The sequence below is a fragment of the Ramlibacter aquaticus genome (assembly GCF_015159745.1).
GTDB lineage: Bacteria > Pseudomonadota > Gammaproteobacteria > Burkholderiales > Burkholderiaceae_C > Ramlibacter > Ramlibacter aquaticus.
Window position 1 is genome coordinate 1 of sequence record NZ_JADDOJ010000020.1, and the last position, 51,429, is coordinate 51,429.

A 51,429-nucleotide genomic window follows, 5' to 3' on the forward strand; every position below is an offset into this window, starting at 1 on the left:
ACCCCGATCCCGGCAGCGCCCTCCCCGGCCACGCCGCTGTGCGACGCGCTGCGCGACGCCGGCGAGTGGAACCCGGCCTGGGACCCCTTCTACGAACTCGACCCCGCGTGGACCGAGAAATTCATGGACATGGGCCTCGCGCCCCTGCGCCGCGGCGTCCTGGACGCCAAGACCGTGGAGTTCATCGCCATCGCGGTCGATGCCTCCTGCACCCACCTCTACGCGCCCGGCGTGCGCCGCCACATCCGCAAGGCGCTGGCCCTGGGCGCCAGCCCGCAGGAGATCGCCGCCGTGTTGCAGTGCGTCTCGGTGCTCGGCATCCACAGCATGAGCCTGGGCGCGCCCATCCTGCTCGAAGAAATCGCCGCGGCCCGCGCCGGCGCCGCCTCCACCCGCCCCTGAAAGGAGCTTCCATGCAATTCCTCGACGACTCCCTGCTGCCCGAGAACCAGCCCCCGCTGGTCATCCAGGTCGCGCCCTACGGCCCCGAGTTCCTGCCCGGCGATTCGGACGACATCCCGGTCACCCTGGCCGAACAGGTGCAGAAGGCGGTGGACTGCTGGAACGCGGGCGCCACCGTGCTGCACGTGCACGTGCGCGAGGCCGACGGCAAGGGCAGCAAGCGCCTGTCGCTGTTCAACGAGATGCTGGCCCGCCTGCGCGATGCGGTGCCCGGCATGGTGCTGCAGGTGGGCGGCTCGATCTCGTTCGCACCCGAGGACGAGGGCGGCGGCGCCCAGTGGCTGAACGACGACACCCGCCACATGCTGGCCGAGCTGGACCCCAAGCCCGACCAGGTGACCATCGCGATCAACACCAACCAGATGAACGTCTGCGAGCTGCTGAGCGCCGACGACGTGGCCGGCACCTCGCTGGCCCTGCCCGCCTACCAGGCGGCCTATTCCGAGATGACCATCCCCTCGGGGCCCGGCTTCGTGGCCGAGCACCTGCGCCGGCTGCAGGCCGCGGGCATCCAGCCGCACTTCATGCTGGGCGACGCGGGCCAGCTGGAAACCGTGGAGCGCCTGGTCCGCCGCGGCACCTACACCGGCCCGCTGGTGCTCAACTGGGTGGGCATAGGCGGCGGCGCCGACGGCCCCAACCCGTACAACATGATGGAGTTCGTACGCCGCGTGCCGCCGGGCGCCGTGCTCACCATCGAAAGCATCATGCGCAACGTGCTGCCGCTCAACACCATGGCCATCGCCATGGGCCTGCACGTGCGCGTGGGCATCGAGGACAACCTGTGGGGCCGCAAGGGCGAGCGCATCACCAGCGTGAAGCAGGTGGAGCAGATGGTGTCGATCTCGCGCCAGCTCTACCGGGAGGTCGCCACGGGCGAACAGGCACGGCAGATCTACCGCATCGGCACGCAGTACGATGGGGCCGACCAGACGCTGGCCGCGCTGGGCTGGAGCCCCAACCGCCGTGACGGCCAGTGGGGCGAGCCCCTGCGGCTGGCCGCCTGAGACGCAACGAGCGAGACCCGCCATGGGCTGGAAGAACCATCCTCGTGCCGTGCTGGCCGCCCTCCTGGCCGTGCACGTGCTGGCGCACATCGACCGCAACATGCTGCTGGGCTTCTCGCCCCAGGTGACGCGGGAGCTGGCCCTGAGCAACGCCCAGTACGGGCTGCTGACCGGCGCCGTCTGGGTGCTGAGCTTCGGCGTGATGGCGGTGGTGCTGGGCAGCCTGGCCGACCGCTTCAGCCGCACCTGGGTCATGGCCGGCGGCATCCTGGTGTGGAGCGCCTGCACCGCCGCCTCGGGCGCGGCGCAGGACTTCGGCCAGATGGTGGCGGCGCGCTTCTTCGTCGCCAGCGGCGAGGCGGCCCTGGTGCCCGCCGCCATCTCGCTGCTGACCGAGATCTTCCCCGACCGGCGCCGCGGCGGCGCGATCGGCGTGTTCTTCATGGGCATCCCGCTGGGCATAGGCTTCAGCTTCGTGCTGGCCGGCACCCTGGGCGCGGCCGAGGGCTGGCGCACGACATTCTTCCTGCTGGGGGCCGTGGGCGTGGCCTGTGCCCTGCCCCTGCTGCTGCTGCCCGACCGCCGCGCGGCCGTGGCCGCACCGGCGCCCGCACAGCGCACGCCGGTGCGGGCCCACCTGCGGGCCGTCGTGGCCACGCTGCGCGAGGCCCCAGCCGTCGCTCCCACCATCGTCGGCTTCGTCCTGGTGCACATGGCCTTCGCGGGCCTGGCGTTCACCCAGCTGTGGCTGGTGCGCGAACGCGGCCTGGACGCCGCCACCATCGCCCGGCAGGTCGGCATGCTGCAGCTCGCCTTCGGTGCGCTGGGCGCGCTGGTGGGCGGCTTCGTGGGCGACGGCGCGGCGCGGCGCATGCGGGGCGGCCATGCCGGCTTCATCCTGTTGCTGCTGGCCGTGTGCGGCCCGCTGATGCTGGCCTACCGCTTCGCGGCGCCGGGCTCCCTGCTGTTCTATGCCGGCATGTGCGCGGGCTTCTTCCTACCGCTGGCGACCTACGGGCCGGCCAACGCGCTGATCCAGTCGCAGACGCCGCCGCACATGCGCTCGACCATGACGGGCGTGACCATGATGCTGATCAACCTGTTCGCGATCGCGGGGGGCAACCTGGCCGTGGGCGCCGTGAGCGACAGGCTGGCGGCCGGCGCCCATGCGGCCCCGCTCACGGCGGTGCTGCTGGCCACCGACCTGGCGGCCCTGGCGTCGGCCTTCTTCTTCCTGCGTGCGGCGGTGCGCGGACGGGCGCCCCTGCCGGACGCACCCCCGGTGCAGGCCGTTCTGCACTAGGTGGCGGATGGCGGCGCGGCTGCAGGGCCGCGCCGCTGGCATAATCCAGCGCGACGCGGGCGTCGTTCAATGGCAGGACCTGAGCTTCCCAAGCTCAAGACGTGGGTTCGATTCCCATCGCCCGCTCCAGTCGCCCACCTGCAGGCGACCGATCCTCCCCCCTCACCGTTCGATTCGGGGCGTCCATGCCCCCGGGCTTGGTGCCGCCAGCGATACCCACCCCTCCACGGCCGGCAGTCACCACTGCAAGCGCACCCGCTTCACGAGCGCGGCCCCACGGGGCTGGCTTCAGCCGATCAGGGGTTTTCACTGTATGCCGCAAGCGCCCCAACCCCGATAACACGGAGGCTTACAAACCTGAACACAGCCTGCTGCATCGAATGCCCGTGTCCGCCTCGCCAGCCCTCCTCGAGGTTTCCGGGGTCACCGTCCGCTTCGGTGGCATCACGGCACTGGACGGGGTGTCCTTCGCGATCGCGCCGGGCTCCATCGCCGGGCTGATCGGCCCCAACGGCGCGGGCAAGACCACGCTGTTCAACTGCCTCTCGCGCCTGTACACCTTCAGCGAGGGCAGCATCCACTTCGAGGGCCAGCCGCTGACCGCGTATGCCCCGCACCAGATCGCGGCGCTGGGCATAGGCCGGACCTTCCAGAACCTGGCCCTGTTCCGCACGATGAGCGTGCGCGACAACGTCACCATCGGCGGCCACTGCCGCAGCAGCAGCGGCTTCCTGGCCAACGCGCTGCGCATGCCCTGGGTGCGGCGCGAGGAGGCCGTGCTGGACCAGCGCGCCGCCGGGCTGATCACCCTGCTGGACCTGGACAGCGTGGCGCACCGCCCGGTGTCGGACCTGCCCTTCGGCACCCAGAAACGCGTCGAGCTGGCGCGCGCGCTGATGAGCCAACCCAAGCTGCTGCTGCTGGACGAGCCGGCCGCCGGCCTGAACCACGAGGAAGTGGACGGCCTGCGCCTGCTGCTGCGCCGCATCCAGTCCGAACTCTCGCTCACCATCCTGCTGGTCGAACACCACATGAACCTCGTGATGCGCGTGTCCGACCAGGTGATCGCCCTGGACTTCGGCCGCAAGATCGCCGATGGCACACCGGCCGAGGTGCAGGCGAATCCCGAGGTGGTGCGCGCCTACCTGGGGGCCGCGCAATGAGCGGCGACGCCCTGCTCCAGGTGCGCGGGCTGCACGCCCAGTACGGCCCCACCCGCGTGCTGCACGGCATGGACTTCGACATCCGGCGCGGCGGCATCACCACCATCCTGGGGGCCAACGGCGCGGGCAAGACCACCACCTTGCGCGCCATCTGCGCCATGGTGCGCACCAGCGGCGAGATCGTCTTCGACGGCGAGCGCATCGAGGGCCTGGCCACCGAAAACATCGTGCGCAAGGGCATCGCCCACGTGCCCGACGGCCGCGGCACCTTCCTGAACCTCAGCACCGAAGAGAACCTGAAGATCGGCGCCTACACGCGCAAGGACCGCGACCAGGTCGCGGCCGACTTCGAGCGCCTGTACGGCTACTTCCCGCGGCTGCGCGAGCGGCGCCGCCAGCAGGCCGGCACCCTGTCCGGGGGCGAGCAGCAGATGCTGGCGGTCTCGCGCGCGCTCATGCTGCGGCCCAAGCTGCTGCTGCTGGACGAGCCGTCCTTCGGCCTGGCGCCGCTGATCGTGCGCGAGCTGTTCGACATCCTGGCCGAGATCAACCGCAAGGAAGGCACCAGCATCCTGCTGGTCGAGCAGAACGCCAACCTCGCGCTCAACCTGGCCGACCAGGCCTACCTGCTGGAGACCGGCCGCGTGGTCATCTCCGGGCCGGCCGAAGACATCCGCAACGACGAAGCGGTGCGCCGCTCGTACCTGGGCTACTGAACCATGGAACTGCTGCTGCACCAGGTGCTCTCCGGGCTGGCCACCGGGGGCATCTATGCCAGCGTGGCGCTGGCGCTGGTCATGATCTACCAGGCCACGCATCTGGTGAACTTCGCGCAGGGCGAGATCGCGATGTTCGCCACCTACCTCGCCTGGACCTTCATGCAGGCCGGCATGCCCTACTGGGTCGCCTTCTTCCTCACGGTGGCGATCGCCTTCGTGGCCGGCGTGGTGATCGAGCGCGTGATCGTGCGGCCGGTGGAGAACGCCCCCGTGCTCTCGGTTGTGATTGTGTTCATTGGCCTGCTGATCATCTTCAACAGCGTGGCAGGCTGGATCTACAGCTACACCATCAAGGACTTCCCCAGCCCCTTCCCTTCGCAGCCCCTGTTCGGCAACTCCTACATGAGCTCGCACGAGCTGGGTTCCATGGCCGTGACGCTGGTGGTGCTGGCGCTGGTCTTCTCCTTCTTCCGCTTCACGCCGCTGGGCCTGGCCATGCGGGCGGCCGCGCAGAACCCGGTCTCCAGCCGGCTGGTGGGCGTGCGCGTGGGCTGGATGCTGGCGCTGGGCTGGGGCCTGGCCTCGGCCATAGGCGCGATCGCCGGGATGATGGTCGCCCCCGTGGTGTTCCTGGAGCCCAACATGATGGGCGGCATCCTGCTGTACGCCTTCGCCGGCGCGCTGCTGGGCGGCATCGACAGCCCGGGCGGCGCGGTGCTGGGCGGCTTCCTGGTGGGGGTGCTGGAAAACGTGGTCGGCGTCTACCTGGGCACCGAGCTCAAGCTGACCGTCGCCCTCATCGTCATCATCGCCGTGCTGGTGCTGCGGCCTTCGGGCCTGTTCGGCAAGGTGCACGTCGCAAGGGTCTGAGCATGGACGCAGCCACCACCCCCCTTCGCCCGCCGCCCTCGCGCGCGCTCGGCCCCTGGCAGCTCGCGGGGCTCGCGCTGCTGATCCTCGCGGCCTGCGCGCTGCCCTTCCTGCTCGGCAACTACCGGGTGTTCCAGTTCACCATGGCGCTGTCCTATGCGATCGCGCTGCTGGGCCTGAACATGCTGACCGGCTTCAACGGCCAGATCTCGCTGGGCCATGGCGCCTTCCTGGCCATAGGCGCCTACACCGCGGCCATCCTGATGGACAAGACCGCCATGCCCTACTGGGCGACGATCCCGGTGGCCGGCCTGGTGTGCTTCATCGCCGGCTTCCTGTTCGGCCTGCCCGCCCTGCGCCTGGAGGGCCTGTACCTGTCGCTCGCCACCTTCGCGCTGGGGGTGGCCATGCCGCAGATCCTCAAGCACAAGGCGCTGGAGCCCTGGACGGGCGGCAGCATGGGCGTGGTGATCGTCAAGCCCGACGCGCCCGCGGGCGTGCCGCTCAACCAGGACCAGTGGCTGTACTTCTTCACCCTGGCCTGGGTCATCGTGCTGTTCTTCGCCGCCTGGAACCTGCTGCGCGGCCGCGTGGGGCGCGCGCTGGTCGCCATCCGCGACCAGCCCGTGGCGGCGCAGGCCATGGGCGTGAACACGGCGATGTACAAGTCCCTGACCTTCGGTGTCTCCGCCCTGTACACCGGCATCGCGGGCGCGCTGGCGGCCATCGCGGTGCAGTTCGCCGCACCCGACTCCTTCTCGTCCTTCCTGTCGCTCACGCTGCTGGTGGGCATGGTGGTCGGCGGCCTGGCCTCGATCTCCGGCGCGTTCTACGGCGCGCTGTTCATCCAGTTCATCCCGAACGTCGCCGACCAGATCTCCAAGGCCGCGCCCTGGGCGATCTACGGCGTGTTCCTGATCGGCTTCATGTACGTGATGCCCAGCGGCGTCGCGGGACTGGTCCGGATGCTCAGGCGCCGCTTCGGCCCCCGGGCTTGAGCGCCACCCGGCGCGTTGTTGTTCCCCACTGGAAAGGAAGCAAGATGGTCACCGTCAACACCCCCAGGAGAAGCCTCCTGCGTGCATCCGTCGCCCTCGCCTGCGCCTCGCTCGCGGGCGGTGCAATGGCCCAGGGCAAGCCCGACATCAAGCTCGGCCAGACCATGCCCTACAGCGGACCGGCCTCCGCGTACGCGACCATCGGCAAGGTGGAGCAGGCCTACTTCAAGAAGATCAACGACGAGGGCGGCATCAACGGCCACAAGATCAACCTGATCTCGGTCGACGACGGCTACAGCCCGCCCAAGGCGGTGGAGCAGGCCCGCAAGCTGGTCGAGCAGGACGAGGTGCTGGCGATGTTCCAGCCCCTGGGCACGCCCAGCAACTCGGCGATCCACAAGTACCTGAACGCCAAGAAGGTGCCGCAGCTCTTCGTGGCCACCGGTGCGAGCAAGTGGGACGACCCGAAGAACTTCCCCTGGACCTTCGGCTTCAACCTCAGCTACCAGACCGAGGGCGAGATCTACGCCCGCTACCTGCTGAAGAACAAGCCCAACGCGAAGATCGCGATCCTCTACCAGAACGACGACTACGGCAAGGACGTGCTGGCCGGCGTAAAGCGCGTGCTCTCCGGCGACAAGGCGAAGATGATCATCGCCGAGCAGACCTACGAGGTGACCGACCCGACCGTGGATTCGCAGATCCTGACGCTCAAGGCCTCGGGCGCCGACACCCTGATCGACATCACCACGCCGAAGTTCGCGGCGCAGGCCGTGCGCAAGGTGTACGACTCGGGCTGGCGCCCGCTTCACTTCCTGAACAACGTGGGGGCCTCGGTGGGCTCGGTGCTGACGCCCGCGGGCCTGGACAAGTCGGTCGACCTGGTCACGGTGCAGTACTACAAGGACGCGACCGACCCGCAGTGGAAGGACGACCCGGCCATGCTCGAGTGGCGGGCCTTCATGGCGCGCTACTACCGGGAAGGCAACGTCAGCGACGCCAGCAACGTGTACGGCTACATCGCGGCGCAGCTGATGGTGCAGGTGCTCAAGCAGTGCGGCAACGATTTCTCGCGCGAGAACATCCGCAAGCAGGCCGAGAGCATCAAGAACTTCCGCCCGCCCCTGCTGCTGCCGGGCATCACGCTGAACACCTCGGCCACCGACCATGCGCCGGTGAAGCAGGGCCAGCTCTCCAAGTTCAACGGCACGCAGTGGGTGCTGTTCGGCGAGGTGCTGGGCGCCACCGGCGGCAAGTAAGCCAGTCGCGGGGCGGCAGGCTCAGGCCAGGCCGCCCAGGGGCGCCGGCGCGCCGGGGAACACCGTGCCCAGCGCCGCGGGCCCCAGGGCGAACTGGCGGGCGAAGATGCCCGCCAGCACCGCGCGGTAGTCGTTGAGCACCGGCCAGTCCCGGTTTTGCAGCAGGCTGCCCGGCGCGAGCGCCGTCTGCTCGCCCGCCACCGGCGGCAGGCTGCGCCCGCCCAGCACCCACATCACGCTGCCGTGGCCATGGTCGGTGCCGCGGTTGCCGTTCTCCCGGAACGTGCGCCCGAATTCGCTCATCACCACGACCGTGGTGTCACGCCAGGCCGGGCCCATCTCGTCGGCGAAGGCGGCCAGGCCGCGCCCCAGCTCGCCCAGGCGCTGGGCCAGCGGCCCGGTGGCGCCGCCCTGCCCCACGTGCGTGTCCCAGCCGCCCACGTCGACGAAGCCCAGGGCATAGCGCTCGCGCATCAGGCGGCCGATGCGGCGGGCCTCGGCCTCGAAGCCGCGCGAACTGACGGCGTTGCGGCCGGCCTTCTCCATCTCGCCCTGCAATTCGCTGGAGACGTCCTTGCGCAGGGCCATGCCCTCGGCCACCTGGCCCGAGAGGGCCGTGCCGCGGTACATGGAGGCCACGAGTTCGCTCTGCCGCGCGTCCAGCACCGGCCGGGGCACCGAGCGCAGCGAGATGTTGGGCACCATGGCCTGGCCCTGGAAGGCCAGTGGCAGGGCGTCGGTGAAGGCGATGGGCGCGCGCCCGGTGAGCACGCCCGCCAGCCGCCCCATGAAGCCGGACCGGAAATCGCGCCGACCGCCCACGGGCTGGCCCAGCTCGATCGAATCCTGGGTCTCGAAGTGGCTGCGGGACAGGTCCTCCGTCCCGGCGAAGGGCACGAAGGCGGCCTGGCGGGCCTGCAGCAGGCCGGCGAAGGGCTCGCGCAGCGCCGGGTGCAGGCCCCAGTCGGCGTCCAGCCCCACGGCGCTGGACGCGTCGGCGGACGGCCGGGCGATGGCGATGCTGGGGCGCGACTCGTAGTAGAAGCTGCTGGCGTGGGGCACCATCACGCTGGCGGCGTCGCAGCCGCCGCGCTGGAACACCAGCAGGAAGCGCGGGGTGGCCGGTGCGGCGGCGAAGAGGCGGGCGCTGCCGGCCGCCAGGGGCAGCAGCGCGGCGCAGCGCAACAGGGTTCTGCGGTCGGGCATCTCAGCACTCCATGAATTCGGGGCTCGCCAGCAGCAGGGTGTTCCACTCCTGCGGCGAGGCGGCCTGGGCGAGCGCGGCGCGCGTGGCCGGGCTCAGCGTGCCGGCGCGCCAGGCATGGAACACCGACGTGGCCAGCTGCGGAAAGGCCGGCTGCTCATGCGCCGCCTCTTCCTCCTCGGGGTCGGGGCGGAACAGTCCGGCGTTGCCGCTCCCCAGGCTGCGCGCCACCTCGAAGCGCGCGCCCATCTGGCCCGAGCTGCTCCAGCTCGTGCCGGCCAGCGAATAGCCGTCGGGCGTCTGCCGCCCGTACAGCGGCTCCGCCAGCCGCGCCAGCCCGTTCAGCACCGGCCCGGTGTTGAGGATGGGCCTGTCGTCATAGGCGGCGCGCACCGCGGACACCAGGTAGTGCATGGGGTCCTTGAACTTGCGTGCACGCCAGAACTGCGGCTGCGCGAACATCGCGGCCAGCACCTGGCCGATGTGGCCATCGGTGCGCCAGAAGGCCTGCTGCATCGCCGCCACCACGGCCGGGTCGGGCTCGTCGGCCATCCAGTAGACCGCCAGCTTGCGGCAGATGAAGCCCGCGGTCGCCGGGTGCTGCGCGAGCCGGTCCAGGGCCTCCTCGAGCTCGGGCAGGCCGCGCGAGGTGATGGGGCGCCCGAGCAGTTCCTTGGGCCCGAAGTCATGCCGCCTCGGGTTGAATTCGAACAGGCCGCGCCGCACGTACAGGCGCTGAAGTTCGGGACGCATCATGGGCGGAGGCCGGTCGCCCGCCACGCCCACGCCGGTCATCACGCGCGCCATCTCCTGCACGTCGTGCTGGGTGTAGCCGGCGTCCACGCCCAGGGTGTGCAGCTCCATCAGCTCGCGCGCGTGGTTCTCGTTGATGTGGCCGGCCGCATTGCGCTCGTTGTCCAGGTAGCGCAGCATGGCCGGATGCTGGGTGGCCGCGCCCAGCAGCGCGCGGAAGCGGCCCAGCGCGCGCGGCCTGAGCGTGTCCTCGTAGTCGGCCACCATGGCGCGCAGGTTGTGCTTGCCCTGGCTCACGCTGAAGTGGTTGAGCCAGAACCAGGCCATGCGCTCGCGCACCACGTCGGGCGAGTACAGCGCGCGCAGCACGTGCCGGGAGGCCGATTCGCGGGCCAGCCGGTTGAGCGCCTGCTGGTAGGCCTTGCGCGCCGACACCTTCTCATCCTCGGCGGCCATGGCGTCGGCGTTCTTGCGCATGGATTCGAGCTGCGCAATGAGTTCCGGCAGCGGCTGCGTGCTGATCTGCATGCGTGCGATGCGCTGCGCCACCGCATCGGGCATCGGTGACGGCGGCCGGTCGGCGAGTTGGCCGGCGAGGAACGCGGCGAAGCCCTGGCTGCGCGCATGGGCCACCAGGGCATCGTTCACGCCCCAGCTCAACCGGTCCAGCCGGCCGGCAAGCAGGGCGTCGTCCATGAGCGGCGGCGCAGGCCGCACGGCTGCTTCGGTGCGCGGCGGGCCGGCCTCGCTGCGTGGCACGGCACCCGGGGCGGCGCAGCCCCCCAGGCCCGCGGCCAGCGTGGCCAGCAACCAGTCCCTGCGCTTCATCCCGTTGTACTGCATCGTTCATGCACAACGCATGCGGGGCGCCCGGCGATGACCTCCGCACAGGCAGCTTTACCTGCGCGCAAAGAACCGGCGCATCGTGCCTGCGCCGCGCAAAAAAGAGACGGTCTGGCGCCCGGCCCTGACCCCGGCCTGACTTCTTTACACACCCGATACACGCACTCACGCGACCTTGACCTGCCGCAAGTGCGAGCGAGAACTGCCTGCCTAGGCTGCATGCATCCGCCTTGAAGGAGTACGCGATGCGAATGAAGAATTTCCTTGCCGCCCGCCCTCACGATCTCAGCCGCTGGCGCACCGGGCTGCGCATCGCCGCGGCGGTGCTGGCGCTGTGCACGCTCTCGCTGCCGGCGGCGGCCGTCCCGGCATTCGCCCGCCAGACGGGCCAGAACTGCCTGGCCTGCCACGCCGGGGGCCAGTTCCCCGAGCTCACGCCCTACGGCCGGCTCTTCAAGATGACGGGCTACACGATGGGGCAGCGCACCGTGCCGCTGTCGGCGATGGCCACGCTGTCCAACTCGCGCGTCGCCAACACCGCCAAGAGCGACGACCCGGCCAGCGATTTCCAGAAGAACGGCAGCACGCTGCTGGACACCGCCAGCATCTTCCTGGCGGGCAAGATCACCGACCAGATCGGCGGCTTCGCCCAGGTGACCTACGACCCCTACGCCACGCAGGGCGCGGACGGGCAGTTCCACGGCCACAGCTCGGCGGACAACATCGACCTGCGCTTCGCCGACCGCTTCATCGACAAGAGCCGCGACCTGATCGTCGGCCTCTCGCTGAACAACAACCCCTCGGTGTCGGACCCCTGGAACACGGCACCGGCCTGGATGCAGTACGTGCCGGTGCCCAGCCCGACCAGCAGCCGCTTCGTCGATGGCAACGCACCCTACCCAGGCTACGCGGCCGGCTCCAACATCGCGGGCCTGACGGGCTACCTGTTCCTCAACCGCACCTGGTATGCGGAGCTGGGCGCCTACGGCAGCTCGCACGGCATCCTGTCGTTCATGCACGGCGGCGTGGCGCCGGGCGACCGCAGCCAGCTGCAGGGACTGAACCCCTACTGGCGGCTGGCCTGGAACCATGAGTGGGGCCCCCATGCGCTGATGCTGGGCACGGCCGGCATGCACAGCCGCGTCTTCGACGACCCGCTGGACACCTCGGACAGCAGCACCCTGCACCACGTCACCGACATCCTGGTCGACGCCCAGTACCAGTACCTGTTCGACCCGCACTCGGTCACGCTGCAGGCCGTGTTCCAGCGCAGCCGCCACCGCTACCCCGACAGCGTGGCGGGCCAGCCGGTGGACTTCGTGGACGCGGCGGGCAACCCGCTGCCCCTGACCAACGCGGTGGACACCCTGCGCACCTTCCGCGCCAAGGCCACCTACGTGTACCAGGCCCGCTACGGCGGCAGCGTGGGCGTGTTCAACCTCTCGGGCAGCACCAACACGCTGAACGTGAGCTCGGGCTACAGCCCCGACACGCTCAGCATCAGCAGCGACCCCTCGCTGGTGGCCGTGCCCTCGACGCGGGTGGGCGGCAACCTGAGCGGCAACCCGGGCACGCGCGGCGCCACCTTCGAGCTGTTCTGGACGCCGATCCAGTACCTGCGGCTGGGCGCCCAGTACACCGCGTACACCCGCTACAACGGGGCCTCGCACAACTACGACGGCCTGGGCCGCAACGCCAGCGACAACAACACGCTGTTCGTCTACCTGTGGGCGGCCTACTGAGCCGCAAGGAGCACACCATGAGGGACATCTTCACTCGCACCGCCACGGTGGCCGGCCTGCTGGCCCTGGGCCTGCTCGGCGCCTGCAGCGACCTCTCGCGTTCGCGCAACCTGGCCGACCCCCGCGTGCCGGCCCAGGTGCTGGCGCAGCAGGTCTGCGTCAACTGCCACGGCATCGACGGGCGCAGCATCTCGCCCAACTTCCCCAACCTGGCGGCCCAGCCGGCCGAGTACCTCGCGGTGCAGCTCAAGGCCTTCCGCAGCCACGACCGCGCCGACCCCGAAGGCTACGAGTACATGTGGGGCCTGAGCCGCTCGCTCAGCGACGCGCAGCTGCAAGGCCTGGCCGAGTACTTCGCCGCACAGCCCGCCCCGCCGGCCGTGCTCCAGGGCAGCGAAGCCTCGCGCGAGCGCGGCGCGAAGCTGTTCCGCGAGGGCGCGCCGGGCAGCGGCCAGCCGGCCTGCGCGGCCTGCCACGGCGAGCGCGCGCAGGGCCAGGCCACCTTCCCCAGGCTGGCCGGGCAGCACGGCGACTACCTCTACCGCCAGCTCCACGTGATCAGCGAGACCGACCAGCGGCCGGCCAGCGCCATCATGAAGCCCGCCGCGCACGCCCTCTCGCCCAAGGACATGCGCGACGTCGCGAACTACCTGCAGGCCCTGGGCGGCTGAGGCGCCGGCGGCGGGCCGCATGCCGCCCCAGCCGCCACCGCGGCTGGGCCTGCGCCACGGCCGCGCCTGCAAATAAGCCGGGGATTCCTGGCGCGAAGGCCCCGAATGGGGTACCATCGTGAGGCTGACGTTTACAAGAGTCTGCATCCCTAGGTTTCTCTTCCCCTGCTCCCGTTCCCGGCGAGCCGTTGTCGAATCTCCCATTGATCGTTTCTTGGCGTTTGCACCGCGTGGCGCAGTGCTGCGCGGCAACTTTCCATGAAAGATCGACATGAGCGACAACAACCAGACCGGCACCGTGAAGTGGTTCAACGAGAGCAAGGGCTACGGCTTCATCACGCCGGACGGCGGTGGCAAGGACCTGTTCGCGCACTTCCGCGACATCCAGGGCGTTGACGGCTACCGCACCCTCGCCGAGAACGCACGCGTGCAGTTCGAGGTGACGCAGGGCGCCAAGGGCCCGCAAGCCTCCAACATCCGCGCCGCGTCCTGAACACGGCGCTGGCTGGGCCCCACGCGGGGCCCGGCGGCCGCAAGGCCGCCCCCACGGGACATCCGTCCCATCCTGGTCGGGAAGCCCGGTGCTGCCCCGACGCGATGCCGCAACCCGGCCGCTCCACAGGTTCTCATCAGGCACCTCGGGAGATCGCAATGAATTCCAATCCGCATTCCACGCCGCCGCGCTCGCAGCAGGTCGGCAAGTACCTTGTCTCGCCCCTCATCAAGGGACTGGACAACGGCTGGTTCGCCAGCTCCGTCTCCATCCGCTCGGGCTCCGGTTCGGCGACCACCGACCGCGTCCTGCGCCTCACGCGCATGTTCCGCTGCGTGGTCGAAGCCACGGCCTATGCGCACGCCGAAGGCCTGCGCTGGATCGGCGACACCCAGGGGCCCCGCCTCGCCACCCTCAACTGAACGAAGGAATCCCATGGCCAAGGAGGAACTGATCGAGATGCGCGGCCGCGTGAGCGAAGTCCTGCCGGACTCTCGCTGCCGCGTGACGCTCACCAACGGGCACGAGCTCATCGCCTACACCGGCGGCAAGATGAAGAAGCACCGCATCCGCATCATCGCCGGCGACGACGTGACGCTGGAGCTGTCGCCCTACGACCTGAACAAGGGACGCATCATGTTCCGGCACCTGCCGGAACGCCGTCCCATGCCGCAGACGCCGCGGCGTCCCGGCAACCGCTGAGCGCCAGCGCCCGCAGCGTGCCGCCGTGACCGAGCCGCTGCTGCTGGCGACCACGCGCCTGTCCACCTTCCTGGGCGGCGCGCCGCTCACGGCCGCCACGGCGTTCTTCTTCGCCCGGGGCGGCCGCCTCTTCGCCGTCACCAGCCGCCACGTCCTGCACGACGAGGCCAGCGGCCATGCGCCGGACCGCATCGAGCTCGTGCTCCACCTGGACGCGACCGACCTCACGCGGACCGCGGTGCAATCCATCCTGCTCTACCGCCAGGGCCGCGCCATCTGGCGCCAGGCCACGGACTCAGCCGGCCCCGTGGACGTGGCGGTCATCGAGATCGACCGCGCTGCCCTGCCGCCGGGCGTGCTGCTGCACGCCTTCGGCCCGCACCACCTGAAACCTCCCGCGGCGGGCGTGGAGGCGGGCGCATCGCTGCGCGTGGTGGGCTACCCGCTGGGCTTCTTCGACACGCTGCACAAGCTGGCGGTGGTGCGGCATGCCATCGTCGCGTCCTCGTTCGGGGTGCGCTTCCAGGGCAAGGGCTTCTTTCTCACCGATGGCCGGCTGCACCGCGGCTCCAGCGGCGCCCCCGTGGTGATCCGCTGCGACGAGGACGACGGCGGGGCCGCCGAGGGCGACACCGCCCTGCCCTGGCGACTGCTCGGCGTGCACGGCGGCCGGCTGGACATGGCCGACCGCGACCGTGTGGAGGACGAGACCCTGGGCCTGAACTGCGCGTGGTACGCCGACATCCTGCTCGCGCTCACAGCGGCCGCGCCGGACGAGGCGCCGGCAGCGGCAGCGGCGGCACCGGCGTCGACACCGGCCCCCACACCGACGCGGCCCGTGGCGCCAGGCCGCGCCGCCTGAGATCCGCGGCCCAGCCCGGCTGCTACGATCCCGCGTCTGCCATCCACCCTGCCCTTGCCACCCATGTCCCTGCACCGCCCCCTGCGCGTCGCCCGCCTGTCCCTGGCGGCCCTCCTGCTCACCGCCGGGCTGGGCACGGCCCTCGCCCAGACGATGCAGGAGCACGTGCATGGACACGGCCACGAGGTCATGCCCTTCGACCTGTCGCGCACGCTGCATGTGTTCCGCATGACCGACGACGGTGGCGTGCAGCAGGTCATCACCCGCGGCGACGCGCCGCAGCCCGACCAGGTGCACATGATCCAGCACCACCTGCAGATGGAGGCGGCTGCGTTCCAGCAGGGCAACTTCAGCGATCCGGCCCACCTGCATAGCGCCGACATGCCCGGCCTGCGTGAACTGCAGGCGGGCGCGGCGAAGCTCCAGGTGCGCTACAGCGCGCTGCCCAACGGTGCGCAGATCGAGCTGCGCTCGGACGAGCGCCCGCTGGTGACGGCCATCCACCGCTGGTTCGGGGCCCAGCTGTCCGAGCACGGCGCGGACGCGCGCGCCGAATAAGCCGGCCCGTCGCAGCGCCGGCGTCCGGCGCAACTATGTTTAGGCAAATATAATTCGGGGTTTGGCTGCCCGCCGGGCGGCTGCAGCCCTGCCATGCCGCCCTCGCACCTTCACCGCCACGCCCCGCCCGAAGTCCTGAGCGCGATCCGCCGCGACCTGGCGGACCGCCGCGAGTGGCAGGGGCGCCTGGTGGTGCTGGCCTTCGCGGGCCTGGCCGGTGGCGCGGTGGTGGCCTTCACCTGGCTGTGCGAGCGCGCCTCCGGCCTGTTCACGGCCCTCTACACGGCCCATCCGCTGGCCCCGCTGTTGCTTACACCCCTGCTGTGCGCGGCCATCGTCGCGCTCACCCGCCGTTTCGCCGCCGGCGCCTCCGGCTCGGGCATCCCGCAGGTGATCGCGGCCCTGGATCCGGCCGTGCCCTCGCGTTCACGCGGCCTCTTCGTCTCCCTGCGGCTGGCGCTGGCGAAGATGGGACTCACCGCCCTGGGCCTGCTCGGCGGCCTGCCGATCGGCCGCGAAGGGCCCTCGGTCCAGATCGCGGCCGGCGTGATGCTGCATGCGCGGCGCTGGCTGCCGCCCGGCGCCTCGATCCGCCCGCACGGCCTGCTGGTGGCCGGCGGCGCGGCAGGCATTGCCGCCGCCTTCAACGCGCCGCTCGCCGGCGTCATGTTCGCCATCGAGGAACTCACGCCGCGCATGGAGCAGCGCAGCAGCGGCCTGGTGGTGGCGGCCATCGTGCTGGCCGGCCTGGTGGCGGTCTCCGCCTTCGGCAATTCGGCCTATTTCGGCGTCATCCACGCGGCGCCCCTGGACTGGACCTTCCTGGGCCCGGCGGCGCTGGTGGTCGGCGTCTCGGGGCTGGTGGGCGGGGTGTTCTCGCGCCTGCTGCACACCTCGCTCTCGGGCACCGGGACCGACCCGGCCAGCCGCTGGCGCCGCCGCCAGCCGGTGCTGTTCGCGGCCGCCTGCGGGCTGGTGGTGGCGGCCGTGGGCGTGGCCAGCGGCGGGGCCAGCTTCGGCGCCGGCTACCACTACACGCGCGAGCTGGTCGCGGGCCAGGCCACGCTGCCGCTGCTGTACGTGACGCTGCGCCTGGTCGCGACCTGGATCGCGCTCTGGTCAGGCGTGCCGGGCGGCCTGTTCGCGCCCTCGCTGGCGATCGGCGCCGGCCTGGGCCACGACGTGGCCCTGCTGTGCGGCAGCGCCGGCCAGTCGCCTGCGCTGATCGCGCTGGGCATGGCGGGCTTCCTGGCGGCGATCACGCAGGCGCCCATCACCGCCTTCATCATCGTGATGGAGATGGTGGACGGGCACGCGCTGGTGCTGAGCCTCATGGCCGCCGCCCTGCTGTCCAGCCTGATCGCGCGCTGGATCGCGCAGCCGTTGTACCCGGCCCTGGCCGCGGGCCAGCTGGCCCGGTTGGAGCCGGCCAAGCCTTGAGGCGCGGGCGGCTGCCGGGGCCGCCAGGCGCCGCAGGGGCGCCGCGGCTGGCAGGCCCGGCAGCGCATCGTCGCCGGCCCGCGGGCATGCAGCCAGGCGGCGCCTGTTGACGCGCCAGCCCGCGGCGGAAAAACTGCGGGCTGGAGGTGGGATGTGATGAAAAAACAATGGGCCGCACACGCCGGCCTGGCCCTGGCCGCGGCGCTGGCCCTGTCCGGCGCGCCCGTGCAGGCCCGAAGCGCCCACGGGCACGGCCACGCGCACCACGCAGCCGGCACGGCGCGCAGCCCGGGCCCGGCCGCCGCGGGGCATCGCAGCAGCTATGCGCAGGGCGTGGCGCGCGACAAGCACGGCCGCATCGCCCGCGACCCGCATGCCCGTGCCGCCTTCCAGCGCAGCCACCCCTGTCCGTCCACCGGCAGGTCCTACGGCGCCTGCCCCGGCTATGTGGTGGACCATGTGCAGCCGCTCAAGCGCGGCGGCGCGGACGCGCCCGCCAACATGCAGTGGCAGACCCGGGAGGAGGCGCGCCGCAAGGACCGCACCGAGTAGGCCGGCCGCTCAGGCCGGCAGCGCCGCGTCCACGGCCGGCAGTTCGACGTGGAAGGTCGCACCCTCGCCCAGGCGCGATTCCACCCAGATGCGTCCGCCGTGGCGTTCGGCGATGCGCGCGCAGGTGGCCAGGCCGATGCCGCTGCCCGTGTATTCGCGCTGCGCGTGCAGGCGCTCGAAGATGCCGAACACCTTGCGGTGGTACTCCGGCGCGATGCCGATGCCGTTGTCGCGCACGGACAGGCGCCAGCCTGCGGCCACGGCCACGGCCTGCACCTCGACGCGCGGCGGAATGCCCTCGCGCCGGTAGTGGACCGCATTGGCGATCAGGTTCTGCAGCAGCTGCACCAGCTCCCCGTGCACGCCCCACACGCGCGGCAGGGGCCCCAGCTGCACCGTGGCGCCCGCCTCGTCGATGCTGGCCTGCACCAGGGCCAGGGCTTCCTGGGCTACGTCGTCCAGCGCCACTGGCTGCAGCCGGGCCGCCTGCGCGTTGAGGCGTGCGAAGGCGAGCAGCGAGCCGGTGAGGTGGTCGAGCTGGCGCACCGCGCGCAGGCAGCGGTGCACCAGGTCCTGGCGGCGTTCGGCCGGCAGCGCGGGCTGCTCGGCCATGACCCCCAGGAAGCCCTGCAGGGTGCGCAGCGGCGAGCGCATGTCGTGGGAGGCGACCGAGGCGAAGCGCTGCAGGTCCTCGTTGGAGCGCAGCAGCTCGTCGCGGGTGCGCTCCTCCTGGGTCACGTCGCGCAGGATCACCGTGAGGAAGCCCTGCCCTTCGGCCAGGCCGCGCGAAACCGACGCCTGGACGGGGAAGCTCTCGCCGTCGCTGCGCAGGCCGCGCAGGGACGTCGTCTGCCAGTCCAGCTCGTCCTGCACGGCCACCCAGTCGGGCACCAGCACCTGCAGCGGCTGGCCCATCACCACGTCGGGCGGCCGGCCGAACATGGCGGCGGCCGCCGGGTTGAAGACCTCGATGCGGTGGTCCGGCCCGAGCACGATGACCGCGTCCACCGCGGTGTCGATGATGGCCCGCAGGCGGGCCCGGCTGCTGTCCGAGGCCGAGAGGGCCGCCCGCAACTGGCGGTCGGTGGCGGCCAGCACGCCCGCCACCTCCACCGCCTCGCGGAACACCAGGCGCGGCGGCGTCTGGCCGGCGCTGCCCGGGTGGGTGGCCGTGCGGGCCAGGCCGGCCATGGCGTCGGCGATGCGGCCGCCGAGCTTGCGCGCCAGCGCCAGGCTGCCCAGCAGGGTGAGCAGGGCCGCGGCGGCGAGCCAGCCCAGGGTGCGCAGCAAGGGCTGCCACAGCGCGTCGCGCGGGATGCCGATGCTCACCGTCCAGCCGGTGGCGGGGGAGCGGTGGTAGGCGGTGAGGGCCTGGGCACCGGCGAGGTTGGTCATCATGGCCACCCCGCCGGGGCGCAGGCGCAGGGCCTCGCGCAGGGCGGGCTCCGCGGGCAGGCCGACGAAGCGCTGGTCGGGCATGCGCGCGGCGATCACGTCCTGGCGGTCCAGCACCGTGGCCACCCAGCCCTCGGGCAGTTCCTGCTCGGCCAGCACGGCCTGCAGTTGATGCGGCGTCAGGCTGGCGCCCAGCACGTAGCGCTGGCCGTCCGTGCTGCGGGCGGGCACGCCGATGGCGCTGAGCCAGTCGCCGAGCACGGGCCCGCGGAACATGTTCCGGATGACGGGCTGCTGCGTGCGCAGCACCTCTTCGCGAAAGGCACTGGGCGGTTCATGGGGCAGGAGCCGGCCCTCGGGCACCAGCGTGTTGAGCACCTGCGCGCCGTCCTCGCGCACCAGCACCATGTTCACCGCATCCATGGTGCGCTGGAACTCCATCGCATGGCTGCGCAGGCGCGGCAGGGTCGCGGGGTCCACCGCCTCGGCCAGCGCGAAGGCCTGCAGGCCGGTCTGCAGGCGCAGCAGGCGGTTGTCCATGGCACTGGAGAGCGAGGCCGCCGCGGCGGTGAGGCTGGACTCCACGGCGCGCCAGGCCATCCAGTAGCCGGTGCCCAGAGCCACCGCCGCGAAGATCGCCGCCGGCAGCGCGGCACTGAGCACCAGCGCATTCAGGCGCTGGCGGATGGTGGGAACGGGCCGGGCCAAGTCCAGGCCGGCAGGACGACTGCTCATCCATGCGATCCTAACGCGTGCCCCTGGCGGTCCCGGGGCGTGCGGACCGGGAGAAACCCGGTCAATGGAAGTCGCGGCTGGTGCGCGGCTGCCGGGCCAGGCGGCCCAGCAGGGGCGTGAGGTCCTGCAGGTGCTCTGCGATGAGGTTGCGCACATTGCCGGTGGCTTCGTCGCGCTGCCAGCGGCCGGACACGGCCAGCAGGCGCGAGCGCAGGAGCGCATCGCGCTGCTTCTCGCGCACCGATTTCCAGACGATGACGTTGATGGGCCCGGTCTCGTCCTCCAGGGTGACGAAGATGGTGCCGTTGGCGGTCTGCGGCTGCTGGCGCACGGTGACGATGCCGCAGGTGCGCACGGCCCGGCCGCTGGGCAGGTCCTGCAGCTCGGCGGCGCTCATCAGCTTCATGCGACGCAGCCGTTCGCGCAGCAGCGCCAGCGGGTGGCGTCGCAGGGTGAGGCCCAGCGAGGCGTAGTCGAAGACGATCTCCTCGCCCTCGCCCGCCTGGGGCAGTTCCAGCGAGGGCTCGTTCACCGAGGCTTCCCGCAGCATGGCGGGTGCACGGCGCAGGGCCGAGGCATCCCAGACCTGCTGGCGGCGGTGGCCGGAGAGCGATTTCAAGGCGTCGGCAGCGGCCAGGGCGTTCAGGTCGCGCACGTCCAGGCCGGCGCGCAGGGCCAGGTCCTCGGTGCTGCTGAAGCCGCCCTGCTGGCGTGCGACGACGATGCGCTCGGCACTGGTCTGCGGCAGGTGGGCCACCATGCGCAAGCCCAGGCGCACCGTGTCCGCCGAGCCGGGCACTCGGGAACGAGGCTCGGCGTCCGAGGGGGAAACGCTGCAGTCCCAGCCGGAAAAGGACACGTCCGGCGGCAGCACCACGATGCCGTGGCGCCTGCCGTCCTGCACCAGCTGCGAGGGCGAATAGAAACCCATGGGCTGGGAATTGAGCAGCGCGGCCAGGAAGCAGGCGGGCTCGTGGCACTTGAGCCAGCTGCTCATGTAGGCCAGCAGGGCGAAGCTGTAGGCATGGCTTTCCGGGAAGCCGTATTCGCCGAAGCCCTCGATCTGGCGGAAGATGCGCTGCGCGAAGTCCTCGCTGTAGCCCTTCTGGCGCATGCCCTGCAACAGGCGCTGCTCGAAGCGGTCCACGCCGCCCTTGCGCTTCCAGGCGGCCATGGCGCGGCGCAAGGCATCGGCCTCGGTGGCGCTGAAGCCCGCCGCCACCATCGCGATCTGCATCACCTGCTCCTGGAAGATGGGGATGCCCAGGGTGCGCGCCAGCGGCGCCTGCAAGGCCGGCACCTCGCTGTCGCTGGTGCTGCGCTCGTACACGATGGGTTCGCCGCGGGCCACGCGCTCGCGGGCCTGCAGGTAGGGGTGGACCATGCCGCCCACGATGGGCCCGGGCCGCACGATGGCCACCTCCACCACCAGGTCGTAGAAGCGGCGCGGCTTCAGGCGCGGCAGCATGCTCATCTGGGCCCGGCTCTCGATCTGGAACACGCCCACCGTGTCGGCGCGGCAGATCATCTCGAAGGTGGCCGCGTCCTCGGGCGGGATGTCGTAGCGGCCGAAGGGCCGGCCGCGCGCCTGGGACACCATGGCCATGCACCGTTGCAAGGCCGTGAGCATGCCCAGCGCCAGCACGTCGACCTTCATCAGGCCCATGTCCTCCAGGTCGTCCTTGTCCCACTGGATGACGGAGCGGTCGGGCATGGCGGCGTTCTCCACCGGCACCAGGCGGGTGAGCAGCGTCTGCGTGAGCACGAAGCCCCCCACGTGCTGGCTGAGGTGCCGCGGGAAGCCCAGCAGTTCCCAGGTGAGCGAGAGCCAGTGGGCCACCTGGTGCTGCGGCAGCGCGATGCCCAGCGATGCGGCCAGATCGGCCAGGCGCTGCACCGCCAGCCTGTCCTCGAACCAGTGGTGGTCCTTGGCGAAGGCGTCCACCAGGGCCAGGGGGATGCCCATGGCCAGGCCCACGTCGCGGATCGCGCTGCGGGTGCGGTAGCAGATGACCACGGCGGCGATGGCGGCCCGGTCGCGGCCGTACTTGCGGTAGATGTACTGGATCACCTGCTCGCGCCGCTCGTGCTCGAAATCCACGTCGATGTCGGGCGGCTCGTTGCGCCTGTCGGTGCTGATGAAGCGCTCCAGCAGGGGCTCCGAATGCATGGGGTCCATCGCGGTGATGCCCAGGCAGAAGCAGACCACGGAGTTGGCCGCCGAGCCCCGCCCCTGGCACAGGATGCCCTCGCTCTCGGCAAAGCGCACGATGTCGTGCACCGTGAGGAAGAACATCTCGTACTGGCACTCGGCGATCAGGGCGAGCTCTTTCTCCAGCAGCTGGCGCACCCGCTGCGGGATGCCCTGCGGGTAGCGCCTCTTGGCGCCTTCGTAGCTCAGCTGGCGCAGGCCCTGCGCCGGTGTCAGGCCGGGCGGCACGGTCTCCAGCGGGTAGTTGTAGCGCACCTCGCGGATGTCGAAGCGGCAGCGCCGCTGCACCTCCTGCGTGGCCCGCAGCAGGTCGGCCGGAAAGCTTTCGGCGATGCGCGAGCGTTGCCGCAGGTGGCGCTCGGCATTGCCCTGCAACGCGGTGCCGCATTCGGCGACCGGCTTGCCCAGGCGCACGGCGGTGAGCACGTCCTGCAGGGGCTTGCGCGAGCGCAGGTGCATGTGCACGTCGCCACTGGCGACCAGGGCCAGGCCCGAGGCCCGGCCCGCAGCGCGCATCTGCGAGAGCCACAGGTCGTCGTCCACCGCATGCGGCAACTCCACCGCCAGCCAGGCATGCTCGCCCCACCAGTGGCGCAGCTGCAAAAGGCGACGTGCCAGGGCCTGGCCATCGAAGGCGGGACCGGCCTCGCGGCGCGGGGCGAACAGCACCTCGCACCCCGAGAGCAAGGAGAAATCGCTCTCGGACCAGCCCACCTTGTAGGCGCCCTTGGGGGCCGCGCGCCTGGCATGGGTGATGAACTGGCACAGGCCGCCCCATCCCGCCAGGTCGCGGGCGATGGCCACCAGCCGCCCATCGCCCATGTCGAACTCGGCACCGAACATCAGCTGGAAGGGACGCAGCCGGGGGTTGCCCGGATCCTGGGCGTCCAGGCGTTCGATGTAGGCGCGGTACTCGTTCCAGCCCGACCAGGCCCGCACCACGCCCGCCACCGAGCATTCGTCCGTGAGGGCCAGGCCGCTGTAGCCGAGGTTGAAGGCCCGGCGCACGAGTTCCTGCGGATGCGAGGCGCCGCGCTGGAAGCTGAAGTTGCTGATGCAGTGCAGCTCGGCGTAGTCGGGCAGGCGCTCCCCCCCGGGCGTGAGCACGGGGGGCAGCTCGCGCGCCTCGTCGAGCACGGCGGACGGCGGCTTGGCCTGGATCTCAGGCATAGAAGCCCTGCAGGAACCATTCCTCGCTGCGCAGCCCGGTGACGGGATGCAGTCCGCGTTCGCGGAAGATCCAGACCAGGCCCCATTGCGGGCTGCGGGCGATGAAATAGTCGCGCAGCGCGGCCCCGCCCTCCTCCCACCAGGCGGTTTCCAGGCGGTAGAGACGGGTCAGGCGTCGCAGGGGCGAGGCGCCGTCACTGGGGCGCCCCCCCAGGAGCTGGAGCCGGCGCGGGCGCGGCAGCAGCCAGGTGGGGAAGACGGCATCGGGCGCCGCCACCTCCTGCCGCGGCTGCCCCCGGCGCGCGGGCCGCCAGCGCTGGCTGAATTCCGGCCGGTGGTCGGACACCGCCTCGGCCACGCGCACCTGGTCTTCGCCCAGCCGGGTGCTGATGCGTTCGATGAACTGGTGCAGCGGCTCGCCGGGCCGGTTGTCCTCGGGCAGCAGGCTGGCGGGCAGGCCGCCCCAGGGCTGCGTCTCCAGGCTGCGCAGCCGCAGGTGGCTGGCCGGCGCGGCCAGGGGGGTGCGTGCAAGCTGCTCGCGCACCAGGCGCAGCAGGTGTTCCGTGGCCTGGGCGGGCTGGGCGGTGCGCACCTCGATCGCCTCGGTGCGCGGCAGGGCCTGGCCATCGAGCTTGCGCAGGTCCAGCGCCCATTCAAGCGAGAACGCCGTGATGCCGCGGTTGCGCGCGCGCAGCCAGGCCTGCAGGCGCCCCAGCAGCAGCTCGGCCGCATGGACCAGTTCGGGCGCCGTCGTCGCCAGGGACACCAGCTCCGCCTGCAGGTCGAAATCCTCGGGCAAGGCCAGCCATTCATGGGCCTCGGGCACCTGGCCCCAGGCCTGGTCGAGCGCGCGCAGCAGCGAGGCGCCGAAGCGCCGCGAGACCCCCTGGCGCGGCAGGGCACGCAGATCCGCCCAGCTGCGGCAGCCGATGCGCTCCAGGGTGCCCAGGTGGGGCTGTGCCGCGTCCAGCACGTCCAGCGGCAAGCCCTCGGGCAGCGAGGACGGCAAGGCCCGTGATTCGCGTCGCAGGCGCAGCGTGGCCAGGGCCGCGAGGGAGCTGGCGCCCGTGCCCCAGGCGATCACAGGCGGTGCGCCGTCCTGCCGGAACAGCCGGCGCATCAGGCGCTGTCTGCCGCCCCAGAGCCGCTCGCAGCCGGCCACCTCCAGCACCAGCGCCTCGGCCAGCCGGGCCACCCGCGGGCTGAAGCGCAGGCAACGCCAGGACCAGGCCTGCAGGTCTGCCTCATGCGAGGGCTGCAGTGCGATCCAGAACATCCGGGCGCTCCGAGGGAAGGGGCTGGCCTGCCACGATGCTGCGCCCGGACCGGGCGGCCAGCAGGGCCGACAGGCGCGGCGGATGGGCGGCCAGGCGCAGCGGTGCGGCCAGCGGGGGACCGCGGCGTTTGAGCACCTCGACCTGCAGCGAGGTTTCGTCACGCTGCAGCGCCAGCCGCACCTGGGCGGGGGACGATTCGGCTCGACAGGCCAGGCCGCGGAAGACGAAGAGCAGCTTGGCATGCTGCGCAGCCGCCAGGTGCAGCCGCCGCAGTTCGGCCTGTCGCACCTGGGGCAGCCAGGCCAGCACCGCGCTCACCTCGCGGCAGCGCAGGCCCTGCTCGCAGGCCCACAGGCAGGCGGCGGGCTTGGGCGCATCGATGCGGATCAGCCGCGACAAGGACAGCCCCTGCGAGGCCAGCGCCGGCCCGAAGGGCTCGTGCGGGGGGGCCACGAGCACCACGGGCCCGTCCGGGGCGGCAGCCAGGCCGGGCAGCACCAGCTGCCATTCGAGGCGGGCGGACGGCGGCTGCAGCACCTCCACCAGGCTGCCCACCGGCCAGCCGCCCCCGGGCAGCACCGCGTCCAGCGCGGGATGGCCGGTGGGCACGGCCTGGCCGGCCAGGCCGGCCATCTCCGTCGCCTTCCACACCTGGGGATGGGAAGGCGCTTCACGGGGCTGGACGGCAGCACGGGACATGGCGGGAAGGCGGGGGAAACCGGAAAGAATGGCTGGCAACGTCTGTATGTTTATACAGTACTTTTCCCGCCCCCGGAAGCCCGAAGTGCAAAGGGTTCTGACACAATCGCCGGCTCCCCAAAAACTGCACGGACCGGCCCACAAGGCTCGGTCGCGAGGAATTGCCGTGTTCCGCTGGTTTGAAAAACTGCTCCACCCCTACCCGGAGGCGGAGCCCGGCCTGCCGCCCAAGGGCTTCCTGCCCTTCGTCTGGGCCTGCACCCTGGGCCTGCGCGGGTACATCGCCACGCTGGCGCTGCTGAGCGCCGCCATCTCCGTCTACGAAGCCTGGCTGTTCGCCCTGCTGGGCCACATCGTCGACTGGCTGGGTGCCGTGCGCCCGGAACGGCTCTGGGACGACCAGGGGCCGGTGCTCTACGGCGTGGCCGGCCTGCTGCTGGGCAGCACGGTGATCGTGGCCCTGCAGACCCTGGTCAAGCACCAGACCATCGCCATCAACTTCCCGCTGCGGCTGCGCTGGAACTTCCACCGGCTGATGCTGGGCCAGAGCATGGCCTTCTTCTCGGACGAATTCGCCGGCCGGGTCACCACCAAGGTGCTGCAGACCGCGCTGGCCGTGCGCGAGATGGTGTTCACCACCACCGAGGTGATCATTGGCATCGGCGTCTACTTCGCCACCATCATCGCCCTGGCCGGCGGCTTCGACACCCGGCTCATCATCCCCTTCGCGGCCTGGTTCGCGGCCTACGGGCTCTCGGTCTGGTTCTTCGTGCCGCGCCTGGGGCGCATCGGCAAGGCCCAGGCGGACGCGCGCGCCATGATGACGGGCCGCATCACCGACGCGTACACCAACATCTCCACCGTCAAGCTGTTCTCGCACACCCAGCGCGAGGCGAAATTCGCCCGCGCCGCCATGAGCGAGTTCCAGGACACCGGCTACCAGCAGATGCGCCTGGTCAGCGCCTTCGAGATCACCAACCACCTGCTGGTGATGGGCCTGATCCTGGCCACAAGCGGCTACGCGATCCACCTCTGGACCCTGGGCGAGGTGGGCGTGGGCGCGGTGGCCGCGGTGACCGCCATGGCCCTGCGCATCAACGGCATGTCGCACTGGATCATGTGGGAGATGGCCTCGCTGTTCGAGAACATGGGCACCGTGCAGGACGGCATCGCCACGCTGGCGCGCCCGCGCCAGGTGGTGGACCAGCCGGGCGCGGCGGCCCTGGCGGTGCCGCGGGGCGAGGTGCGCTTCGAGCAGGTGGACTTCGCCTATGGCGGCAAGCGCCCTGTCATCCAGGACTTCAGCCTCACGGTGCGGCCGGGCGAGAAGATCGGCCTGATCGGCCGCTCGGGGGCCGGCAAGTCCACGCTGGTGAACCTGCTGCTGCGCTTCCACGACATCGAGTCCGGCCGCATCCTCATCGACGGCCAGGACATCGCCGGCGTGACGCAGGACAGCCTGCGCAGCCACATCGGCATGGTCACGCAGGACACCTCGCTGCTGCACCGCTCGGTGCGCGACAACATCCTCTACGGCCGGCCCGGCGCCGGCGACGAGGCCATGCTGCATGCGGCCCAGCGCGCCCAGGCCCATGAATTCATCCTGCAGCTGACGGACCTGCACGGCCGCAAGGGCTACGACGCCCACGTGGGTGAGCGCGGCGTCAAGCTGTCAGGCGGCCAGCGCCAGCGCATCGCGATCGCCCGCGTGATGCTCAAGGACGCGCCCATCCTGCTGCTGGACGAAGCCACCAGCGCGCTCGATTCCGAGGTCGAGGCCGCGATCCAGGCCAGCCTGGACGAGCTGATGCAGGGCAAGACCGTGATCGCGATCGCGCACCGGCTCTCCACCATCGCGGCCATGGACCGCCTGGTGGTGATGGACCAGGGCCGCATCGTGGAGGAAGGCGACCACCGCAGCCTGCTGGCCCGTGGCGGCCTGTATGCGCGCCTGTGGTCGCACCAGAGCGGCGGCTTCCTGGGCGAGGAGAGCGATGAGGACGCGGCCCTGGCATCCGCCTGATTTCGACGCGCCTGCACACGAGGTCGCGCGGCGCCTGATCGGCGCGGTGCTGCTGGTCGATGGCGTGGGCGGGCGCATCGTGGAAACCGAGGCCTACGACCGCGAGGACCCGGCCTCGCATGCCTTCGCCGGCCCCACCGAGCGCAACCGCGCGATGTTCGGCCCCCCGGGCCGGGCCTACGTCTACCGCTCCTACGGCATCCACTGGTGCCTGAACTTCGTCTGCCGCGAGGCCGGCCACGGCGCGGGGGTGCTGATCCGCGCGATCGAGCCGCTGCAGGGGCTGGACCGCATGCGTGAGCGGCGCGGCGAGCGCATCGCCGACAAGCTGCTGTGCGCGGGGCCGGGCCGCGTCGGCCAGGCGCTGGGCATCGTCCATGCCTTCAACGGCCACCGCCTGGACGCGCCGCCGTTCCAGGTTTTCTCGCCTGTGGAGGCGGACGCTGAACCGCCCCAGGTGCTGCAAGGGCCGCGCATCGGAATCTCCAAGGCGGTGGAGATGCCGTGGCGCTTCGGGCTGGCGGGCTCGGCCTGTCTCAGCCGGGCCTTCCGCTGAACTGAAAGCGTTGGCGCTGTCGCAGCGGCATTCCGGCGCACCGTCCCAGGCCTAGCGCCCGGCCAGCGGGGCGCGGCTGGCCGCGTCACGCTCGGGCGCCGAGGGTCCGCCCAGCACGGTGGTCGCGGGGCGCCGGGCGCGGCGCGTCACCACCGAGCGCTCGATGGTGGCGCCGGGCGGGTCCTTCAGCTCGGTGATCTGCGTGTCCTGCACCGCCGGCCCGAGCGCTGCCACGCTGCGCCGGCCGTGCGGCACCACGTTCACGGTGGGCGTCACCTCCACCTGGCCGGGCGCAACCACCGCCACGCCATGGCCCAGCGACTGGTGGGGCGCGCCCATGGCCCGCGCATTGCGCTCTTCCGTCAGCAGGGGCGAGGTGCTGCGGGTGGCGATCCCGCCCTGCCCCATCGCCAGCGAGGGCACCACGGGGCAGGCGCTGCCCTCCTCGAAGACCAGGAAGCCGCCCGGGAATCGCCGGGGCACGGTGTCGTGCAGGGGCTGGCTCATGTCCACGGGCGCCGCCATGGACTGGTAGACCACGCGGTTGGCTGCGTCGTAGACCGTGTAGCAGGCCTGGGCGGAAGGCACCGCCAGTGCCGCGACGAGCGCGGCCAGGGAGACGAGACGCATGGAAGGCTCCCGCCGCGCGTGGGCGCGCGGCCTGCTGCCATGGTCGGGCCAGGACGGGCCCCTGCCGTGACAGCAGAGGCAGGCACGCACTGTCAGTGCGCCTTGATGGGGTGCGCAGGGAAAATGCCCGCGCGCTCTGCAACGGGGAGGCGTGCGGGCTGGGGCGGCGCGCCTGCGCCGCCCCGCGCGTCACAGCAGGGTGACGCCCGTCTTGGACTGGATGAACTCGCGCGTCACGCCGGGAGCGGTCTCCACGAGCTTGAGGCCCTGCGGCGTCACGTCCATGACGCCCAGGTCGGTGATGATGCGGTCCACCACGCCCACGCCGGTCAGCGGCAGGGTGCACTGGGGCAGGATCTTCAGGTCCTCGGTGCCGTCCTTCTTCTTGGCGACGTGCTCCATCAGGATGATCACGCGCTTTACGCCGGCGACCAGGTCCATGGCGCCGCCCATGCCCTTGACCATCTTGCCGGGGATCATCCAGTTGGCCAGGTCGCCGTGCTCGCTGACCTGCATCGCGCCCAGGATGGAGAGGTTGATCTTGCCGCCGCGGATCATGGCGAAGCTGTCGTGGCTGCCGAAGATGGACGAGCCCTTGATGGTCGTCACCGTCTGCTTGCCGGCGTTGATGAGGTCGGCGTCGACCTCGTCCTCGTACGGGAAGGGGCCGATGCCCAGCATGCCGTTCTCGGATTGCAGCCACACCTCCTTGTTGCCGGTGTGGTTCGCCACCAGCGTCGGGATGCCGATGCCGAGGTTGACGTAGAAACCGTCCTGAAGTTCTTCGGCCGCGCGCGCGGCCATCTGGTCCTGGGTCCAGGGCATGTCGGTCTCCTTACTTGCGGTCGCGGGTGGTGCGCTTCTCGATGCGCTTCTCGGGGCTGGGGTTGTGCACGATGCGGTGCACGTAGATCCCCGGCAGGTGGATGTCGTCGGGGGCAAGCTCGCCGGTGGCGACGATGCGCTCCACCTCCACGATGCAGACCTTGCCGGCCATCGCGCAGGCCGGGTTGAAGTTGCGCGCCGTCAGGTTGAAGCGCAGGTTGCCGGAGCGGTCGGCCACGTCGGCCTTGACCAGCGCCACGTCGGGCACCAGCGAGCGCTCCATGACGTAGGTCTCGCCGTCGAACTCGCGCAGCTCCTTCCCCTCGGCGACCATGGTGCCCACGCCGGTCTTGGTGAAGAAGGCGGGGATGCCCGCGCCGCCGGCGCGCAGCTTCTCGGCCAGCGTGCCCTGGGGGGTGAACTCCAGCTCGAGTTCGCCGGCCAGGAACTGGCGCTCGAACTCCTTGTTCTCGCCCACGTACGACGAGATCATCTTTTTGATCTGCCGCGTGTCCAGCAGCTTGCCGAGGCCGAAGCCGTCCACACCCGCGTTGTTGGAGATGACGGTGAGGTTCTTCTTGCCGCTGTCGCGCAGGGCGTCGATGAGGGCCTCGGGGATGCCGCAGAGGCCGAAGCCGCCCACGGCCAGCAGCTGGCCGTCGGCGACCACGCCTTCCAGCGCGGCAGCGGCGGAGGGAAACACTTTGTTGAGCACGGACAAGTCTCCTCGAAGGGACCGGCACGGGACGGCGCCGGGATTGCCGCTACGATACTACTTAAACATTTACGTAGTTCCCCCTAAAGACTGGCCCGCATGGACGTCGATTACCGCCTGGCCTTCGAGTTCGCGCCCGTGGGGCTGTGCCTCTCGCGCAACCGCAGCATCGTCGACTGCAACCAGCAGCTGTGCGACATGTTCGGCTATTCGCGCGACCTGCTCAAGGGCCAGTCCTTCCAGATCCTCTACCCCAGCGCCGACGAGTACGAGCGCCTGGGCGCGCGCATGGCGCCCATCCTGAACGCCCGCGGCACCTACGCCGACGACCGCATCATGAAGCGCGCGAACGGTGACCTGTTCTGGTGCCACGTGAGCGGCCGCGCGCTGAACCGGGATGCGCCGCACGAGTCCGGCATCTGGGCCTTCGAGGACCTGAGCGCACAGCGGGCCGTGCGCACCGAACTGACGGCCCGCGAGCGGGAGGTCGCGGCCCGGCTGCTGGACGGCATGACCTCCAAGGAGATCGGCAAGGCCCTCGCGATCAGTCACCGGACGGTCGAGATCTACCGGGCGCGCCTCATGCGCAAGTACAAGGCCAGCACGACGGCGGACCTGGTGCACAAGCTGATGGCGGGATAGCTCGGGAGGCGCTCGGCCCCGGCCCATGGACCGGCTGGCGCTGTGCTGCTTGATGGGCAACAGCTGGCGTTGGCGAGCTGGAGTTGGCCGGAGTTGGCGCGCTGGAGTTGGCGCGCGCCCGGACCGGGACGGGGGTGGGCCACTCCGCTCATGTCCCCCGCCGCGCTGCGCGCGGCTCCTCCTTGACTTCGCTGCGTGGCCCACCCCCATCCCGGTCCTGGAGTACCGGCGCGCCTGCGGGCTTCGCCTGGCACGCGTGGACGATCTAGACACGCCCCGATCTGTGAGGCCGTGCGTGTCGAAGCTCAGGCGCGCCAACCACCCCCGGGCTGGGATGGGGGTGGCTCATGGAGCGAAGTCAAGGAGGAGCCGCGCGCAGCGCGGCGGGGGACATGAGCGCAATGAGTCGCCCCCGTCCCAGCCCGGGCGCGTGAAACGCAAGGAACACGCGCCGTAACGGCTAAGTCGCAACCCAACGCGCGGCAGGCTCAGGCCGCGTCGATGACTTCCGACGCCGTGCGGAACGCATCCACCGCGGCCGGGAAGCCGCAGTACACCGATGCGTGCAGGAAGATCTCCTGCAGCTCGGCCGGCGTGACGCCGTTGTTGAGCGCGCCGCGCACATGGATCTTCAGCTCGTGCATGCGGCCCAGGGCGACCAGCATGGAGACGGTCACGATGCTGCGCGTCTTCAGGTCGATGCCGGTGCGCTGCCAGGTGTTGCCCCAGGCATGGCGGGTCACCAGTTCCTGCAGGGGTTCGGTAAAGGGGGTGGCGCGGTCCAGCGCGCCTTGCACGTAGGCGTCGCCGAGCACGGCGCGTCGCGTCGCGAGGCCGGCCTGGAGTTCGGGGTCCTGGGGCAGTTCCATGTCTTGTTCTCCGTGCGGTTGAAGGAACGAGCATGGTAGCGGGCCGGCGCCAGCCGGCCCTGTGGCGCCCCGGCGCGCGGGCCCGGGGTCAGAAGCTCTGCCAGTCGGCGTCGTCGTCCGCCGGCGTGCGGGGCGCGGCCGCGCCGCCAGCCTTGGGCTGGGCGGCGCCCGAGGCCGCAGGCTTGCGGGCCAGGACCGGCGTCTTGACCTGGGGCGCGACCGGGGACTTCACCGGCGCCGCGGCGGGGTGCTGGGCCACGGGCTTGGCCGGAGCGGCGGCAGCCTTGGCTGGGGCTGCCGCGGGCCGGGCGGCCGCGGGCGGGGTGTGCACGGCCTGCAGGCTGCTGGCCTTGGCCTGCGCGATGGCCTGGCGCATGCCGCCTTCGGAAAGCCGGAACACGCCCACGGCGCCCACCAGCCGCTCGGCCTGCTGCTTCAGGCTTTCGGCGGCGGCGGCGCTCTGCTCCACCAGGGCCGCGTTCTGCTGCGTGACCTGGTCGAGCTGCTCCACGGCCTGGCCGACGTGGGTGATGCCCTGTGTCTGCTCCTCGGTGGCGCTGCTGATGCGGGTGATCAGCTCGGCCACGGCCTGGACCTGGGACACGATGTCGCGCATGGTGCGGCCCGCCTCGTCGACCTGGGCGCTGCCGCTTTCCACCTTGCTCACGCTGTCGCTGATGAGCGACTTGATTTCCTTGGCCGCATCGGCACTGCGCTGGGCCAGGCTGCGCACCTCGCTGGCGACGACCGCGAATCCGCGGCCCTGTTCGCCGGCGCGGGCCGCTTCCACGGCCGCGTTCAGGGCCAGGATGTTGGTCTGGAAGGCGATGCCGTCGATCACGCCGATGATGTCGGAGATCTTCCGGCTGGCGGCGGTGATGGCCTCCATGGTGTGCACCACCTGCCCCACCACCTCGCCGCCCTGGCGCGCCACGGCGCTGGCGGTGCCGGCGAGCTGGCTGGCCTCACGGGCGGCGTCGGCATTGCCACGCACGGTGGAGGTGAGCTGCTTCATCGAGGCGGCGGTCTGCTGCAGGTTGGAGGCCTGCTCCTCGGTGCGCTGGCTCAGGTCCACGTTGCCGCTGGCGATCTGCGTGGAGCCGGCGGCGATGCTGTCGCTGCTCTGGCGCACCTCGCCCACGATGCGGCGCAGCGAGTCCTCCATGCGGCCCATGGCCTGCATGAGCTGGGCCAGCTCGTCCTTGCCGGCGGTGTCCAGTTCCAGCGTCAGGTCGCCCGCCGCGATCGCGTCGGCGGCCTCGCGCGCCCGCCGCACGGGCTCCACCACGGAACGCGTCAGCACCCAGGCCAGCCCGATGCCGGCCAGCAGCGCCAGCCCGGCTCCCAGGCCCAGCGCGATCATGCCCTGGGCGGCCGCCTGCTCGGCGCGCAGGCGCGACTCCTCGGTGCGCCGGCGCTGCTGCTCGGCGATCTTGCCGATCGCATCCAGGTAGGACTGGGCGGCCGGAAAGAGCTTGGCGATCACTTCGGCCTGCACGTTCTCGCCGGCGTCCTTGCGCTTGAGCAGCGAGGCGCGGAGCGCCTGGTAGGCGTCGCGCTGCACCGTGATCTCGGCGATCAGGGCCTTGGCCTCCGGGTCGTCCTCGGAGAGCTCGTTCATGCGCTTGAGCCGCGCGGTCATGTCGGTGACCACGGCCTTCATCTCGTCGCGCGTCTTGGCCAGCACCACCGGGTCCTGCACGAAGAAGACGACCGAGTTGCGGGCGGCATTCGATTCGATCGCCTTCACCCAGGCCTGGGTGTGCACCAGCATCTCGGCGTGGCGCGTGCCCAGCCGGTCCGCCAGCGCGCGCATGGTGTTGATGCGTTCGGCGCCGATCACCGAGCCGACCAGGCCGAACAGGATGAGGACGGAGAAGCCCAGCGCGAGCCGGGTGCCTATCTTCATGTTGCGCAGGAAAGCCATGTCGGTTCCATCTCCAGGTTCTTGTTCAGGCACAGCCGAAGCCGTACCGCTTCCACGGGACTTCGGACGATTCCGATCTTTCTTGAGCCAGCGCAAACCCGATCGGCGGAGAAAAGGCGGCAAAGCCCCGCTTCAACGGCCCCGGGCCCCGAGCCCATAATTGCGGCAGACAAGGAGACACCGTGAGCCGCTACCCCGCCCCCACCCTGGAGAACGTCCCCGAGGACATCCGCGCCCGCATCCTGGAAGTGCAGGAGAAGGCGGGCTTCGTGCCCAACGTGTTCCTCGCCCTCGCCCGCCGCCCGGCCGAGTGGCGCGCCTTCTTCGCCTACCACGACGCGCTGATGCTGAAGGAGGAGGGATCGCTCACCAAGGGCGACCGCGAGATGATCGTCACCGCCACCAGCGCGGCCAACCAGTGCCTGTACTGCGTGGTGGCGCACGGCGCGCTGCTTCGCATCTACGAGAAGAAGCCGCTGGTCGCCGACCAGGTGGCCGTCAACTACCGCAAGGCCGACATCACGCCGCGCCAGCGCGCCATGCTTGATTTCGCGATGAAGGTCTGCCTGCGCTCGCACGAGATCGGCGAGGACGACTTCGCGCCGCTGCACGCGCACGGCTTCTCGGACGAGGACATCTGGGACATCGCGGCCATCACCGCCTTCTTCGGCCTGTCCAACCGCATGGCCAGCTTCTCGGGCATGGTGCCCAACCCGGAGTTCTACCTGATGGGCCGGGTGCCCAAGCAGAAGAAGGACTGAGACAGACAGGCGGCGGCGCCGCTCCCCGAGGCCCGGGATGGGGGCGGGCCACGCAGCGAAATAAAGGAGGAGCCGCGCGCAGCGCGGCGGGGGACATTCGCGGAGTGGTCCGCCCCCGTCTCGGGCCGGGCGAGATAAACCCGCCCTCAGCCCTCTACGATCTCCCGCAGCCAGTCCGGAATCGGCATGGACTTCTGCTTCGGGAAGTCCACCCACACCGTGGTCGCGCCGCCGCTGGCGTGGATCACGCCCGGCGCATCGGCCTTCTCCAGCGTGGCCCAGGTCTCGAAGCTGCTGCGGCCGCAGTCGCTCACGTACATCTTGGCGAGCACCTCGCCGGGGTATTCCAGCTGCCGGTGGAAGGTGCAGAAGGCGTTGATGATGACGATGCCCTCGCCCTCCGGCCCCAGCGACTGGCCGATGCTGCGCAGCCAGTCGATGCGCAGCGTCTCCAGGTAGCGGAAGTAGCTGGTGTTGTTGACGTGCCCCATCACGTCCATGTCGCCCCACCGGATGGGGATGGTCATCTGGTAGACGAGGCGCTTGTGCTCGGGCAGCTCGAACCGCATGGGCCGCTTCAGAGCGCGAAGCCGTCGTCGGCCGCGATGATCGCGCCGTTGATGAAGTGGCTCTGGTGGCTGGCCAGCAGCACCAGCAGCGCGTCCAGGTCCTGCGGCTGGCCCACGCGCTTGCGCGGCAGCATGGACATCAGCTTCTGGCCCTGCTCGGTCTGCCAGTGGTGGTGGTTGATCTCGGTGTCGATGTAGCCGGGGCAGATCGCGTTGGTGTTGATCTCGAAGCGGCCCCACTCCAGCGCCATGGCCTTGGTCATCTGCACCACGGCCGCCTTGCTCATGCAATAGGCGCCGATCTGCGGCAGCACCTTCAGGCCGGCCATGGAGGCGATGTTGATGATGCGCCCGCCGGTGTAGGTGCCGGGCGCCGCGCCCTTGGCGCGGGCCAACATGCGCTTGCCCACCTCCTGGGCCACGAAGAAGGCGCCCTTGACGTTGGTGTCGAAGATGAAGTCGTAGTCCTCCTCGGTCACGTCCTGCAGGCGCTGGGTGGTGCTCACCCCCGAGTTGTTGACCAGGATGTCGATGGAGCCGACCTCGGTCTCGGCATGGGCGACGGCGGAGCGGATGCTGTCGATGTCGGTCACGTCCAGCTGCACCACGTGCGCGTCGCCGCCCTCGGCCTCGATCTGGGCCCGCAACTCCTTCAGGCGCTCGATGCGGCGGCTGGCCAGCACCACGGCGGCGCCCGCACCGGCCAGGGTGCGGGCGAACTGCGCGCCCAGGCCGCTGGAGGCGCCGGTCACCATGGCGACACGGCCGGACAGATCGATTTCGTAGCTCATTCGGGGGGTCTCCTGTCTGCGGGCGGCGGCAGGAAGCGAACGGTCGTTCGCTGGGCCCGCCGCGACGAATAGAATTCCGGGGGGCCGCACTGGCAGCGGCCGCTCCTTCGACGAACATTATCAGCGAGACCTGGAAAGACAGCTTCCATGACCCACGACGAAATCCTGGCGCAATTCGGGCCCCGTGAAGCAATGGAGTACGACGTCGTCGTCGTGGGTGGCGGGCCCGGCGGCCTGTCCACCGCGATCCGGCTCAAGCAGCTCGCCGCAGAGCGGGGCACCGAGGTCTCCGTGGTGGTGCTGGAAAAGGGCTCCGAACCCGGCGCCCACATCCTCTCGGGCGCGGTGATGGACCCGCGGGCCCTGACCGAGCTGATCCCCGACTGGAAGGAAAAAGGCGCGCCGCTGAACCAGCCCGTCACCGACGACGCGATGGTGTTCCTGTCGGAGACCGGCTCCTTCCGCGTGCCGAATCTCTTCCTGCCCGGCTGCTTCCAGAACCACGGCAACTACATCGTCAGCCTGGGCAACGTCACGCGCTGGCTGGCCCAGCAGGCCGAGGCGCTGGGCGTGGAGATCTTCCCCGGCTTCCCCGCCGCCGAGGTGCTCTACGACGACAAGGGCGCCGTCAAGGGCGTGGCCACGGGCAACATGGGCGTGGGCAAGGACGGCGAGCCGACCGAGAACTTCCAGCTCGGCATGGAGCTGCACGCCAAGTACACGGTCTTCGCCGAAGGCGCGCGCGGCCACCTGGGCCGCCAGCTGATCTCGCGCTTCAAGCTCGACGAGGGGCGCGATCCGCAGACCTACGGCATCGGCATCAAGGAGCTGTGGGAGGTCGACCCCAAGCGCCACCAGCCCGGCCTGGTGCTGCACACCGCCGGCTGGCCCATGGACGAGCAGACCTACGGCGGCGCCTTCCTCTACCACCTGGAGAACAACCAGGTGGCGCTGGGTTTCATCACCGGCCTGGACTACCAGAACCCCTACCTCAGCCCCTTCGAGGAATTCCAGCGCTGGAAGACCCACCGCAACATCCGCTGGTACCTGGAGGGCGACGAGAAGGAAGGCGTCCAGCCGGGCAAGCGCGTCTCCTACGGCGCGCGGGCGATCACGGCGGGCGGCCTCATGAGCCTGCCCAAGACGGTGTTCCCGGGCGGCGCGCTGGTGGGCTGCGACGCCGGCTACCTGAACGTGAGCCGCATCAAGGGCAGCCACGCCGCCATCAAGACCGGCATGCTCTGCGCCGACGCGCTCTACGACGCGCTGCAGGCTGGCCGCGCCGGCGACCTGCTGGAGGCCTACCCCGAGGCATTCCAGCGCAGCTGGCTGTTCGACGAGCTGAACAAGGCGCGCAACTTCAAGGCCTGGTTCAAGAAGGGCCTGTGGACGGCCACGCTGATGAATGGCATCGAGCAGAAGCTGCTGGGCGGCCACGTGCCCTGGACCCTGCACCGCGACAAGCCCGACCATGCGGCGCTCAAGCCCAAGACGGCCTTCAAGCCCATCGCCTACCCCAAGCCGGACGGCAAGCTCACCTTCGACCGTCTCTCCTCGGTGTTCATCTCCAACACCAACCATGCCGAGGACCAGCCCGCGCACCTGACGCTCAAGGACCCCACGGTGCCGGTGCGCATCAACCTGCCCGAGTACGCGGGCCCCGAGCAGCGCTACTGCCCGGCCGGCGTGTACGAGTTCGTGGAGGGCGAGGCCGGGCCGCGGCTGCAGATCAACGCGCAGAACTGCGTGCACTGCAAGACCTGCGACATCAAGGACCCGACGCAGAACATCGTGTGGGTCACGCCCGAGGGCGGCGGCGGCCCGAATTATGTGAATATGTGAGGGCGATGGGGCCCGGAACCCCATCAGTCCGGCAACACATCGTCCATGAACAAGGGCCCCTCGGGGCCCTTGTGGCCATAGCCGGAGGACGTGACTCGACGAGGGCGCCGCGGAACCGGCTTTGCCGGGCCGCGGGTGCCGCCCCCTCGGGGGGCTGAGTCACCGCGGCTCCGGACCTGCCTGCGCAGGTCTGGACGGTGACGAAGAGTCGGAGGCTCTGCCGCAGACTCCACGCCGAAGGCGCTTCGGGGGGGTTCTTCAGCGCAGGGCCGCTGCCTGCAGGTAGGCCAGCACGATGGAGGCCACCTGCAGCATGACGAAGAAGGCCAGCGGCGAGAGGTCGATGCCGCCCACCAGCGGGATGATGCGGCGCCAGGGCCGCAGCAGGGGCGCGCACAGCCGGTCGATGACGTCGGCCATGGGCGAGTCGGAGCCCACCCAGGACAGCACCGCATAGACCACCATGAGGCCGGTCAGGCCGGAGATCACCAGCCGCGCCAGGCCGAACAGCGCCAGCAGCGGCAGCATCTCCAGGCCGCTGCCGCGCCCGGCCAGCAGCCAGAGCAGGCCGAACTGCGCCAGTTCCACCAGGAAGGCGCCGACCAGGCTGGCGCTGTCCAGCTTGCCGATGGCGGGCAGCACGCGCCGCAGCGGCAGCACCAGCCAGTCCGAGAGCGCGAACACCAGCCGCCCCACGGGGTTGCCGAAGCCGGTGCGCTGGTATTGCATGTACAGGCGCAGCAGGCAGGCACCGCCGAGCAGGCCGGCGGCGACGTCGAGCAGGAATGAAACGATTTGGTAAGCCATGCTGTGCGGGAATGCGGGTCGTGGGATGATAGCGGCAGGCATCGGCCTCCTCATGAGCAGCAGCGCCCTCACCCTCCAATCCCTTCCGCTGTTCCCGCTGGGAACGGTCCTGTTCCCCGACGGGGTGCTGCCACTGCGCATCTTCGAGGTGCGCTACCTGGACATGATCGGCAAGTGCCGGCGTGCCGGCGCACCCTTCGGCGTGGTGTCGCTCACGCAGGGCCACGAGGTGCGGCTGCCCGGCGCCGGCGGCGAGGCCTTCGCCAACGTGGGCACCCTGGCCACCATCACCGACTTCGACGCCTCGCACCCCGGCCTCATGACCCTGCGCGCCAGCGGCGCGCAGCGCTTCCGCATCACCTCGCGCGAACAGCTGCGGCACGGGCTGTGGGTCGCCGACGTGGAGCAGATCCCCGGCGACAAGGCCGTGCCCATCCCGGAAGACCTGCAGATCACGGCCACCGCCCTGGCGCAGCTGATCCACGCGCTGGAGCAGAAGGGCACGCCGGACGCCGAGCTGCCGGTGCAGAAGCCCTGGCACATGGACGATTGCGGCTGGGTGGCGAACCGCTGGTGCGAGCTGCTGCCGCTGTCGGTGACGGTGAAGCAGCGCCTGCTGGAGCTGGACAACCCGCTGCTGCGGCTGGAACTGGTGAGCGACGTGCTGGCCAAGACCGGCATCGCGCAGTAGCCCTGGCCGCGCTGCCCGCCCTGCCCGCGCGGCGCTCAGCCTGCGCGCGGCGCGTACTCCGGCACGCGTGATTTCAGCCAGTCCCTGAGCACCTGGGCCGCCGGCGCGGGTCCCGCCGATTCAATCCAGCCCGCGATCTCGGCCAGCCCCCCACCCGCAGCCGCCACCTTGGCCACGCGCAGCTTGGGATGCGGCGTGAGCTCGGTGGCCTCGTCGTCGGCCAGCAATTCCTCGTAGAGCTTCTCGCCCGGGCGCAGGCCGGTGAAGTGGATGGGGATCTCCTGCTCGGTCTTGCCCGACAGGCGGATCAGCATGCGCGCCAGCTCCACGATCTTCACCGGCTCGCCCATGTCCAGCACGAAGATCTGGCCCGAGCGGCCCATGAGGCCGGCCTGCAGCACCAGCTGCGCGGCCTCCGGGATGGTCATGAAGTAGCGCACGATGTCCGGGTGCGTGACGGTGACCGGGCCGCCGCGCTCGATCTGCTTCGTGAACAGCGGCACCACCGAGCCGCTGGAGCCCAGCACGTTGCCGAAGCGCACCGAGACGTACTGCGTGCCCGCATGCTCGGCCGCCGCCTGCTGCACCACCATCTCGGCCAGGCGCTTGCTCGCGCCCATCACGTTGGTCGGGTTCACCGCCTTGTCGGTGGAGATCAGCACGAAGCGCCTCGCCCCGCACTCGCCGGCCACGCGCGCGGCGTTGAGCGTGCCCAGCACGTTGGTGCGCAGGGCCTCGATCTCGTTGAGCTCCTCCATCAGCGGCACGTGCTTGTAGGCGGCGGCGTGCAGCACCACCGCCGGCCGGTGCAGGCTGGCGATGGCGCGCAACCGGTCGGCCTCGCGCACGTTGGCCGTGTAGTAGGCGGCCTGCATCTGCGGATGCGCCTGGCGCAGTTCCTGTTCGAGCTGGTAGACCGCGTACTCGGAGACGTCCACGCACACCAGCCGCTGCACGCCGAAGCGCGCCACCTGCCGACACAGCTCCGAGCCTATGGAGCCGCCCGCGCCCGTCACCAGGACCACCTGGCCGGCGAAGAGCTCCGACAGCCCCGCCACGTCCAGCTGCACCGGGTCGCGGCCCAGCAGGTCCTCCAGCTCGATGCGGCGCGGGCCGGCCGCGCCGGGCTGCAGCCACTCGTCGGGCCGGGGCATGGCCAGCAGCGCGATGCCGGAGCCGGCTGAGCCCATCAGGGCCTCGCGCCGCTCGGGCGAGCCGGGCGGGCTGGCCACCAGGGCGGCCTGGGCGCCGGTCTCCTCGCACAGGCGGGCGATGTCGGCCACGCCGCCCAGCACGCGCACGGCCTGCAGCGCACGGCCCTGCTCGGCGGCCAGCGGCGACGCGATGCCCACCGGCTGCCATTGCGCCGAGCCCTTGAGCGCACGCAGCGCGTCCGAGGCGTCGGCCAGCGAGCCCACGATCAGCAGCGGCCGGCCGCCGCCCACGATGCGCCGGCGCTCGGTGAGCGTGCGCCAGGCCGCGCGCGCCCCGCCCAGCAGCACCAGCGCGAGCAGCGGCTGCAGCAGCAGCACCGAGCGCGGGAAGAAGGGGATTCGCAGCATCAGCACCAGCGCGGCCGTGAAGGCACCGCCCAGGGCGATGCCGATGGCCAGCTCGCGCAGCTCCGACAGGCCGATGTAGCTCCAGACATGGCGGTACACCCGGGCCGCGACCAGGCCCACGGCGTAGCCGGCCAGCGCCCAGGGCAGCGCCGACCAGGCCATGGCGACGAACTCGTCGGGCACGTCCAGGTTGAAGCGCAGCCAGAAGGCGAGCGCCTCCGCCACGGCGACCAGCGCCAAGTCCACCGCCAGCAGCGGCAGGGTGTGGCGCGACAGCCTCACGCCGCCTCCGGCCGGGCCAGGGCGCGCCGCATCTCGTCGATCACGCGGGCCTGCTGCGATTCGCTCATGTTCGAGCCCGAGGGCAGGCACACGCCCGCCTCGAACAGGCCGCGGCTCACGTCGCCGCCCTGGTGGCCGAAGTACGGCGCACCGGCGAACAGCGGCTGCAGGTGCATGGGCTTCCAGACCGGGCGCGCCTCGATGGAGTGGCGCTCCAGGCTGCGCAGCAGTGCGTCGCGCCGGGCCTCGCCGCCGGCCAGGGTGAAGCAGCTGAGCCAGCGCGTGGAGTGGAAGCCCTGGGGCTCGGGCATCCAGGCGATGCCGCCCGCCGTGCCCAGCTCGCGCACATAGGTGTCGTACACCGCGCGGCGCTGCGCGACGCGCTGCGGCAGCACGCGCAGCTGGCCGCGGCCTATGCCCGCCAGCACGTTGCTCATGCGGTAGTTGAAGCCCACCTCCACGTGCTCGTAATGGGCCGCCGGCTCGCGCGCCTGGGTGGAGAGCTTGCGCGCCCGCGCCACCAGGTCGGCGTCGTCGGCCACCAGCATGCCGCCGCCCGAGGTGGTGATGATCTTGTTGCCGTTGAAGGAGAAGATGGCCACGCGCCCGAAGCTGCCGCTGGGCCGGCCTTTGTAGCTGGCGCCCAGCGATTCGGCGGCGTCTTCCAGGATGGGCACGCCGTAGCGCTCGCAGACGGGGCGCAGCGCGTCCATGTCGGCGCTCTGGCCGTACAGGTTGACCAGCACCATGCAGCGCGGCATGCGGTTCTCGCGCTTCGCCCAGGCGAAGGCCTCCTCCAGCGCCTGCGGCGACATGTTCCAGGTGCCCGGCTCGGAGTCGATGAAGACGGGCCGCGCGCCGCAGTAGAGGATGGGGTTGCAGCTGCCCACGAAGGTGAGCGAGGAGCAGAACACCGTGTCGCCCGGCTTCACGCCCAGCAGCAGCAGGCCCAGGTGGATGGCCGCCGTGCCGGAGCTGAGCGCGGCCGCATGGCCCACGCCCGTCATGGCCGCCAGCTCGCGCTCGAAGCCGTCCACGTGCGGGCCCAGGGGGGCGATCCAGTTGGTGCGGAAGGCCTCCTCGACGAAGGCGCTCTCCTCCTCGCCCAGGTGCGGCGAGGACAGCCAGATGCGTTGCGAGAGCTCGCGGCTGGTGACCAGGTCGCGCGGGCGTCCGGCCTCGTCCACCACCGGGACGTGCGCGATGCCGTGCTCGGCCAGCAGGCCCTGCAGCTGCGACAGCGGCGCCGACTCGCGCGCCACGATGGGCGCGCGGCCGGGCAGCTCGCCCAGCGTGCGTGATTCAGGGCTGTGGGCCAGCATGGCGCGGCGCAGGTCGCCGTCGGTCACGGTGCGCACCAGGCGGCCGTCCGCGTCCACGGCCAGCAGCACGCCCTGGGCGCATTGGTCCATGCGCGCGGCGGCGTCCAGCCAGCTCATGGACAGGGGCACCAGCAGTTGGGCGAAGGCGTCTTCGGTCATGGCTCAGTAGGTGTTGATCTTGTCCAGCAGGTCGGGCGCGATGGGCAGCGTGGCCAGCAGCTCGGCGATGCGCGCGCCGGCGTGGCCGTCGCCATAGCGGTTGCCAGGCGGGTAGCGGCCATGGGCCAGCGCCTGGCGTAGCGCCGTGGCGATGGCCTCGCGTTGCGGCGCGCAGTCCAGGGTGTTCGCGTTACGCTCGCGCGCGCGCTGCCGGTTGCCCACGTTGACCACAGGCGTCCCCACCGACGCGGTCTCGATGATGCCCGCGGAGGAGTTGCCCACCAGCGCCTCGGCCTGCGCCAGGGCGGCGATGAACTGCGGGCGCGGCAGGTGGGTGATGCGGTGCAGGCGCTCCCCGCCCCGGGCCGCGAGCGCGTCCAGGATGGCGCCCGAGCCGGCGTCGGCGTTGGGCGCCAGCCAGACCACCTGCGTGTTCGAGGCGGCCAGCTCGTCCTCCAGCGCGGCGGCCAGCGCCTCGGTCTGGCGGCCGGCATCGCCCATCTCCTGCACCACGGGGTGGAACAGCACCAGCACGTAGCGCGCGTCCGGCGCGAGGCCCAGGCCCTGCAGCACCTGCGCGCGCGGCGCGGCGGCGTGCTGCGCGACGTCGTCCAGGCTGGGCGCGCCCGTCACCCACACGCAGTCGGCACGCTCGCCCAGGCGGACGACGCGCTCGCGCGCCTCCTCGGTGGCGACGAAGTGCCAGTGGCTGAGCTTGGTGATCGCATGGCGCACCGGCTCGTCCACCGTGCCGGAGCGTTCCCCGCCGTGCAGGTGCACGGTGGGGATGCCCAGGTGCAGCGCGGCGATCGCGCCGGCCAGCATCTCGCCCCGGTCGCCGATCAAGAGGACCAGGTCGGGCCGCTCCCGCTCCAGCGCGCCGGTCAGGCCGATCACGGCCTCGCCGATGGCGCGCGACATGGCGGCGCCGCTGCGGCCCTGCACGTCGGTGGGGATGCGGGCGGCGATGGGCAGGCCGGTGGCCTCGATGTCGCGCACCGTGAGGCCGTACTCGGGCGCCAGGTGCATGCCGGTCACGGCCAGCGAGAGCGCGAGCTGCGGGTGGGCGTGGATGCGCGCCAGCGTGGAGGCCATCAGGCCGAAGTCGGCCCGGGTGCCGGTGACGTAGAGGACCTTGCGCATGGTATGCGTCACTGTCCCGCGAGCTGCGCCCACTGCAGCGTGGTGTGGGCCGGCAGGTCCTGCGCCAGGGCGCGGCCCACCACGAGCGCCATCTGGTCGGGCGGGATGCCGGTGCCCGGGCGTCGCAGGGCCAGGTCGCCGGCGGCCAGCACATGGCCGCGCGGCAGCGCGCGCGTGGTGACCACGCTGCGGCGGGCCACGTCGCGCGTGTTGGCCTCCACCGGCTGCGGGCGCTTCACGCCGTCGCCCAGCATGGCCTGCACGGTGCGGATCGCGCGCACCATGGCGACCATCTCCTGGGGGTCGGCCGAGGCGAGATGGTCGGGGCCGGGCAGCGCATGGTCCAGCGTGAGGTGCTTCTCGATCACCGTCGCGCCCAGGGCCACCGCGGCCAGCGCGGCCTCCAGGCCCTGGCTGTGGTCGGAGTAGCCGACCGGCAGGCCGAAGGCGTCGGCGATGCTGCGGATCGCGCGCAGGTTGAGCGCATCGGCCGGCGCCGGGTAGGCCGAGGTGCAGTGCATCAGCACCAGGTTGTCAGGCGCCACGGGGGGCAGGCCGGCGGCTTCGCGCGCCTGCGCGATCCAGTGCACGGCGGTCCGCATCTCCTCCAGCGTGGCCATGCCCGAGGACATGAGCAGCGGCAGGCCGGTGGCGGCGGCGTGCTGCAGCAGCGGCTTGTTGGTGATCTCGCCCGAGGGGATCTTCATGCGCTTCACGCCCAGCCGCACCAGCAGGTCGACCGCCTCGAGCGAGAAGGGCGTGGAGAAGAACTCGATGCCCAGCGCCGCCGCATGGGCGGCGATGCGGGCGTGCTCGGCCTCGTCCAGTTCCAGCTTGCGGATCATGTCGAACTGGTTGGTCTCGCCGGTGTTGCTGCGCTGGTAGTCGGCGGTGACGGCATCGGGCGTGACCACGTCCTCGGCGCGGAAGGTCTGGAACTTCACCGCGTCGGCGCCGGCCGCGTGCGCGGCCTCCACCAGCTTCAGCGCCATCTCCAGGCTGCCGTTGTGGTTCACGCCGGCCTCGGCGATCACGAACACGGGTTGGGTCGTCGTCATGACAGGGGTTCCTTGCGCCGGCTGGCCAGCCATTGCGCGAATTCGAAGTCGAACAGGTCGTCGATGTCCACCGAGCGCTCGCGCGGCATCGCGCAGGGCTGGATGCGCACCGTCCAGAAGCCGTCCCGCGCGGCCCGCGCCAGCGCCGCGCGCCGCCACACATAGACGGAGCCGTTCAGGCCCCAGACCGCGGGCACGTCCTGGCGCCGCACCGCGGCGTTGGGCTTGGAGAGGGCGACGCAGCCGTCGGCCTGCACCTCGACCAGCGTGTAGTACGGATTGTGCGAGGGTTCGGTCACCGTGGTCACCAGGTCGGCATCGCCGGCCCGGGCCTGGGCCAGCGCGGCCTCGATGTCGGCGGGAGTGCGCAGGGGCGAGGTCGGCTGCAGGTCGACCACGAAGTCGATCGCCTCGCCCTGCCCCTCCAGGTGCGCCACCAGGTGCTCGATGGCGGGGATCTTGGGGGCCTGGTCGGTCGCGAGCTCGGCCGGGCGGCGGTAGGGCACGGTGGCGCCATGCTCGCGCGCGATGCGCGCGATCTCCTCGTCGTCGGTGGAGACGTAGACGCCGTCTATGCCCGGGCAGGCGAGCGCCTGCGCGATGGAATGCGCGATCAGGGGCTTGCCGGCGAAGGGCCGGACGTTCTTGCCCGGCAGGCCCTTGCTGCCGCCGCGGGCGAGGATGGTGGCGATGGTTCGGCTCATGCGGTGTCCAGATCGTGGGGGGCCGGTCGCGCTCAGACCTTGCGGTGGAAGATGGGACGCTGCGGATGCGCCGCATGCTGGGCCGCGAACAGCGCCTTCACCTCGTCGTAGCCCGCCGGGTCCAGCACCCGCGACCCGGTGCGGTAGGGCAGGCGCAGCGGGGAAAAGCCCCCCTTGAAGAACAGCAGCGGATTGTCGGGCTTCGCGTCGGTGCCGCCGCCCAGGTAGAGCTGCCGCAGCCCGGCGTCGCGGGCGGCCTCGGCGGCGCCGTGCAGCAGCGCGCTGGACGCGCCCAGCCGCCGGCCCTCGGGCACGGTGGCGGCCAGGTGGTACTCGCGCACGCCGGGCCCGTCCAGCAGCAGGGCCGCGGCCAGCCAGGCTCCGTCGGCCGTCACCAGCGCGAGGCGGGCGCCCGGGCAACGGCCCATGGCCTCGAAGTAGGCGTCGTCGAAGACGTAGAACGCATCGGCGCCCATGGCCTGCATGGCCGCGCGGTGGTAGGCGCCGAAGGCGCGGGCCTGGGGCGCGAAAGGCTGTTCGCCGTAGTGCAGGCCGGCGCGGGCCGACTTGCGCAGCACCTGCTGCAGGCGCAGGGGGTAGGCCGCGGCGAAATCGGTGGTCAGGTCCACGCTCACGACCTCGCGGTTGGGCAGCACCTGGCCCGGGTAGCCGGCTTCGTTGGCCAGCAGGGGGTGGAAGCGCAGGTATTCCACGACCACGCGCTCCTCGCCGCGCAGGTGCTCGTGGCAGGCCTGCCACGCGGCGACGAGAAAGCCCGCGTCCCGGCTGTTGGCGACCGGGCCGCCGTAGCCGTAGGGCGAGCTGGCGTCACGCCATCGGCTGCCGGGGATATCCGTCAGGTGCAGGCCGTGCAACCAGCGGCGCTCGCCCTCCTCCACCGCCACGAAGCGGGGCGAGAGCGCGGCGTCGCGCAGGGCGTCGCCCGCCAGGTAGCAGGGCGACAGCGTGCCGGGCAGGCGTTCGCAGCCCAGGGCCTGCTGGAAGGCCTGGGCCTCGGGCAGCGAGAGCGAGCGCAGCCTCATGGCCGCGACCTTTCCGCCAGCGACTGCAACACCGCCACCACGCGCGCCGCGGCGTCCTGGGATGCGGCCGGACCGGGGAGAGCAGCCGGCGGATCAGCCAGCCCATCGGGCGCCGGCCGCAATCTCACCGCGCCAGGGCGGTACAGGGCGGGGATGTCTTCGAGCCGGGCTTCGCGACGGGCGATGCCCAGGCGCAGGTAGGGGCTGAGCGCGTCCAGGATGGAGCCGCGCAGCTGGGTGACGGGCTTGCCCGCGAGGCTGGCTTCGACGCCGACGGTGGAGACGGTGACCAGGACCTCGTCGCTCGCATGGATGCACGCGTGCAGGGGCATGTCGCGCCCGGCGACGCGGATGCGTGGATGCGCCAGCGCGGCGATCGCATCGGCCGGGCCCTCGCTGGGATGGCGACGTACCCACAGCGCGAGCTGCGGATCGGCCTGCACCGCGGCCACCAGCGCGGCCTCCAGGCGGCGTGGGAAGGCCGGGTCGCCCTGCCCCGCCATGCCCGGCGATTCGGCCGGCTCGGGCGAGGAGGCATAGAGCAGCACGTGCAGGCCGTCCCAGCCGGCCTCGTGGCGCAGGCGCGCGCCCTGCTCCCGCATCTCGGGGGCGTGCACCGAATCGAAGGCCGGGTTGCCGGTGACGCGCACCTGCGTCGGGTCGCGCCCGGCCGCCACGAGGCTGGCCCTCACCCCCTCGTTCAGCACCAGGATGGCATCGGCGAAATCCGGGCGCGCCAACCGCTCGCGCTCGAAGATGCCCAGCAGGTCGACCAGGCAGGCCGAGGGGATGCCGCGGCTGCGCGCGACCTCGATCGCGGCCTGCTCGGCCCGCGGCGAATTGGTGGCCACCACCAGCGAAGGCCGCGCACGGTCCACGGCGCGGCCCAGGGGGCCCAACGGCAGGAAGGCCTGGCGGCCGAACCGGGCGTACTGCGCGGCGGCCTCGGCCTCGCCCAGGCGGGCGGCCAGGTCCGCGTAGGACAGGCCCAGGTAGGCCACCGATTCCTCCAGCGCCGCCGCCTGCACCTGCAGCCCGGCGGCCAGTTCGCGGCCCCGGGCCAGCGCGGCCTCGTCGCCCGGCTGCACCAGGTCGGCGAACCCCAGCGCCTCCAGCCCGGCGGCGCGCACCGGCGCCGCGGCAGTGGTCAGCGCCAGGCACACCGGGCGCGCGATGCCCTGCGCGCGCACCTGCTGCGCCACGGGCAGCAGCGCCTGCACATGCCCCCCGCCATAGCAGACGAAGAGCCAGGTCGGCAGGGGCTGCGGGCTCACGAGGTGCACGCCCCCTGGTGCCACAGCGCGAGGGCGACCAGCGCGCGCAGCTCGCGCGTGAAGTTGGCGCGGCCGTCGCGGTGCGCGTCCAGCATGTCCACCAGCGGTTCGCGGCGGAACAGGCGGCCCAGGATGGGGCTGTCCAGCAGCTGCCCGCGCAGCCAGTCGTGGCTCTCGCGCCGGAACCATTCGCCCACCGGCACGGTGAACATCTGCTTCTTGCGGTAGGCCAGGTCCTCACCGATCAGCGGCACCACGGCCCGCTTGTACCAGTGCTTCTTGTCGCCCCCGTGCAGCTTGGTCGCGCCCGGGGACCGGAAGGCGAACTCCATCATCCGCCAGTCCAGGAAGGGGGTGCGCGCCTCGATGGACACGGCCATGCCCATGCGGTCGGGCTTGACCAGGTTGTTGCCCGAGAGCAGCAGCTGCATGTCCAGGTAAAGCGCCTGGTTGAGGCGGTCGAAGTGCGCAGCCTCCTCGAACCAGGGCTTGGCGGCGGCCTCGAAGCTGTCGATGCCGCCCACCTGCGCCGCCACCTCGGGCCGGTACAGCGCAGCCCGCGCGGCAGGCTGGAAGAGCGAGATGGAATCGAAGTAAGTGCGGCGGAACTCGGCCTCCCCCAGTGCGGCCGCGCCCGGCCGGTCGAAGAAGTGCTCGTACTTCTCGTAGCCCGCGAACAGCTCGTCGCCGCCGTCGCCCGTGAGCACCACCTTGACGTGCCGGGCCGCCAGTTCGCTCACGCGCAGCGTGGGCATGAAGGAGGCGTCGCCGTGCGGCTGGTCCAGGTGCCAGAGCACATGCGGCCAGCGGTCCAGCATGTTGAGCTCGGCCACCTCGCGGGTGTGCTCGCAGCCGAAGCGGCGCGCGGCCTCGGCGGCGAAGGCCGACTCGTCGAAGCGCGGGTCCGCGAAGCCGATGCAGAAGGTCTTGACCGGCTGCTGCACGTGGCGCGCCATCAGCCCGACGATGGTGCTGGAATCGACGCCGCCCGACAGGAAGGCGCCCCAGGGCACGTCGGCGCGCAGGCGGATGCGGGTGGCGTCGTCCAGCAGCGCCATGAACTCCTCGGCCCAGGGCTCGAAGGCCGAGGCGCGCTCGCGCTGGTCGGCCAGGGACCACCAGCGCTGCGTCTGGCTGCCGCCGCGGGTGATGCGCACCCAGGTGCCCGGCATCACGTGGCGTATGCCCTGCCACACCGTCCAGGGCGCGGGGATGTAGTTGAAGGCCAGGTAGTGGTGGATGGCCTCGAGGTCGATGCGCTCGTCGCACCCGCGGCCCGTCCAGCCCGGCAGCGCCTTCAGCTCGGAGGCGAAGGCCACGCGCCGGCCGTCGTCGTACAGGTACAGCGGCTTCACGCCGATGCGGTCGCGCGCCAGGTAGAGCGCATCCTCGCGCGCGTCGTCGATCGCGATCGCGAACATGCCGTTCAGGCGCGACAGGCAGGCGATGCCCTCGCGCTCGTACAGGCGCAGGATCACCTCGGTGTCGGACTGCGTGTCCAGCCGCACGCCCTGGGCACGCAGCTCGGCCGCCAGCTCCACGTAGTTGAAGATCTCGCCGTTCTGGACCACGGTGATGCGGCCGTCGTCCGAGCGCATGGGCTGGTGCCCGCCGCCGATGTCGATGATGGACAGGCGGCGGTTGCCGATGGCCACGCTGCGCGCCGCGTCGTGGTGGATGCCCTCGTCGTCCGGCCCGCGGTGGGCCAGGTGCCTCGCCATCCACGAGAGATCCGCCGCGTACAGCGGGGCGAGCGAGCGGTCACGCAGGCCGAAGATGCCGCACATGTCAGAAAGCTCCCGGCCCGTGCAGGCGGCGCACGGTCCACAGCATGATTTTCAGGTCCAGCCAGACGCTGTGCTCGCGCGCATAGCGCAGGTCCAGCGCGAGCCGCTGCTCGGGCGTGGCCTGCGAGCGCAGCAGCGCCTGCGCCAGCCCGGTGATGCCGGGGCGCACGCTGCAACGCTCGGCCCAGGCGGCGTCGGTGTAGTCCGCGCGCATGGCGGGCACGTCGGGGCGCGGGCCCACCAGGCTCATGTCGCCGCGCAGCACGTTGAGCAGCTGCGGCAGCTCGTCGATGCTGGTGCGGCGCAGGAAGGCGCCCACGCGGGTGATGCGCGGGTCCGTGGCGCTGGTCCAGTGGGGGCCGCGCGAGGCGGCGTCCCGGACCATGCTGCGGAACTTCAGGATCTCGAAGGGCTGGCCGCGCAGGCCCAGCCGCTGCTGGCGGAACAGCACCGGGCGGCCGCTCTCCAGGGCGATGGCCAGCGCCGCCCCCAGCATCAGCGGCGAGAGCAGCACCAGGGCCAGCGCGGCCCCCAGGACGTCCAGCAGGCGTTTCATGCGGTGCCGGCCGCGATCGCCGCGATGCGGCCCTGGATGCGCACCCGGTCGGCCTCGACCTGCGCCGGGCTGCGCGCGGCCAGCTCGCGCTCGGCCTGCCGCAGGCGCTGCACCTCGTCCTCGAAGGCCACCGTCGAATCGCTGCGGTGGAAGGTGCGCGAGAGGATCACCGCCTGCGAGCCCAGGCGCAGGTGCTCGGCCAGCACGTCGCGGCCGGGCAGCAGGCCCTCATCCAGCCGGGCGATGCCGCCGAAGCCGAAGCGCAGGCCGCGGGCACTGCAGGCCGCGGCGACCGGCTCCAGCATGCCTTCGCCCAGCGCCTGGAACATGAAGCGCTGGCCCAGGGACAGGTGCAGGTCGTTCAGGCCCACGTACACCTCGGCCAGGCCGGGCGTGCCCACCCACTCGTGCAGCGACTGCAGTGCGCCGGCGGTTTCCAGGAGCGGCGTGACGGGCACCCGCCCGGCGACGATGGCGCAGAACTCGCGCACCTCGGCGGCCCGGGTGAACATGGGCAGCATCAGCAGCTGGGCGCCGGCGGCGATGACGGTGTCGACCTCGGCCGCGCTGCCGGGGTGCAGGGGGTTCACGCGCACCATCAGCCGGGCGTGTGTGAGCGCCGCGCGCACGCGCGCCACGTCCTCGACCTGGTGTTCGCTGATGAAGGTGTTGCGGCCGGCCTGGCGCTGGGCCTTGCCCAGGCGCTCCAGGTCCACCCAGAGCCGGAAGCCGGCCAGTGCGTCGCAGCGGCGCGCGAACGCGGGATCGTTGGTGACCTGGATCAATTCGAGCATGGGGAACCCTCGATTATCGCGCGAGGGCGCTGCGCAGCGCCGGGCTGGCGAGCACGCTCGCCAGGACCACCGCCCCGGCCGCCAGCAGCGCCAGCGCGAGGCTGGCGGCCACGCCCAGGCCGGCCAGCGGCACGGCGCCGGCCCAGGCCGCGCCGGCCACCGCCAGCAGCGCGGCCAGGCCCACGGCCATGCCGCGCCAGGGCAGCCAGGCCCGGGCGCCCGCGCCCAGCGCCGCCAGCAGCACGCCGGCCACCCCGGCCAGCAGCAGGTCGATCAGCAGCATCAGGGCGCCCCCGTCCGCGAGGCCGGCGGCCCCCGCGGCGAGCAGCACCGCCAGGGCGACCGCATAGGCCAGCACCACCGGCCGCAGGCGGGCCCGGGCGGCGAGCACCGTGAGCGCCACCGCAGCCACCGCTTGCGGCAGCAGGCCCCAGGCCGCCAGACGGCCCCAGGCGGCCAGGGTGGCCAGCGCCGCCGCGTCCATGCGACCCCAGCCGAACAGCAGGCGGGCCACCGCGGGCGCGCCCACCAGCAGCCCGGCCGCGGCGGCGCAGGCCAGCGCCCAGGCCAGGGCCAGGGCCTGGCGCAGCGCGTGCCCGGTGGCCGCGTCGTCGCCCGCCGCGACGGCGCGCGCCACGTGGGGGAATGCGATGGTGCCCACCAGCTGGATCGCCAGGACCAGGGGCAGCTCGACCAGCTTCCAGGCGTAGTTGAAGACGGCCAGCGCGCCCTCCCCGCCCTGCGAAGCGACGGAGCGGGCGACGAAGGGCAAGGCCAGCGGCAGCCCCGCCGCGAGGCCGGCGAGCAGCCAGCGGCCCGCCCCGGGGAGCGCGGGCGCCTTCCCGCTGGCCGGCGCACCCGGGCCCGCGGCGTGGCCCGCAGCGGCCTCGCTGGGCGCCGAGCCGGCGTCCCGGGCGTGGCCAGCCGCCGCTGCGGGCGGGCCATCGCCGGCATAGTGCGCGGCGGATGCGCCCGGGCGCCCCGCCGCGCACTATGCCGGCGATGGCC

At 71.6% G+C, this 51,429-nt stretch carries 48 protein-coding genes and 1 tRNA gene; 24 read left to right on the plus strand and 25 right to left on the minus strand.

What is annotated here, in order from left to right; genetic code table 11:
- Window positions 1-6 precede the first annotated feature (6 nt).
- The 9 genes from IM725_RS06950 to IM725_RS06990 all read left to right on the plus strand — a co-directional run bounded on the left by IM725_RS06950 (window position 7) and on the right by IM725_RS06990 (window position 7,781).
- Window positions 7-402 carry a carboxymuconolactone decarboxylase family protein gene (locus IM725_RS06950; RefSeq protein ID WP_193779896.1) on the plus strand — a complete coding sequence of 132 codons (396 nt, stop codon included), beginning with the start codon at window positions 7-9 and terminating at the stop codon, window positions 400-402.
- An 11-nt stretch (window positions 403-413) separates the two neighbouring features.
- Window positions 414-1,469 carry a BKACE family enzyme gene (locus IM725_RS06955; RefSeq protein WP_193779851.1) on the plus strand — a complete coding sequence of 352 codons (1,056 nt, stop codon included), beginning with the start codon at window positions 414-416 and terminating at the stop codon, window positions 1,467-1,469.
- Between the two features lie 49 nt (window positions 1,470-1,518).
- Window positions 1,519-2,772 carry an MFS transporter gene (locus tag IM725_RS06960; RefSeq protein WP_287067717.1) on the plus strand — a complete coding sequence of 418 codons (1,254 nt, stop codon included), beginning with the start codon at window positions 1,519-1,521 and terminating at the stop codon, window positions 2,770-2,772.
- A 55-nt stretch (window positions 2,773-2,827) separates the two neighbouring features.
- Window positions 2,828-2,901, plus strand: a tRNA-Gly gene (locus IM725_RS06965).
- 251 nt (window positions 2,902-3,152) lie between these two features.
- A complete protein-coding gene (locus tag IM725_RS06970; protein ID WP_193779853.1) occupies window positions 3,153-3,935 on the plus strand; it encodes an ABC transporter ATP-binding protein in 783 nt (260 codons plus the stop codon).
- Entirely contained in the window at window positions 3,932-4,651 is a 720-nt protein-coding gene (locus tag IM725_RS06975) for an ABC transporter ATP-binding protein (protein WP_193779854.1), read from the plus strand. Before IM725_RS06970 ends, IM725_RS06975 begins: the two co-directional genes overlap by 4 nt.
- A 3-nt stretch (window positions 4,652-4,654) precedes the next feature.
- Window positions 4,655-5,524 carry a branched-chain amino acid ABC transporter permease gene (locus IM725_RS06980; RefSeq protein ID WP_193779855.1) on the plus strand — a complete coding sequence of 290 codons (870 nt, stop codon included), beginning with the start codon at window positions 4,655-4,657 and terminating at the stop codon, window positions 5,522-5,524.
- A gap of 2 nt (window positions 5,525-5,526) precedes the next feature.
- A complete protein-coding gene (locus tag IM725_RS06985; protein WP_193779856.1) occupies window positions 5,527-6,522 on the plus strand; it encodes a branched-chain amino acid ABC transporter permease in 996 nt (331 codons plus the stop codon).
- 44 nt (window positions 6,523-6,566) lie between these two features.
- Entirely contained in the window at window positions 6,567-7,781 is a 1,215-nt protein-coding gene (locus tag IM725_RS06990; protein WP_193779857.1) for an ABC transporter substrate-binding protein, read from the plus strand.
- 21 nt (window positions 7,782-7,802) lie between these two features.
- Here IM725_RS06990 and IM725_RS06995 read toward each other — a convergent pair whose 3' ends face one another.
- Together IM725_RS06995 and IM725_RS07000 are read right to left on the minus strand one after the other, a co-directional pair.
- Complete coding sequence (locus IM725_RS06995; protein ID WP_193779858.1) at window positions 7,803-8,987, minus strand: DUF1501 domain-containing protein; 1,185 nt, start codon at window positions 8,985-8,987, stop codon at window positions 7,803-7,805.
- 1 nt (window position 8,988) lies between these two features.
- Window positions 8,989-10,566 carry a DUF1800 domain-containing protein gene (locus tag IM725_RS07000; protein WP_193779859.1) on the minus strand — a complete coding sequence of 526 codons (1,578 nt, stop codon included), beginning with the start codon at window positions 10,564-10,566 and terminating at the stop codon, window positions 8,989-8,991.
- A gap of 266 nt (window positions 10,567-10,832) precedes the next feature.
- Here IM725_RS07000 and IM725_RS07005 point away from each other — a divergent pair, with 266 nt between their 5' ends.
- The 9 genes from IM725_RS07005 (at window position 10,833) to IM725_RS07045 (ending at window position 17,601) form a co-directional block, all read left to right on the plus strand.
- Window positions 10,833-12,323, plus strand: coding sequence for a cytochrome C (locus tag IM725_RS07005; protein WP_227753646.1), 1,491 nt, complete (start codon window positions 10,833-10,835; stop codon window positions 12,321-12,323).
- A gap of 17 nt (window positions 12,324-12,340) precedes the next feature.
- Entirely contained in the window at window positions 12,341-12,994 is a 654-nt protein-coding gene (locus IM725_RS07010) for a c-type cytochrome (RefSeq protein WP_193779860.1), read from the plus strand.
- Between the two features lie 271 nt (window positions 12,995-13,265).
- Window positions 13,266-13,487: a cold-shock protein gene (locus IM725_RS07015; RefSeq protein WP_193779861.1), complete on the plus strand. Its 222-nt coding sequence runs from the start codon at window positions 13,266-13,268 to the stop codon at window positions 13,485-13,487.
- Window positions 13,488-13,645: 158 nt separating this feature from the next.
- Window positions 13,646-13,909: a hypothetical protein gene (locus IM725_RS07020; RefSeq protein WP_193779862.1), complete on the plus strand. Its 264-nt coding sequence runs from the start codon at window positions 13,646-13,648 to the stop codon at window positions 13,907-13,909.
- Between the two features lie 13 nt (window positions 13,910-13,922).
- Window positions 13,923-14,189 (plus strand): translation initiation factor IF-1, encoded by a 267-nt coding sequence (infA, locus tag IM725_RS07025; RefSeq protein WP_193779863.1) that lies wholly within the window; start codon window positions 13,923-13,925, stop codon window positions 14,187-14,189.
- A gap of 25 nt (window positions 14,190-14,214) precedes the next feature.
- Window positions 14,215-15,051, plus strand: coding sequence for a S1 family peptidase (locus tag IM725_RS07030; protein ID WP_193779864.1), 837 nt, complete (start codon window positions 14,215-14,217; stop codon window positions 15,049-15,051).
- 63 nt (window positions 15,052-15,114) lie between these two features.
- Window positions 15,115-15,609 (plus strand): hypothetical protein, encoded by a 495-nt coding sequence (locus tag IM725_RS07035; protein WP_193779865.1) that lies wholly within the window; start codon window positions 15,115-15,117, stop codon window positions 15,607-15,609.
- Between the two features lie 93 nt (window positions 15,610-15,702).
- Window positions 15,703-17,049 carry a chloride channel protein gene (locus IM725_RS07040; RefSeq protein ID WP_193779866.1) on the plus strand — a complete coding sequence of 449 codons (1,347 nt, stop codon included), beginning with the start codon at window positions 15,703-15,705 and terminating at the stop codon, window positions 17,047-17,049.
- Between the two features lie 156 nt (window positions 17,050-17,205).
- Entirely contained in the window at window positions 17,206-17,601 is a 396-nt protein-coding gene (locus IM725_RS07045) for an HNH endonuclease signature motif containing protein (RefSeq protein ID WP_193779867.1), read from the plus strand.
- Window positions 17,602-17,610: 9 nt separating this feature from the next.
- On the opposite strand, the gene IM725_RS07050 is transcribed toward IM725_RS07045, so the two are convergent.
- From IM725_RS07050 to imuA, 4 genes are all read right to left on the minus strand, one after another.
- Entirely contained in the window at window positions 17,611-19,731 is a 2,121-nt protein-coding gene (locus IM725_RS07050; RefSeq protein WP_193779868.1) for a sensor histidine kinase, read from the minus strand.
- Window positions 19,732-19,792: 61 nt separating this feature from the next.
- Window positions 19,793-23,113, minus strand: a complete 3,321-nt coding sequence (locus IM725_RS07055; RefSeq protein ID WP_193779869.1) for an error-prone DNA polymerase — start codon at window positions 23,111-23,113, stop codon at window positions 19,793-19,795.
- On the minus strand, window positions 23,106-24,389 hold the full coding sequence (locus IM725_RS07060; RefSeq protein WP_193779870.1) for a Y-family DNA polymerase: 1,284 nt from the start codon (window positions 24,387-24,389) through the stop codon (window positions 23,106-23,108). The genes IM725_RS07055 and IM725_RS07060 overlap by 8 nt, the downstream gene beginning before the upstream one ends.
- Window positions 24,358-25,089, minus strand: coding sequence for a translesion DNA synthesis-associated protein ImuA (gene imuA, locus IM725_RS07065; RefSeq protein ID WP_193779871.1), 732 nt, complete (start codon window positions 25,087-25,089; stop codon window positions 24,358-24,360). Before imuA ends, IM725_RS07060 begins: the two co-directional genes overlap by 32 nt.
- A 166-nt stretch (window positions 25,090-25,255) precedes the next feature.
- Here imuA and IM725_RS07070 point away from each other — a divergent pair, with 166 nt between their 5' ends.
- Together IM725_RS07070 and IM725_RS07075 are read left to right on the plus strand one after the other, a co-directional pair.
- Window positions 25,256-27,112, plus strand: a complete 1,857-nt coding sequence (locus IM725_RS07070) for an ABC transporter ATP-binding protein (RefSeq protein WP_193779872.1) — start codon at window positions 25,256-25,258, stop codon at window positions 27,110-27,112.
- Window positions 27,084-27,668, plus strand: coding sequence for a DNA-3-methyladenine glycosylase (locus tag IM725_RS07075; RefSeq protein ID WP_193779873.1), 585 nt, complete (start codon window positions 27,084-27,086; stop codon window positions 27,666-27,668). Before IM725_RS07070 ends, IM725_RS07075 begins: the two co-directional genes overlap by 29 nt.
- A 51-nt stretch (window positions 27,669-27,719) precedes the next feature.
- Here the strand turns inward: IM725_RS07075 and IM725_RS07080 are convergent, their stop codons facing one another.
- The 3 genes from IM725_RS07080 to IM725_RS07090 all read right to left on the minus strand — a co-directional run bounded on the left by IM725_RS07080 (window position 27,720) and on the right by IM725_RS07090 (window position 29,838).
- Window positions 27,720-28,298, minus strand: coding sequence for a hypothetical protein (locus IM725_RS07080; RefSeq protein ID WP_193779874.1), 579 nt, complete (start codon window positions 28,296-28,298; stop codon window positions 27,720-27,722).
- Window positions 28,299-28,487: 189 nt separating this feature from the next.
- The gene (locus IM725_RS07085; protein ID WP_193779875.1) at window positions 28,488-29,123 is read right to left on the minus strand and encodes a 3-oxoacid CoA-transferase subunit B; all 636 of its coding nucleotides are present in this window, start codon (window positions 29,121-29,123) and stop codon (window positions 28,488-28,490) included.
- Between the two features lie 10 nt (window positions 29,124-29,133).
- Entirely contained in the window at window positions 29,134-29,838 is a 705-nt protein-coding gene (locus IM725_RS07090; protein WP_193779876.1) for a CoA transferase subunit A, read from the minus strand.
- Between the two features lie 99 nt (window positions 29,839-29,937).
- Here IM725_RS07090 and IM725_RS07095 point away from each other — a divergent pair, with 99 nt between their 5' ends.
- On the plus strand, window positions 29,938-30,480 hold the full coding sequence (locus tag IM725_RS07095) for a PAS and helix-turn-helix domain-containing protein (protein ID WP_193779877.1): 543 nt from the start codon (window positions 29,938-29,940) through the stop codon (window positions 30,478-30,480).
- 488 nt (window positions 30,481-30,968) lie between these two features.
- Here the strand turns inward: IM725_RS07095 and IM725_RS07100 are convergent, their stop codons facing one another.
- Together IM725_RS07100 and IM725_RS07105 are read right to left on the minus strand one after the other, a co-directional pair.
- Window positions 30,969-31,349, minus strand: coding sequence for a carboxymuconolactone decarboxylase family protein (locus IM725_RS07100; RefSeq protein ID WP_193779878.1), 381 nt, complete (start codon window positions 31,347-31,349; stop codon window positions 30,969-30,971).
- An 88-nt stretch (window positions 31,350-31,437) separates the two neighbouring features.
- Complete coding sequence (locus tag IM725_RS07105; protein ID WP_193779879.1) at window positions 31,438-33,276, minus strand: methyl-accepting chemotaxis protein; 1,839 nt, start codon at window positions 33,274-33,276, stop codon at window positions 31,438-31,440.
- A 182-nt stretch (window positions 33,277-33,458) separates the two neighbouring features.
- On the opposite strand from IM725_RS07105, the gene IM725_RS07110 reads away from it, so the two are divergent.
- Entirely contained in the window at window positions 33,459-34,037 is a 579-nt protein-coding gene (locus tag IM725_RS07110; RefSeq protein WP_193779880.1) for a peroxidase-related enzyme, read from the plus strand.
- Between the two features lie 146 nt (window positions 34,038-34,183).
- Here the strand turns inward: IM725_RS07110 and IM725_RS07115 are convergent, their stop codons facing one another.
- Window positions 34,184-34,606: an acyl-CoA thioesterase gene (locus tag IM725_RS07115; protein WP_193779881.1), complete on the minus strand. Its 423-nt coding sequence runs from the start codon at window positions 34,604-34,606 to the stop codon at window positions 34,184-34,186.
- A gap of 8 nt (window positions 34,607-34,614) precedes the next feature.
- Window positions 34,615-35,397 (minus strand): SDR family oxidoreductase, encoded by a 783-nt coding sequence (locus IM725_RS07120; RefSeq protein WP_193779882.1) that lies wholly within the window; start codon window positions 35,395-35,397, stop codon window positions 34,615-34,617.
- A gap of 147 nt (window positions 35,398-35,544) precedes the next feature.
- On the opposite strand from IM725_RS07120, the gene IM725_RS07125 reads away from it, so the two are divergent.
- Complete coding sequence (locus IM725_RS07125) at window positions 35,545-37,239, plus strand: electron transfer flavoprotein-ubiquinone oxidoreductase (protein ID WP_193779883.1); 1,695 nt, start codon at window positions 35,545-35,547, stop codon at window positions 37,237-37,239.
- Window positions 37,240-37,497: 258 nt separating this feature from the next.
- Here IM725_RS07125 and IM725_RS07130 read toward each other — a convergent pair whose 3' ends face one another.
- Window positions 37,498-38,046: a YggT family protein gene (locus IM725_RS07130; protein ID WP_193779884.1), complete on the minus strand. Its 549-nt coding sequence runs from the start codon at window positions 38,044-38,046 to the stop codon at window positions 37,498-37,500.
- Window positions 38,047-38,098: 52 nt separating this feature from the next.
- Between IM725_RS07130 and IM725_RS07135 the strand changes: the two genes are divergently transcribed.
- Window positions 38,099-38,737, plus strand: a complete 639-nt coding sequence (locus tag IM725_RS07135; RefSeq protein WP_193779885.1) for an LON peptidase substrate-binding domain-containing protein — start codon at window positions 38,099-38,101, stop codon at window positions 38,735-38,737.
- A 35-nt stretch (window positions 38,738-38,772) separates the two neighbouring features.
- Here the strand turns inward: IM725_RS07135 and IM725_RS07140 are convergent, their stop codons facing one another.
- Genes IM725_RS07140 through IM725_RS07190 form a run of 11 tightly spaced genes read right to left on the minus strand, consistent with a single transcriptional unit; the run spans window position 38,773 to window position 51,193 of the window.
- Window positions 38,773-40,581, minus strand: a complete 1,809-nt coding sequence (locus tag IM725_RS07140; RefSeq protein WP_287067736.1) for a polysaccharide biosynthesis protein — start codon at window positions 40,579-40,581, stop codon at window positions 38,773-38,775.
- Entirely contained in the window at window positions 40,578-42,062 is a 1,485-nt protein-coding gene (locus IM725_RS07145) for a DegT/DnrJ/EryC1/StrS family aminotransferase (protein WP_193779886.1), read from the minus strand. Before IM725_RS07145 ends, IM725_RS07140 begins: the two co-directional genes overlap by 4 nt.
- A gap of 3 nt (window positions 42,063-42,065) precedes the next feature.
- Entirely contained in the window at window positions 42,066-43,205 is a 1,140-nt protein-coding gene (gene neuC / locus IM725_RS07150; RefSeq protein ID WP_193779887.1) for a UDP-N-acetylglucosamine 2-epimerase, read from the minus strand.
- An 8-nt stretch (window positions 43,206-43,213) separates the two neighbouring features.
- On the minus strand, window positions 43,214-44,263 hold the full coding sequence (gene neuB / locus IM725_RS07155) for an N-acetylneuraminate synthase (RefSeq protein WP_193779888.1): 1,050 nt from the start codon (window positions 44,261-44,263) through the stop codon (window positions 43,214-43,216).
- Window positions 44,260-44,967: an acylneuraminate cytidylyltransferase family protein gene (locus IM725_RS07160; RefSeq protein ID WP_193779889.1), complete on the minus strand. Its 708-nt coding sequence runs from the start codon at window positions 44,965-44,967 to the stop codon at window positions 44,260-44,262. Before IM725_RS07160 ends, neuB begins: the two co-directional genes overlap by 4 nt.
- 32 nt (window positions 44,968-44,999) lie before the next feature.
- Window positions 45,000-46,010, minus strand: a complete 1,011-nt coding sequence (locus IM725_RS07165; RefSeq protein WP_193779890.1) for a GNAT family N-acetyltransferase — start codon at window positions 46,008-46,010, stop codon at window positions 45,000-45,002.
- Window positions 46,007-47,284: a UDP-glycosyltransferase gene (locus tag IM725_RS07170; RefSeq protein ID WP_193779891.1), complete on the minus strand. Its 1,278-nt coding sequence runs from the start codon at window positions 47,282-47,284 to the stop codon at window positions 46,007-46,009. Before IM725_RS07170 ends, IM725_RS07165 begins: the two co-directional genes overlap by 4 nt.
- Window positions 47,281-49,071, minus strand: a complete 1,791-nt coding sequence (gene asnB, locus IM725_RS07175; RefSeq protein ID WP_193779892.1) for an asparagine synthase (glutamine-hydrolyzing) — start codon at window positions 49,069-49,071, stop codon at window positions 47,281-47,283. Before asnB ends, IM725_RS07170 begins: the two co-directional genes overlap by 4 nt.
- 1 nt (window position 49,072) lies before the next feature.
- Window positions 49,073-49,627, minus strand: a complete 555-nt coding sequence (locus tag IM725_RS07180) for a sugar transferase (protein WP_193779893.1) — start codon at window positions 49,625-49,627, stop codon at window positions 49,073-49,075.
- Complete coding sequence (locus IM725_RS07185) at window positions 49,624-50,421, minus strand: aldolase/citrate lyase family protein (protein WP_193779894.1); 798 nt, start codon at window positions 50,419-50,421, stop codon at window positions 49,624-49,626. The genes IM725_RS07180 and IM725_RS07185 overlap by 4 nt, the downstream gene beginning before the upstream one ends.
- A gap of 13 nt (window positions 50,422-50,434) precedes the next feature.
- A complete protein-coding gene (locus IM725_RS07190; protein WP_193779895.1) occupies window positions 50,435-51,193 on the minus strand; it encodes a lipid II flippase MurJ in 759 nt (252 codons plus the stop codon).
- Window positions 51,194-51,429: the final 236 nt, after the last annotated feature.

Excerpts from the sequence above, each read along its gene's own strand:
- IM725_RS06955 (WP_193779851.1), top strand. The coding sequence starts at position 414 with ATGCAATTCCTCGACGACTCCCTGCTGCCCGAGAACCAGCCCCCGCTG.
- IM725_RS06970 (WP_193779853.1), top strand. The coding sequence starts at position 3,153 with ATGCCCGTGTCCGCCTCGCCAGCCCTCCTCGAGGTTTCCGGGGTCACC.
- IM725_RS06975 (WP_193779854.1), top strand. The coding sequence starts at position 3,932 with ATGAGCGGCGACGCCCTGCTCCAGGTGCGCGGGCTGCACGCCCAGTAC.
- IM725_RS06980 (WP_193779855.1), top strand. The coding sequence starts at position 4,655 with ATGGAACTGCTGCTGCACCAGGTGCTCTCCGGGCTGGCCACCGGGGGC.
- IM725_RS06985 (WP_193779856.1), top strand. The coding sequence starts at position 5,527 with ATGGACGCAGCCACCACCCCCCTTCGCCCGCCGCCCTCGCGCGCGCTC.
- IM725_RS06990 (WP_193779857.1), top strand. The coding sequence starts at position 6,567 with ATGGTCACCGTCAACACCCCCAGGAGAAGCCTCCTGCGTGCATCCGTC.
- IM725_RS06995 (WP_193779858.1), bottom strand. The coding sequence starts at position 8,987 with ATGCCCGACCGCAGAACCCTGTTGCGCTGCGCCGCGCTGCTGCCCCTG.
- IM725_RS07000 (WP_193779859.1), bottom strand. The coding sequence starts at position 10,566 with ATGAAGCGCAGGGACTGGTTGCTGGCCACGCTGGCCGCGGGCCTGGGG.
- IM725_RS07005 (WP_227753646.1), top strand. The coding sequence starts at position 10,833 with ATGAAGAATTTCCTTGCCGCCCGCCCTCACGATCTCAGCCGCTGGCGC.
- IM725_RS07010 (WP_193779860.1), top strand. The coding sequence starts at position 12,341 with ATGAGGGACATCTTCACTCGCACCGCCACGGTGGCCGGCCTGCTGGCC.
- IM725_RS07015 (WP_193779861.1), top strand. The coding sequence starts at position 13,266 with ATGAGCGACAACAACCAGACCGGCACCGTGAAGTGGTTCAACGAGAGC.
- IM725_RS07020 (WP_193779862.1), top strand. The coding sequence starts at position 13,646 with ATGAATTCCAATCCGCATTCCACGCCGCCGCGCTCGCAGCAGGTCGGC.
- infA (WP_193779863.1), top strand. The coding sequence starts at position 13,923 with ATGGCCAAGGAGGAACTGATCGAGATGCGCGGCCGCGTGAGCGAAGTC.
- IM725_RS07035 (WP_193779865.1), top strand. The coding sequence starts at position 15,115 with ATGTCCCTGCACCGCCCCCTGCGCGTCGCCCGCCTGTCCCTGGCGGCC.
- IM725_RS07040 (WP_193779866.1), top strand. The coding sequence starts at position 15,703 with ATGCCGCCCTCGCACCTTCACCGCCACGCCCCGCCCGAAGTCCTGAGC.
- IM725_RS07045 (WP_193779867.1), top strand. The coding sequence starts at position 17,206 with ATGAAAAAACAATGGGCCGCACACGCCGGCCTGGCCCTGGCCGCGGCG.
- IM725_RS07050 (WP_193779868.1), bottom strand. The coding sequence starts at position 19,731 with ATGAGCAGTCGTCCTGCCGGCCTGGACTTGGCCCGGCCCGTTCCCACC.
- IM725_RS07055 (WP_193779869.1), bottom strand. The coding sequence starts at position 23,113 with ATGCCTGAGATCCAGGCCAAGCCGCCGTCCGCCGTGCTCGACGAGGCG.
- IM725_RS07060 (WP_193779870.1), bottom strand. The coding sequence starts at position 24,389 with ATGTTCTGGATCGCACTGCAGCCCTCGCATGAGGCAGACCTGCAGGCC.
- imuA (WP_193779871.1), bottom strand. The coding sequence starts at position 25,089 with ATGTCCCGTGCTGCCGTCCAGCCCCGTGAAGCGCCTTCCCATCCCCAG.
- IM725_RS07075 (WP_193779873.1), top strand. The coding sequence starts at position 27,084 with ATGAGGACGCGGCCCTGGCATCCGCCTGATTTCGACGCGCCTGCACAC.
- IM725_RS07080 (WP_193779874.1), bottom strand. The coding sequence starts at position 28,298 with ATGCGTCTCGTCTCCCTGGCCGCGCTCGTCGCGGCACTGGCGGTGCCT.
- IM725_RS07085 (WP_193779875.1), bottom strand. The coding sequence starts at position 29,123 with ATGCCCTGGACCCAGGACCAGATGGCCGCGCGCGCGGCCGAAGAACTT.
- IM725_RS07095 (WP_193779877.1), top strand. The coding sequence starts at position 29,938 with ATGGACGTCGATTACCGCCTGGCCTTCGAGTTCGCGCCCGTGGGGCTG.
- IM725_RS07100 (WP_193779878.1), bottom strand. The coding sequence starts at position 31,349 with ATGGAACTGCCCCAGGACCCCGAACTCCAGGCCGGCCTCGCGACGCGA.
- IM725_RS07105 (WP_193779879.1), bottom strand. The coding sequence starts at position 33,276 with ATGGCTTTCCTGCGCAACATGAAGATAGGCACCCGGCTCGCGCTGGGC.
- IM725_RS07115 (WP_193779881.1), bottom strand. The coding sequence starts at position 34,606 with ATGCGGTTCGAGCTGCCCGAGCACAAGCGCCTCGTCTACCAGATGACC.
- IM725_RS07120 (WP_193779882.1), bottom strand. The coding sequence starts at position 35,397 with ATGAGCTACGAAATCGATCTGTCCGGCCGTGTCGCCATGGTGACCGGC.
- IM725_RS07125 (WP_193779883.1), top strand. The coding sequence starts at position 35,545 with ATGACCCACGACGAAATCCTGGCGCAATTCGGGCCCCGTGAAGCAATG.
- IM725_RS07130 (WP_193779884.1), bottom strand. The coding sequence starts at position 38,046 with ATGGCTTACCAAATCGTTTCATTCCTGCTCGACGTCGCCGCCGGCCTG.
- IM725_RS07135 (WP_193779885.1), top strand. The coding sequence starts at position 38,099 with ATGAGCAGCAGCGCCCTCACCCTCCAATCCCTTCCGCTGTTCCCGCTG.
- IM725_RS07145 (WP_193779886.1), bottom strand. The coding sequence starts at position 42,062 with ATGACCGAAGACGCCTTCGCCCAACTGCTGGTGCCCCTGTCCATGAGC.
- neuC (WP_193779887.1), bottom strand. The coding sequence starts at position 43,205 with ATGCGCAAGGTCCTCTACGTCACCGGCACCCGGGCCGACTTCGGCCTG.
- neuB (WP_193779888.1), bottom strand. The coding sequence starts at position 44,263 with ATGACGACGACCCAACCCGTGTTCGTGATCGCCGAGGCCGGCGTGAAC.
- IM725_RS07160 (WP_193779889.1), bottom strand. The coding sequence starts at position 44,967 with ATGAGCCGAACCATCGCCACCATCCTCGCCCGCGGCGGCAGCAAGGGC.
- IM725_RS07165 (WP_193779890.1), bottom strand. The coding sequence starts at position 46,010 with ATGAGGCTGCGCTCGCTCTCGCTGCCCGAGGCCCAGGCCTTCCAGCAG.
- asnB (WP_193779892.1), bottom strand. The coding sequence starts at position 49,071 with ATGTGCGGCATCTTCGGCCTGCGTGACCGCTCGCTCGCCCCGCTGTAC.
- IM725_RS07180 (WP_193779893.1), bottom strand. The coding sequence starts at position 49,627 with ATGAAACGCCTGCTGGACGTCCTGGGGGCCGCGCTGGCCCTGGTGCTG.
- IM725_RS07185 (WP_193779894.1), bottom strand. The coding sequence starts at position 50,421 with ATGCTCGAATTGATCCAGGTCACCAACGATCCCGCGTTCGCGCGCCGC.